This is a genomic window from Streptomyces sp. NPDC030862 (assembly GCF_055571835.1).
Genome location: NZ_JBVIEN010000006.1, coordinates 285,969 through 343,639, shown reverse-complemented (window position 1 = coordinate 343,639; position 57,671 = coordinate 285,969). Strand labels below are relative to the sequence as shown.

Genomic DNA, 57,671 nt, shown 5'->3' with positions numbered 1-57,671 from the left:
CAGCGCCTTCGGAAAGCCTCAGTGAGGCGTCAGACCTGCTTCTTGGACTTGTCGAGCACCATCACCAGGCCCGCGATCACCAGGAACAGCAGGATCGGGGCGCCCACGAACAGGCCGAGCGTGTCGATCAGGCTCAGGCCGGGGCCCGGGTCGTCGCCGTCGTCGCGGACGAGCGCGACCGCAGGGGACGACATGAGCAGCATCATCAGCGTCGTACCGGCCGCGACGGCGCCGGCGCGCAGGGCGTTCTTCTTGTCCACGGTGCAAACGTAGCGAACGCCTAAAGGCGCCGCGCGCCCGGGGGTCCCATAGGAGGCTCCCCACCGGTCCCGAGCACCGCCATGAGGGCGTGCAGCCGGGGTGAGGCGGCCAGCTCCTCCAGGGTGACGGGGCGGCCCTCCGCGTCCGCGACGGGCAGCCGCCAGTTCGGGTACTGGTCCCACGTCCCGGGCAGGTTCTGCGGGCGGCGGTCGCCCACGGCGTCCGGCAGCCACACCCCGGTCATGCGCGCGGGCGTGCGCCGCAGGAAGCGGTAGAAGGCACGGATCTCGGCCTCCTCGTCGCGCGAGCCCGCCCCGCCGTCCGGCCCTCGTTCCAGCAGTCCCAGCTCGCGCAGGTACGCGAGCCACTCGGCGACCTCGGTCGCGTCCTCGGCCTGCTCCTCCTCCAGCGGCCGGGCCAGCAGCCCGAGGCGGTGCCGCAGCTCGACGTGCTCGCCGGTGAGCCGCGCCGCCGTGGACGGCAGGTCGTGCGTCGTCGCCGTGGCCACGCAGTCCGCGCGCCACGCCTCGGGGGCCAGCGGTCGCCGGTCGCCCTCCCAGTCCCGCTCGAACCACAGCACCGACGTGCCGAGGACGCCGCGCCGCTGCAGGGCCTCCCGTACACCGGGCTCGACCGTGCCGAGGTCCTCGCCGATCACGACGGCGCCCGCGCGGTGGGCCTCCAGGGCGAGGACCGCGAGCATGGCCTCGGCGTCGTACCGGACGTACGTGCCCTCGGTGGGTTCGCGACCCTCGGGCACCCACCAGAGCCGGAACAGCCCCATCACGTGGTCGATGCGGAGGGCGCCCGCGTGCCGCAGCAGCCCGCGCAGCAGGTCCCGGTAGGGGGCGTAGCCGGAGGCGGCGAGCGCGTCCGGGCGCCAGGGCGGCAGGCCCCAGTCCTGGCCGCGCGCGTTGAACGCGTCCGGCGGGGCGCCCACCGACATGCCCGCCGCGAAGGCGTCCTGCTGTGCCCAGGCGTCGGCGCCGTCCGGGTGCACGCCCACCGCGAGGTCGTGGACGATCCCGACGTCCATGCCCGCCTCGCGTGCCGCCCGCGCGGCGGCCGCGAGCTGCTCGTCGGTGAGCCAGGCGAGCCGGCAGTGGAAGTCGACCCGGTCGGCGAGCTCGGCCCGTACGCGCGCGGTGGCGGCGGAGCGCGGGTCGCGCACGTCCTCGGGCCACTGGGCGCGGTCGGCGCCGTACCGCTCGGCCAGCGCGCACCACGTGGCGTGGTCCTCCAGCGCGCGCCCCTGCGCGGCCCGGAAGTCGCGCAGCGCGGCTTCGCGGCCGGGGCCGAGCGGTACGGCGTACAGCAGCTCCAGGGCGCGGCGCTTGAGCACCCACACCGCGTCCCGGTCGATCAGCTCGCCCTTGCGCAGCACCTTCTCGCGCAGCTCGGCCGCCCGCCCCAGCACCGCGTCCAGCTCGTCGCGCTGCTCGGGTGTCAGGTGGCCGCGCGCGTACGCGTACTCGGGGACGTCCTCGATCCGCAGGTGGACGGGGTCGGGGAAGCGGCGCGAGGACGGGCGGTACGGGGACGGGTCCGTGGGCGTGCCGGGCACGGCCGCGTGGAGCGGGTTGACCTGCACGAACCCGGCTCCGAGAGCCCGCCCCGCCCACGCGGCGAGCTCCCTCAGGTCCCCGAGGTCGCCCATGCCCCAGGAGCGGGTGGACAACAGCGAGTAGAGCTGGACGAGCAGGCCGTACCCGCGCGCGGCGGGTGGTTGCGGCACGCGCGCGGGGGCCACGACGAGGGTGCTGTGCGCCGTGCGCCCGTCGCCGGCCCGGGCCTCCAGGCGGTGCGCCCCGAGCGGCAGCTCCTCCCAGACCGCCGGGAGCTCCGTGCCGTCCTCACCGAGGACCCGCAGCGCGGTGCCCGGCGGGAGCGCGGCGAGCGGGCGCGGGAGCCGCGCCCCGGCGTCGCGCCACAGGACCACCGTCGGCGGGAGCAGTCGCCGGGCGGCCGCGTCCTCAGTGGCGGCGAGGGACGCGCGGATCGCCGCGGGCGTGGCGGCGTCGACGTCGAGCGCGCCGAGCACCGCCACCACCGTGGCGTCGGCGACCGGGACGGTGACGCCCGGGGAGGGCGAGTAGGCGGTGGCGACACCGTGCAGCGCGGCGAGCCGGGCGAGGGTCATTCAGGCTCCTGGGGACTCCGGTCCGCCGGCCGTGCCGTGCGCGGTCGGCTCGCTGGTGAGGGGGGTGAAGTCGGTGAGAGCCGGTTCGCTGGTGAGCGGGGCGGCGTCGGCGAGCGGCGGCTCGGAGGTGAGGGGCCCGGCGGGAGCGGGCGCGGGGCCCGGGATCCGGGCGAGGACGGCCTGCACGCGGGTCCGGGACGGTATCCGCGCGGGGACCTGTTTGGAGAGGGCGGAGAGCAGGAGCTGAGCGGACGCGGCCACGGCGGCCTCCCTGGGCGTGGGGGAACAAGGGTCACAGCAGCCCTACCCAGCGGCCGCCATCGCATCCGCAGAACGTGGCGTCCGTCACATCGAGTTCCCGCTTTCCGGGGGCGACGGCCGAACCGTTCCTGCTACCCCGGTAGGCAAATACGACACAACGGCCACGCACATTGACACCTTCGGCGAGGGGGTGGTGGGCTCGAAACCGTCCGGTTCAGCCACCGGCCAAGCTACTCGCGCACCAACGGAAAACGAGGGGAGACGCGCGTGCAGTTCGGGCAGTTCGGGCGCGGAAAGCGGACCGCGACCGCCGTCGCGGTCGCCGTGATCGGCGGTCTGCTGGGCGGCGCGCCGGGCGCGCTGGCCGCCCCCGGTAACCCCGGCTCGCCGTCCGCGACCGCCCCCGAGCGGGACGGGACCGAGCGGACGGGCGCCCAACTGCCCTCCGTATGGCCGCGACCGCAGTCCCTGCGCCCCGCCGGCACCGCGATATCCCTCGGCGACACCGTGACCGTCGTCGCCGGCGCGGAGACCGATCCGTACGCCGTCGAGGCCCTGGAGGCCGTCCTGCGCGACGCGGGCGTACGGACGGTGCGGACGGTACGTACCGCGCACACGACACCCGCCGCCGGAGCGGTTGTGTTGATGGGCGGCACCGGCGCGCAGCAGGCCCTGCGCGCCCTGCGTGCGCCCGAACGCGCGGATCTGCCGTCCGGCGGCTACCGCATCGCGACCGGCCGGTACGGCGAACGCCCCACCGTCGCCCTCGACGGCGCGGGCCGGGACGGCCTGTTCCACGCGGTGCAGACGCTGCGTCAGCTCATCGGGGCCGACGGCTCGGTACCGGGCGTGGTCGTACGCGACTGGCCCGGCACCGCCGTGCGCGGCATGGCGGAAGGTTTCTACGGCCGCCCCTGGAGCCACCGACAGCGCCTCGATCAGCTCGACTTCATGGGCCGCACGAAGCAGAACCGGTACCTCTACGCCCCGGGTGACGACCCGTACCGCCAGGCGCAGTGGCGCGACCCCTACCCGTCCGCGCAGCGCGCCGAGTTCCGGGAGCTGGCGGAACGGGCCCGGCGCAACCACGTGACGCTGGCCTGGGCGGTGGCGCCCGCGCAGTCGATGTGCCTGGCGTCCGGGGGTGACGTCGAGGCGTTGAAGCGCAAGGTGGACGGGATGTACGCGCTCGGGGTGCGGGCGTTCCAGCTGCAGTTCCAGGACGCCAGCTACGACGAGTGGCACTGCTCGAAGGACGCCGACACCTTCGGCTCCGGTCCCGAGTCGGCGGCCCGGGCGCACGCGCGCGTGGCGAGCGAGCTGTCGCGGCACCTGACCGAGCGGTACCCGGACGCCGAGCCGCTGTCGCTGATGCCGACGGAGTACTACCAGGACGGGGAGACCGCGTACCGTACGGCGCTCGCCGAGGAGCTGGACCCGCACGTACAGGTGGCCTGGACGGGTGTCGGGGTGGTGCCCCGCACCATCACCGGGCGGGAACTGGCCGGGGCCCGTGACGCGTTCAAACAGCACCCGCTCGTCACCATGGACAACTATCCGGTCAACGACTACGCGCAGGACCGTATCTTCCTCGGCCCGTACACCGGCCGTGAGCCGGCCGTGGCGGCCGGTTCGGCGGTGCTGCTGGCCAACGCCATGGAGCAGGCCACCGCCTCCCGCATCCCGCTGTTCACCGCCGCCGACTTCGCCTGGAACCCGAAGGGCTACCGCGCCCAGGAGTCCTGGCGGGCCGCGATCGACGACCTCTCGGGCGGCGACGCGCGCACCCGTGAGGCGCTCGCCGCCCTCGCCGGCAACGACGCCTCCTCCATCCTCAGCGCCGACGAGTCCGCCTACCTGCGGCCGCTCCTCGCCTCCTTCTGGCGTACGCGCGCCGGGGCGGACGCGGCGGCCCGCGACAAGGCGGCCCGGGAGCTGCGCGCCGCCTTCACGGTGATGCGCGAGGCGCCGCGGCGGCTGGCGGGCGCGGCGGAGGGCCGGCTCGACGACGAGGTCCGCCCGTGGCTGGACGAGCTGGCGCGGTACGGGCGCGCGGGCGAGGCGGCCGTCGACATGCTCCAGGCCCAGGCGCGCGGCGACGGCGCGGCGGCCTGGCGCTCCTCACTGGAGCTGGAGCCGCTCCGTACGGACCTGAAGCGGGGCTCCGTCAAGGTCGGGCACGGGGTGCTGGACCCGTTCCTGGCCCGGGCCGCCGAGGAGGCGGCGGCGTGGACCGGCGCCTCTCGGGACGCGGGCTCCGTCTCCCGCGAGGGCGGCGCGTACACCGTGTGCCTGGACCGGCCGCGCGCCCTGGAGGCGGTCACGGTGATGGCCGCTCCCGGCCCGGCGAACGGCAGCGTCGAGGCGTACGTCCCGGGCGAGGGCTGGCGGCGGCTGGGCGCGCTGTCGCCGACGGGCTTCACGCAGACGCAGGCGCGCGGCCTGCGGGCGGAGGCCGTCCGGGTCGGCGGGACGGGAGCGCTGGACATCCGGACCGTGGTCCCCTGGTTCGCGGACGAGCCGCAGGCCCGGCTGGAGCTGCGGCGTACGGAGACGGACGCGGTGATCGGCGGCCCTCAGCAGCGCGTGGACGCGGTCCTGTCCGCGCAGCGCCCCGCCGAGGTGCGCGGCGCGCTGTCCGCGACGGCGCCGAAGGGCGTCCAGGTCGCCGTCCCCAAGGAGGTCGTCCTCCCGCGCGGCACGGCGGCCACCGTCCCGGTCCAGATCACGGTGGCGAAGGGCACCCCCGCGGGCGAGTACCGGGTGCCCGTCTCCTTCGCGGGCCAGGAGCGCGTGCTGACCGTGCGTGCCTACCCGCCTACCGGCGGCCCCGACCTGGCCCGTACGGCGAAGGCGTCCTCCTCGGGCGACGAGACCCCGGACTTCCCGGCCTCGGCGGCGGTCGACGGCGATCCGAAGACCCGCTGGTCCTCGCCGGCGGAGGACGGCGCCTGGTGGCAGGCGGAGCTGCCCGGGCAGCCCGTGCGCCTGGGCCAGGTGGTGCTGCACTGGCAGGACGCGTACGCGTCGAAGTACCGCGTCCAGGTGTCGGCGGACGGCCGTACCTGGCGGACGGCGGCGACCGTCCGGGACGGGAAGGGGGGCCGCGAGGCGGTCCGGATGGACGCCCCGGGCACCCGCTTCGTCCGCGTACAGGCCGACGCGCGGGCGACCCGGTTCGGCATCTCCCTCTTCGCGGTCGAGGCCTACGCAGTCGTGCCGTAGGGCTCAGGATGCACGAAGGCCCGGATCATCAGGCACGAGTCGCGTGCCGTCGATCCGGGCCAGGGCGTCGTCCGCGCCGAACGGCTGCAGGTAGGGCAGCCAGCGCGGGTCCCTATGGCCGGTCCCGATGATGCGCCAGGCCAGGCCGGAGGGTGGGGCGGGTTGCTGATGGAGCCGCCAGCCCAGCTCGCGCAGGTGCCGGTCGGCCTTGACGTGGTTGCAGCGGCGGCAGGCCGCCACGACGTTCTCCCAGGCGTGCTTGCCGCCCCGGCTGCGGGGGATGACGTGGTCGACGCTGGTTGCGACGCCACCGCAGTACATGCAACGCCCGCCGTCGCGGGCGAAGAGGGCTTTGCGGGTCAGAGGAACGGGCCCCCGGTAGGGGACCCGGACGAACCGTTTGAGGCGGACGACGCTGGGTGCCGCCATGGCACGGGTCGCGCTGTGCATGAAGGCGCCGGACTCCTCGAGGCATATGGCCTTGTTCTCGAGGACGAGGACGAGCGCGCGGCGGAGCGGTACGACGCCGAGGGGCTCGTACGACGCGTTGAGGACCAGGACATGCGGCACGGATGCCTCCTTGTACGCCGGCGGCGCGTGGCTCGCGCCGGGACGATCTGCTCTCAGTCTCTCCTCATGCCAGGTCGAAGCGCCACCACGTACGGGTAACGGGCCCCGAGTGTTTTCGACCACACTCCTGCACACACCCTGACACAACCTGGTCATCCCCAGGTGAGACGTACCTCTCCCTCGAACATGGCAACGAACCCCCCTCTGTCCCCCGTTAGATTGTTTTGTCTACTGCTTTTCATGCCATGGCCCATGCCTGGAGGTACCCCGCCGTGTTCCGGTCCGCCGTACTGGCTGCTGACCCCACACCTCAACCGGTGTCCCTCGACGAGGCCGCGCGGCAGGCCAACGAGGCCGCCGGCTGGGTCGAGGAGAACTGGTCCACCTGGCTGAACACGGGCCTGCGCATCCTGCTGATCCTGGTGGTCGCCTTCGTCCTGCGGATGCTGGTCCGCCGCGCGCTGACGAAGCTGATCGAACGCATGAACCGCAGCGCCCAGGCTGTCGAGGGCACGGCCCTCGGCGGCCTGCTGGTGAACGCCGAGCGCCGCCGCCAGCGCTCCGAGGCCATCGGCTCCGTGCTGCGCTCGGTGTCGTCCTTCGTGATCCTCGGCACCGCGGGCCTGATGATCCTCGGCGCCTTCAGCATCGACCTGGCCCCGCTGCTGGCCTCCGCCGGTGTCGCGGGCGTCGCGATCGGCTTCGGCGCGCGGAACCTGGTCACCGACTTCCTGTCCGGCGTCTTCATGATCCTTGAGGACCAGTACGGCGTCGGCGACTCCGTCGACGCCGGGGTCGCCTCCGGCGAGGTGGTCGAGGTCGGCCTGCGCGTGACGAAGCTGCGCGGCGACAACGGTGAGATCTGGTACGTCCGCAACGGCGAGATCAAGCGCATCGGCAACCTGAGCCAGGGCTGGGCCACGGCCAACGTCGACGTCACGGTCCGCCCCTCCGAGGACCTGGACCACGTCCGCGCGGTGATCACCACCGCGGCGGAGGCCATGGCCAAGGAGGAGCCCTGGAACGAGCGCCTGTGGGGCCCGGTCGAGATCCTCGGCCTCAACGAGGTCCTGCTCGACTCCATGACGGTCCGCCTCTCCGCCAAGACGATGCCGGGCAAGTCCCTGGGCGTGGAACGCGAGCTCCGCTGGCGCATCAAGCGCGCCTTCGACGCGGAGGGCATCCGCATCGTGGGCGGCCTCCCCCAGCAGTCCGACGCCGAACCGAAGCCGGACCCGACGGCCGGGATGGCCGCCCCGTCGGCCTTCGCGTCCACCACCTCTCCGCAGTCGGCGGCGGCGACGCCGCTGGCACCGCCGGCGGGGCCGGCGCCGGTCACGCCGGGGCCGAACCTGACGAAGTAGCTCGGACGTACGAAGGGCGCCCCTCCGCCATCCCGGCGGAGGGGCGCCTTGTCTGCATACCAGGGCCACGCGGCTACTGGCCGACCACCTCGGTGCCGACCTGGTGCGACGTCATTGCACCCGTCCACATGCGCAGCGACTTCAGCGCACCGGGGAGGAAGGCTCCGGTGCCGGTGTCGCTGCCGACGGTCAGGGCACCGCTGCCCTGCTGGGGCGCGCCGAACTCGCCCACGCGGACCTGCTGCCGCGCACCGACGTAGAGGGAGATCTCCCCTGCGCGCCCGGAGTGCGGCTGGGCGTCGAAGACGCCCGTGAGGTCCACCCAGGTGTCCAACTCGGCCACTTCGTCCGCCCCCACGGTGACGGTCTCACCCGGTGCGCCGTCCGTTCCGGCGGCGGTGCGCGAGAACTGCCACAGGTAGGTGCCGGAGCCGAACTTGGTCACCCAGAGACCCCACGAGGCACCGGCGGCCGCGGCCTGCCCCGCCACCTGGGCCCGGTAGCCGTCGGGCTTGCTCTCCAGGGCGGCGCGGTCCAGGCGTACGCGGGCGGAGACCGTGAAGGAACCGGTCTCGTCCACGACGGGCCCGTTCACCGCCGCGTATCCGCTCGCGCCGTCCAGCGCGAGGCCACCGCCGCCGCCCTGGAGCCTGGCCCCCGTGGGCGACAGCCTCATGTCACGGGCCGGGTACGGGGACAGCTGCTCGATGCTTGACCCCTCCGAGACTGTCGCGTCCCAGTGACCGGCGAGCACGACGGCAGGCAGCCCCTCGTCCGCCACGGCCGCCTCAGCGCGCAGCGCCTCCCCGTCGAGGGCCCACTGGTGGGCGGTGACTTCGTCGATGCGACCCCGGAAGTACTGGCCGTACGCGCCGGCGGCACGGCCACGGCCGAACTGGAGACCAGAGGTGGCGCGCCAGGGCTCGTAGCCGGGCGCCGTCGCCGCCGCCACCGGCGCGCCTTGGGCGTGGCCGTTGACGTACAGCTGGACGGTGTCGTTGGACGGGTCCGCGTCGAACTTGGTGTCGAAGACACCGGCGACATGCGTCCACACGTTGAGCGGCGGGTTCGCCGTGTCGGCCAGCGACCGGGCGCTTGCCGTGCCGGCCGCGTCCTGGGCGGCACGCCGGAAGGCCCACTTCTTGTCCGCGGCCGAGTAGTACAGGGCGAACGCCGAGTCCTGCTTTCCGCCTGCGGAGAGAACCACCCGGTCTGCGGTGCGGTCGCCGAGATAGGCCCAGGCCGACACCGTGAAGGACCGGGCGGTGTCCACCACGGGCGCCGAGGTCGCCGCGTACTCGGCCGGCCGGCCGGCGGGCTTGCGGTCCAGCAGCAGGGAACGGTCCTGCTCGCCGCGGCGGGCGAGCGGCGACCAGGTTTCGCCATAGGTGTGGAGGACGGCGTCGTGCGGCTCGGCCACGGGCGCGGAGTCCTTGGCCACGTTGCTCGCGGGATCGGCCAGGCCGTCGTCGAAGCGCCAGTGGCCGACCCGCTGGACGGGCTTCACCTTGAAGGAGAACGTGGCCGCGGGACCATAGCGGAGGTCCCCGTCCTTCGCCTGCACGTGGAGCACGGCCATGCCCGACTGGGGAGGGACCACCTCGATGGAAGCCGCGTCCGCCGCGCTGATCTCACGCACCGGGCCGCCGAGCAGGTACACCCGATAGCCGGTGACGTCCGTGTCCGCCGGGTTGGGCGCGAGCGAGAAGCGGGCGGGCATCCCGGGTCCGCCTTCGCCCACGCATGCGTTCGGGGTGCACTCGCTATAGGGACCCAGCGACGTGATCCGCGGCGCCTGCGGCACGGGGTCGTCCACCCCGTCCGCGTACACCGGCCCCGCGCCGGCCGCGAGCAGCGATGCCAGACTCGTCACCGCGACGACGGCCGTGCGCGCCCCTCTTCCCTTCACACCTTTCCCCCCGACGTACGACATGCCCAGAGGCATGGGAACCCCCCACTCCCCGAGGTCTCCTCGGACCTCTCACGAAACACACACTTTGTTGAAGACCGTGGGGACGCTACGGAGCACCGTCACACGAGGTCAATGACGAGCGGAGGGAACTACTGCCATGCACAAGAACCTGGCCCTCTACACATCGGCCCACACCCTCAAAAAGGCCTACAACTCGGCATTCTGACGAAACGTCGACGCCGGCACACGCCTCGACTGAGAGGTATTGACACCCCTCTGACCTCACCCCTACGTTCTGCGCCACGCAGACAGGAAACTTTCCTAACAGTCATCGGCAGGTGATCCCCCTCGTGTCCGGAACCACCCCCGGAACCGCCCCCGGCGCCGGAGTCCCCGGTACCCCCCGCCTCCTGCGTGCCATGAACGACCGGGCCGCGCTCGACCTGCTGCTGGAGCACGGGCCCCTGTCGCGCACCCGGATCGGGAAGCTCACCGGGCTGTCGAAGCCCACCGCCTCGCAGTTGCTCGCGCGGCTGGAGGCGGCCGGGCTTGTGGTGGCGACCGGGACGAGTGGGGGGCGGCCCGGGCCCAACGCGCAGTTGTACGCCGTCAACGCGCGGGCCGCGTACGCCGCCGGGCTCGACGTGAGCCCCGACCGCATCCGCGCCGCCGTCGCCGACGTCACCGGGGAGGTGGTCGGCGCGTTCGAGCTCGCCACGCCCAAGCGCCCCGCCGGGGACGCGGTACGGCAGGTGACCGACGCGCTGGACGGCGCCGTGAAGGCCGCCGGGATCACGCGGAGCGAGGTGCACCGGCTGGTGATCGGCACGCCCGGCGCCTTCGACCCCGGCACGGGCCGGCTCCGGTACGCGAGCCACCTGCCCGGCTGGCACTCCCCCACGCTGCTGGACGAGCTGGCCGCCGCGCTGCCGATGCCCGTCGAGTACGAGAACGACGTCAACCTCGTCGCCCTCGCCGAACAGCGCCTCGGGGCCGCCCGCGGGCACGCCGACTTCGTCCTGCTGTGGAACGAACAGGGCCTGGGCGCCGCGCTCGTGCTGGGCGGGCGGCTGCACCGCGGATTCACCGGGGGCGCCGGCGAGGTCGGCTTCCTGCCCGTGCCCGGCGCGCCCCTGGTGCGGCAGGTCGCCCGGGCGAACGCCGGCGGCTTCCAGGAGCTGGCCGGCGCCCAGGCGCTGCCCCGGCTCGCGCGGGAGTGCGGCATCGACGACGCGCCCGGCGCGGACCGCGGCGAGTACGCGGACGGCGCCGCCCGGCTCGTCGAGCGTGCCGCCCGGGACGACGCGCCGCCGGCGTACCGCAGGTTCCTCGACGCCTACGCGACCGGGCTCGCGACCGGGCTCGCCTCGCTGGTCGCGGTCCTCGACCCCGAGCTGGTGGTGCTCTCGGGGCGGGTGATCACCGCCGGCGGGGAACCGCTGCGCGAGCGCGTCCAGGCGGAGCTCGGCGAGCTGGCCGCCTCCCGGCCGCGCCTCGTGATCGGCGGCGTACAGCGGCATCCCGTCCTGCGCGGGGCGCTGGAGAGCGCGCTGGCCACCACCCGGGGCGACGTCTTCGACACCTCCGCCCACTGAGACCGGCACCGACCAGACCCCGACCCGTCCAGGGAGACTCCGTCATGCCCGCACGACGTCGTACCGTGGCCGCCGCCCTCGCGCTCACCGCCGCCGCGGCCCTCACCGCCACCGCCTGCACCGGCGCCGCGCCCTCGGGCGCCACCGACGACCCGAAGGCCAGGACGACGCTGACCTTCTGGCACGGTTGGTCCGCGCCCGGCGAGGTGAAGGCGGTCAACGCCGCCGTCGAGCGGTTCGAGAGGGACCACCCCAACATCACGGTGAAGACCGTCCCCAACATCACGGACGACAAGATCCAGCAGGCGCTGCGTGCCGGCGGCTCCCACGCCCCGGACGTGGTGTCGTCCTTCACCACCGACAACGTGGGGAAGTTCTGCTCCTCCGGCGCCTTCGCCGATCTGAAGCCCTTCATCGACAAGGCGAAGCTCGACCTGGAGAAGACCTTCGCCAAGCCGCGCCTCGACTACACCACCTTCGAGGGCAAGCGCTGCGCGCTGCCGCTGCTCGGTGACGCGTACGGGCTGTACTACAACAAGGACGCCTTCGCTAAGGCGGGCATCACGGCGCCGCCGAAGACGTGGAGCGAGTTCGACACCGTCGCGCGGAAGCTGACGAAGCCGAAGGGGGACTCGTACGAACAGCTCGGCTTCATGCCGGTCTTCCACGGCTACGAGACGACCCCCGGGCACCTGGTCGCCCAGTGGAGCCCCACCTACTTCGACGAGGACGGCAGGTCCGCCGTCGCCGAGGACCCGGCCTTCGCCGCCATGTTCACCTGGCAGAAGAACCTGATCGAGAAGCTCGGCGGCTTCGCGAAGCTGGAGAAGTACCGCACCACCTTCGGTGACGAGTGGGGCGCCAAGCACCCCTTCCACACCGGTCAGGTCGCCATGCAGCTCGACGGGGAGTGGCGGCTCGGTATGACCGCCGACGCCAAGGTGCCCTTCGAGGTGGGTGTCGCGCCGCTGCCCGTGCCGGACGACCAGGTGGCCGACTACGGGAAGGGCTACCTGTCCGGCACGATCGTCGGCATCGCGTCCACCAGCGCCAGGCAGAACGCCGCCTGGGAGCTGGTGAAGTACCTGACCACGGACACGGACGCCGTCGTCGACTTCGCCAACGAGCTGCGCAACGTGCCGTCCACGCACGACGCGCTCGCCTCTCCGAAGCTCAAGCTGGACCCGCGCTTCACGACCTTTCTGGACATCGCCCGGCACCCGAAGTCCAACACCACCCCGGCGTCCGTCAACGGCGGCGCGTACCAGGTCACGCTCCAGGAGTTCGGCTACCTCTACGAGTCCGGGCGGGAGAAGGACCTCAAGGCCGGTCTGCAACGGGTCGCGCGGCAGATCGACACGGACATCGAGAAGGCGAAGTGACCGCGCACGCCCTGCGGGTGAAGCGCACGCGCGGTGCGCTCCGCACCCTCGCCTTCCTCTCCCCCTGGCTGGTCGGCTTCGGCCTGTTCTTCGCGTACCCGCTCGTCTCCACCGTGTACTTCTCCTTCATGAAGTACGACGGCTTCCAGGCGCCCGTCTTCAACGGCCTGGAGAACTGGACGTACGTCCTCTCCGGCTATCCGGCCTTCTGGCCGGCCATGCGCAACACGCTGTGGCTCGTGCTCGTCATGGTCACCTGCCGGGTGGTCTTCGGCCTCGGTGTGGGCCTGCTCATCACGAAGATCAAGACCGGGGCCGGCCTCTATAGGACGCTGTTCTACCTCCCCTACCTGGCGCCGCCGGTCGCCGCCACGCTCGGCTTCGTCTTCCTCCTCAACCCCGGCACGGGCCCGGTCAACGCGCTCCTCGCCGGCCTCGGGCTGCGGCCCCCGCCTGGTTCGGCGACCCGGCGTGGTCCAAGCCCGCGCTGACGATGCTGGCGGTGTGGGGCGTCGGCGACCTGATGGTGATCTTCATGGCGGCGCTGCTCGACGTACCGAGGGAGCAGTACGAGGCGGCCGAGCTGGACGGGGCGTCGGCCTTTCAGCGCTTCCGGTACGTGACGCTGCCGAACATCTCGCCGATCGTGCTGTTCGCCGTGGTCACCGGGGTCATCCAGACCATGCAGTACTACACGCAGCCCCTGGTGGCCGGAAAGGTCGCCTCCGGCGTCATCGGCAACAGCGGCCAGACCTTCGAGCCGGGATACCCGGAGAAGTCCACGCTGACCCTCCCCCAGCTCGTCTACAACCTGGGCTTCCAGCGCTTCGACTACGGGTCCGCGTGTGTCGTCGCCCTGGTGCTCTTCGCCCTCGCCATGGCGTTCACCGCGCTGCTGATGCGGCGCCGCGGCGGCCTCGGCCTCGGCCTCGTACAGGCGGGTGACTGACCGCATGAGCCACGCACAGACCGTACAGAGGACGCCGGCGGTACGGGCCGGGGCGTCGGCCGCCGCCGGGCGGACGGCCCGCCGCAGGGCGGTGCTGCACTGGATCGGCGTGCATGCACTGGGCGTCGCGGCCGCGCTCTTCTTCGTGCTGCCGTTCGTCTTCCTCTTCCTCACCTCGCTGATGAGCGACGAGCAGGCCCTCACCCGCGACCTCACGCCCGACACCTGGGAATGGGGCAACTACGGCAGGGTGTGGGAGACGCCCGGCTTCCTGACCTGGTGGCGCAACACCCTCCTGTACGCGGGGCTCGGTACGCTGCTGACGGTCGTCTCGTCGATCCCCGTGGCGTACGCCCTCGCGAAGTTCCGCTTCCGCGGCCGACGGCTCGCCCTGATGCTGGTGATCTCGATGATGATGCTGCCGCCGCAGGTCGTGATCATCCCGATGTACCTGTTCTGGGCGCGGCAGATGGATCTGTCGGGGTCGCTGTGGCCGCTGATCATTCCGATGGCGTTCGGGGACGCGTTCTCCATCTTCCTGCTGCGGCAGTTCCTGCTGACCATCCCGAACGAGTACCTGGACGCGGCGAGGGTCGACGGCTGCGGCGAGCTGCGCACACTCGTCCGGGTGGTGTTGCCGATGGCGAAGCCGGGTATCGCGGCGGTCGCGCTCTTCCAGTTCTTCTACGCCTGGAACGACTACTTCGGGCCGCAGATCTACGCCTCCGAGAACCCGGCCGCCTGGACGCTGAGTTACGGCCTGGAGTCGTTCAAGGGCGCGCACCACACCGACTGGAACCTGACCATGGCCGCGACGGTCCTGGTCATGGCCCCGGTCATCCTCGTCTTCTTCTTCGCGCAGAAGGCGTTCGTCGAGGGCGTCACACTGACCGGCGTCAAGGGCTGAAGGACCGAAGGGTTGAAGGACCGAAGGGCTGAGGCATTGACCATGAAGTTGACCGTCGTGGGCGGCGGGTCCACCTACACGCCCGAACTGATCGACGGCTTCGCGCGGCTGCGCGACACGCTCCCCATCGGTGAGCTGGTCCTCGTCGACCCGGCTGCCGACCGCCTGGAGCTGGTCGGCGGGCTGGCCCGGCGGATCTTCGCCAGGCAGGGGCACCCCGGTCGCATCACGACCACCTCCGACGTGGAGGCGGGCGTCGACGGGGCCGACGCCGTCCTGCTGCAACTGCGCGTCGGCGGACAGGCGGCCCGTGAGCGGGACGAGACCTGGCCGCTGGAGTGCGGTTGCGTCGGGCAGGAGACGACCGGCGCGGGCGGGCTGGCGAAGGCGCTGCGCACGGTGCCGGTGGTGCTGGACATCGCCGAGCGCGTACGCCGGACCAACCCGGACGCCTGGATCATCGACTTCACCAACCCGGTGGGGATCGTGACGAGGGCGCTGCTCCAGGCCGGCCACAAGGCCGTCGGCCTGTGCAACGTGGCCATCGGCTTCCAGCGGAAGTTCGCCCGGCTGCTGGGCGTGGAGCCGGGCGCGGTCCACCTGGACCACGTGGGGCTGAACCACCTCACCTGGGAGCGGGCGGTGCGGCTCGGCGGGCCGGACGGCGAGGACGTGCTGCCCGGGCTGCTCGCCGGGCACGGCGACGCCATCGCCGCCGATCTGCGGCTGCCGCGCGCCCTCCTCGACCGGCTCGGCGTCGTCCCCTCCTACTACCTGCGCTACTTCTACGCGCACGACGAGGTCGTACGGGAGCTGGGGACCAAGCCGTCGCGGGCCGCCGAGGTGGCGGCGATGGAGCGGGAGCTGCTGGCGATGTACGGCGACCCGGCGCTGGACGAGAAGCCGGAGCTGCTGGCGAAGCGGGGCGGGGCCTTCTACTCGGAGGCGGCGGTGGGGCTGGCGGCGGCGCTGCTGGGCTCCGGCGCCACCGGCCCGGCGGTGCAGGTCGTCAACACGTACAACAAGGGGACGCTGCCGTTCCTGCCGGACGACGCCGTGATCGAGGTGCAGGCGGCGGTGGACGGCTCGGGCGCGGTGCCGCTGGCGGTGCCGGAGCTCGATCCGCTGTACGCGGGGCTGGTCGCGGGCGTCTCGGCGTACGAGGACCTGGCGCTGGACGCCGCGCTGCGGGGCGGGCGGGACCGGGTGTTCAAGGCGTTGCTGGCGCATCCCCTGGTGGGGCAGTACGCGCTCGCCGACGGCCTGACGGACCGGCTGCTCGCGCACAACCGGGAGCACCTCGCGTGGGCGTGACCAGCGGCACGGTCGTCGCGATCGACGCGGGCAACAGCAAGACGGACGTCGCGGTGGTCGGTGCGGACGGGGCGGTGCTCGGCACGGCGCGCGGCGGCGGTTTCCAGCCGCCGGCCGTGGGCGTGGAGGCCGCGGTGGACGTGCTCGCGGACGCCGTCGGCGCGGCGGCCCGGGCCGCCGGGCTGGACGGCCCCCCGTACGCCGCCCATGTGTCCGCCTGCCTGGCCAACGCCGACCTTCCGGTGGAGGAGCGCGAGTTGGCGGAGGCGGTACGGGCCCGGGGCTGGGCCGGCTCCGTCGAGGTGCGCAACGACACGTTCGCCGTCCTGCGGGCGGGGGTGGAGGAGCCCCGGGGCGTGGCGGTGGTGTGCGGAGCGGGCATCAACTGCGTCGGCATGACCCCGGACGGGCGCACGGCCCGCTTCCCCGCGCTCGGCCGGATCTCCGGCGACTGGGGCGGCGGCAGCGGGCTCGCGGAGGAGGCGCTGTGGTGGGCCGCGCGCGCCGAGGACGGGCGCGGTGAGCCGACGGAGCTGGCGCGCACGCTGCCCGCGCACTTCGGCCTCGACTCGATGTACGTGCTCATCGAGGCGCTGCACCGGGGCCGGATCCCGGCGGAGCGGCGGCACGAGCTGACGCCGGTGCTGTTCGCGACGAGCGCGGCGGGCGACCCGGTGGCCCGTGCGCTGGTGGAGCGGCTGGCGGAGGAGGTGGTGGCGATGGCCTCCGTCGCCCTGGCCCGCCTGGACCTGCTGGACGAGGAGGTGCCGGTGGTGCTGGGCGGCGGTGTGCTGGCGGCGCGGCACCCGCGGCTCAACCCGCGGATCGCCGAACTGCTGGCGGCGAAGGCCCCGCGGGCGGTGGTGGGCGTGGTGACCGCGCCGCCGGTGCTGGGCGCCGGCCTGCTGGGGCTGGACCACGTGGGCGCGCCGGCACGGGCGCGGGCGCGGCTGCGGGCGGAGTACGTGGAGTACGGCGAGTACGGCGAGTACGGCGAGTACGGCGAGTGCGGCCAGTACGGCCAGGAGGCCGGGGCCCGCCCGAACTGAGCCTGAGCCGAGCCGGGCTGAGCCCGAGCCGAGCGTGGTGTGCGCCTCCGGGTCCTACAGCGATACGGTGCGCGCCCCTGCCCGCAAGGCGGCCACGGTCTGCTGCCCGGCGAGACGGCGGCTGCGGCGGCGTACGCCTCGCGTGCCCAGGCGCGCAGGAGGCGCGCCGCGGTGCGGGTGCGGGTGGGCGCCCGCCGATTCACTCGAACGGGAAACGGCTGTACGGGTCGGACGGGGAACCGATGGGGGTGGAGCGGCGTATTCAAGGACAGGAGGTCGAATGGCGGTGCGAGTGGGGGGCCGCCGCGGGGTTTCCACACGCCGTTCAGCACGATAGGAACAAGATCGAGTCAAGCCTGGTGTGAATGTCGGCCCCTACGGCCATACTGCGGGCAGCGACCGAGGGGGAGGTCACGTGACATACGCACCGAATGTGCCGAACGGGCCGCGCGTGCCGCCGCCACCGGCGGGCCCGCCGCCATCGGCCGCGCCCGCGACCCTGGCGCCGTCGCCGGGGCCGGCGCCCATGGTGCCCGCGGCCGTGGTGCACGCTCCCGCGGCGTCGCCGCCCGGCGCACCCGTGCCCGCCGGGCGCGGCGCGTGGGCCGAGGGGCGGGCGCGGCTGCGTACCGCGGCGACCACGGAGCCGGGGCGGCTGCAGATCATCGGCGCCGTACTGGCCCTGCTCGTGGTGGCGTTCGGGGCCGTCACCGCCTTCGAGGTCGCCGACCGCTCCGCCGCCGCCGACGACGTGGTCAGCCGCAGCCAGCCGCTGAGCGCCGACGCCGCGCACATCTACCGTTCGCTCGCGGACGCCGACACCGCGGCGGCCAGCGGTTTCCTGGCCGGTGCGCAGGAGCCCGCCGATGTGCGCGAGCGGTACGAGGACGACATCGCGACCGCCTCGCGGCTGCTGGTCAAGGCCGCGGCCAACACCGAGGGCTCGTCCGAGTCGGCGCGCGAGATCACCACGCTCAACGAGTGGCTGCCCCGCTACACGGGCCTCATCGAGCGTGCCCGCGCCGCCAACCGGCAGGGCCTCCCGCTCGGCGGCGCGTATCTGCGGTACGCCAACCAGCAGATGACGACCGAGCTGCTGCCCGCCGCCGAGCGGCTGTACGCGGCGGAGACCGCGCGGCTCGCGCGGGACGACCGGGACGCCCGCGCCTGGCCGTGGCTCTCCCTCGCGGTGGGGGTCGTGGTCGTCGGCGCGCTGGCCTGGGCGCAGCGGCGCACGTACCTGCACACCAACCGGGTGTTCAACCAGGGCCTGCTGGCCGCGACGGCCGCCTCCGTGGTGGTGCTGCTGTGGCTGGCGGCCGGGCACACGGTCGCGAGCAGCCGGCTGGCCGACGCCGGCCGGCACGGCCAGGATTCGCTCAAGGTGCTGAACGAAGCGCGGATCAACTCCCTGAAGGCCCGCGCCAACGAGAACCTGACTCTGGTCGCGCGGGGCGCCGTGCTGACCGACGACGGCAAGAAGGACAAGTACGAGACCGAGTACGGCGCGGGCATGGGCAAGCTGACCGCGGCGCTCGCCGAGGCGGGCCGGCTCGCCGACGACAGCGCGGGCCGCGGCCCGGTCGAGGACGCGGTGCAGCGGGTCGGCGAGTGGCAGAAGCGGCACGCGGCGGCGCGCGCCACGGACGACGCGGGCGACTACGAGGGCGCGCTGGCCAAGGTGATCGGCGACAAGGAGTCCACCGGCCAGTCGTTCGACGAGGTGGACGCGGCGCTGAAGAAGGCCCTGGACCATGAGCAGGGCGAGTTCACCCGCGCCGCCGAAGGCGGCCGCTCCGCGCTGACCGGCCTGCCGGTCGGGGCGCCGGCGCTGGCCGTCCTGGGGGCGGTGGGGGCCATCATGGGCATCAACCGCAGGCTTTCGGAGTACCGGTGAGGGTGAGGGGAGGCACGATGAGCAACCTGGACTTCGAAGGGGACGGCACCCCCGGCGAGCGGAGCCCGACCCGGCGGGCCGCCGGACGGCTGCGCGGGTGGGGCGGGGTCGCCGCGATGGCGGCCGCGTGCGGGCTGACGGCCGCGCTCACCCTGGTGCCGCTGTCGCAGGGCACCGGACTGGGGGCTTCCGCCGTGTCCGGGGCGAGCGGCGCCGTCCCGGCCAAGGCGGACACCTGCAAGGACCCGGAGGCCTCCCTCACCCCGTCCACCGCCGACGGCCCCGCCATCGCCGCGATCAAGGCGCGCGGCAAGCTCATCGTCGGCGTCGACCAGAACAGCTACCGGTGGGGCTACCGCAACCCCGCCACCGGGACGCTGGAGGGCTTCGACATCGACCTCGCCCGCGCCATCGCCGCCGACATCCTCGGCAGCCCGGACGCGGTCATCTTCCGCGCCATCCCCACCAATCAGCGGATCGCCGCGCTGGACAGCGGGAAGGTCGACCTCGTCGTCCGGACAATGACGATCACCTGCAAGCGCGTCGAGCAGGTGGCGTTCTCCACCGCCTACTTCCAGGTGGGCCAGCAGGTCCTCGCACCCAAGGACTCGCCGGTCACGGGCTACAACACGACGCTGGCGGGCAAGCGCGTCTGCTCCGGCGAGGGCACGACGGCGTACGAGGCGCTGGCGAAGGAATCCTTCGGCGCCACGTTCAAGGACGAGGACGACGGCGGCAAGGGCGACAAGGACCTCTACACGGTGCCCAACCAGCTGGACTGCCTGGTCCGGCTGCAGATGGGCGAGGTCGACGCGGTCGTGACGGACAACGCGCTGGCGGCCGGCCAGGCGGCGCAGGACCCGGCCGTCGAGCTGAAGGGCCGGCCGTTCACGACGGAGTACTACGGCATCGCCGCCAAGCTCGGCAAGGACGACCTGGTGCGCCGGGTCAACCAGGTGCTCGTCAGGTACCGGCAGGGGGCGTGGGCACAGGCGTACGGCAAGTGGCTGAAGGCCGACCTGCCCGGGATAGCCGGGCCCCCGGCGCCGAAGTACCGGAGCAGCTGACCGACATGGGCACGAGGCGGAGAGGTGATCGATGGGCGTCACGGAGCCCCCTGGGCCGGTGATGGACCGGGACGAGGTGGACCGTGCGCTGGCGCGGCTCGGGGCGGAGCACAAGGCGGTCGAGGACTCGCTGCTCGCCCTGCAGGACCACGCGGGCCGCAGGCTCCTCGAGGGCGCCGAGCTCACCGGTACGACCAAGGACCGCTGGGCCGCCACCGAGAGGACGATCGGCCTGCTGTGGACGTACTTCGACGCGTACACCGCCGCCCTGCACGAGGCCCGCGAGGTGCGCGCGCGGCGCCGCTGGCCGGGTCGCGAGGAGCTGGCCGAGCTGACGGAGCGGCTGCGCGGCGAGAGCGTCACGGTCTCGGGTACGTCCACGCTGGCCGAGCACTTCACGCTGGAGCGGCTGGTGGCCCGGATGAACGAGCTGTACGCGAGCTCGCTCGACATGGTGGTCACGGCGGACGCGGTCTGGTCCGCGCTGCCCGCGCGGATAGACCTGCTCGCCGCCGAGCTGGGCCGTACGCGCTCGCTGGCGCACTCCGTGGGCGTACGGCCCGGGGAGCACCCGGCGGGGGACGACCTGGAGGCCATCACTCACGAGCTGACCGCGCTGCGGGCGGAGGTGGTGACGGACCCGCTGGCGTTCTGGCGGCCGGCCGCGGGCAGTTCGGCGCCCGGCGGCGGGCGCCCGGACACCGACCGGTACGACCGGGCGGCCCGGGCCCTGGAGGACGTACGGCGCGAGATCGAGGCCGTGCTCCAGGTCCGGCAGGACTCCGAGGCGCGGCTGCTGCGCCTGCGGGACGTGCTGTCGCGCGCGGACCGGACGCTCGCGGAGGCGCGGGCGGCCCGGGGCGAGGTGCTGGCGAAGATCGCCGCCTCGGAGGTGCCTGCGGTCAGCGGCCCGCCGACCGCGCTGCAGGAGCGGCTGGCGACCGCCGCCGAGTACCGCCGCCACGCCCGGTGGCACCGGCTGTCCCCGCTCCTGGAGGCGCTGGAGCAGGAGGCCGAGGAGGAGCTGCTGCGCGCCCGCGAGCAGTTGACGGCCGTCACCGCGCCGCTCGCGGTCCGCGCGGAGCTGCGCGGCCGGCTCGACGCGTACAAGGCGAAGGTGGCGCGGCACGGCATGGCCGAGGACCCGCTGCTGATCGAGCGGTACGACCAGGCGCGCCGGATGCTGTGGAGCGCCCCGTGCGACCTGCGCGCCGCGGAGCAGGCGGTGCTGCGCTACCAGCAGGCCGCCGCGGAGATGCTGTCGGGGGCCGGGCCCGTCGACCGTAGGGGGAGTCAGTGAAGACGTGTCAGCGGCCCGGTTGTGAGGGCTCGTACGAGGACATGGGCGGCGGCGAGCTGTACTGCGACACGTGCGGGCTGGCGCCCGTCGTCTCGCCCAGCGGCATGGTGGCGTCGCCGCCGACCGGTGTGGCGGGCGGCGGGGCCGGGGGCGGCAAGGGCTCCGGCAGCAGCTCCCGCTCGTCGTCCCGGTCGTCCCGCTCCTCGTCCCGGTCGTCACGGCGCTCGGTGTCGGGCCGGCTGTCGCGTTCCCTGACGGGCGGTACGGAGTCGTCGCGTTCGGTCTCGGTGCGCAGCTCCGGCTCGTCCACCGGCCAGTCCGCGCGCAACCGGCTGGGCGCCGGGCTCGTCGCGATCCCGTCCGTGCCGCGCCCCGACCCGCGCTCGGTGGTCATGGCGAACGCCGAGGTGCCCGAGCGCAAGCGGTTCTGTTCGCGCTCCGACTGCGGGGCGCCGGTGGGGCGTGCGCGCGGGGGCCGGCCGGGGCGCACGGAGGGCTTCTGCACCAAGTGCGGCCACCCGTACTCCTTCGTGCCGAAGCTGCGGGCCGGCGACATCGTCCACGGGCAGTACGAGGTGGCCGGCTGTCTGGCCCACGGCGGCCTCGGCTGGATCTACCTGGCCGTGGACCGGGCGGTCTCCGACCGGTGGGTCGTCCTCAAGGGCCTGCTGGACACCGGCGACCAGGACGCGATGGCGGCGGCGATCTCGGAGCGGCGGTTCCTCGCGGAGATCGAGCACTCCAACATCGTCCGCATCTACAACTTCGTGGAGCACCTGGACCAGCGCACGGGCTCGCTGGACGGGTACATCGTCATGGAGTACGTGGGCGGCAAGTCGCTCAAGGACATCGCCAACGAGCGGCGGGGCCCGGACGGCCGGCGCGATCCGCTGCCGGTCGAGCAGGCGTGCGCGTACGGCATCGAGGCGCTGGAGGCGCTGGGGCACCTGCACAGCAGGAACCTGCTGTACTGCGACTTCAAGGTCGACAACGCGATCCAGACCGAGGACCAGCTCAAGCTCATAGACATGGGCGCGGTGCGCCGGATGGACGACGACGAGTCGGCCATCTACGGCACGGTCGGCTACCAGGCGCCCGAGGTCGCCGAGGTCGGGCCGTCGGTCGCGTCCGACCTGTACACGGTGGCGCGGACGCTGGCGGTGCTGACGTTCGACTTCCAGGGGTACACGAACGTGTTCGTGGACTCGCTGCCGGACCCGGACAACATCGAGGTCTTCCGGCGGTACGAGTCGTTCTACCGGCTGCTGGTGCGGGCGACGGACCCGGACCCGGCGCGCCGGTTCGCCTCCGCGCAGGAGATGGCGGAGCAGCTGACGGGTGTGCTGCGCGAGGTGGTCGCCCTCCAGACGGGCCGGCCGAGGCCCGCGCTGTCGACGCTGTTCGGTCCGGAACTGCGGGTGACGGACACGGAGTTGTTCGCGGAGCCGCCGGCCGAGGTGTCGGTGCTCGGCGCGCGGGAGCTGCCGCGGGGGCTGTTCGGCGGCCGGAGGCGGGGCGGAGCGACGGTCCCGGCGCCGATCGCGCGGCCGTCGGTTCCGGGCGGGGGCCCGGTCCCCGCGCCCGGGGCTCCGGGTCCCAGGCGCGCGCCCATGGGTCCGGTGCCTGGCTCGATGCCGGCGATGGCAGGGCCGGGCGCGGTGCCTGGCTCGGTGCCGGCGATGGCGGGGCCGGGCGCGGGGCCGGGGGCGGGGCCTGGCTCGGTGCCCCGGCCGCGTACCGAGTCGCCCATGGCGCCCATGGCGCGCGGTACCGCCGCACCGCTGCTCGGGGCGCTGGACGCGCGGGCCACCGCGCTCGCGCTGCCCGTGCCGCACGTGGACCCCGGCGACCCGAACGCGGGCTTCCTCGCCGGGCTGATGGCCGCCGGCCCCGCCGAGCTGGTCGCCGCCCTGCACACCGCGCCCGCGAACTCCGTCGAGCTGCGGCTGCGCGAGCTGCGCGCGCACCTGGAGATGGGCCGGGTGCCTGCGGCGCAGCGGGCCCTGGAGGACCTGGAGAGCGGACAGCCCGACGACTGGCGGGTCGTCTGGTACCGGGGTGTGGCGTCGCTGGCGACCGGCGACGACGAGAACGCCGCGCTCTCCTTCGACGCCGTCTACGACGCCTTCCCCGGGGAGCCGGCGCCCAAGCTGGCGCTCGGCGTCTGCGCCGAGGTGCTGGGCCAGTTGGACAACGCCGCCGAGTACTACCGCCTCGTGTGGACGACCGACCCGAGCTATGTGAGCGCGGCGTTCGGCCTCGCCCGGGTGCAGCTGGCCGCGGGCGACCGCGTCGGCGCCGTGCGGACGCTGGAGTCCGTGCCCGAGGCGTCCATCCACTACACGGCCGCGCGCGTCGCGGCCGTACGGGCCCGGCTGCGTCACCGCTCCCCCACCGACCCGCTGCTCGCGGACCTGACGGCGGCGGCCGAGCAGGTGTCCGCACTCCAGCAGTTCGGCCTGGACGCGGTGCGCCGCGAGCGGTTGGCTACGGAGGTGCTGGGTACGGCGCTGGACTGGGTCCTCTCCGGAAGCCCCGGGGCCGGCCCGGTACAGACGTCGCTGCTGGGCAGCGAACTGGACGAGCGCGGCCTGCGCTTCGGACTGGAGCGCTCCTACCGGGTGCTCGCCCGGCTCGCTCAGCGCGGCGAGGAAAGGATCGAGATGGTGGAGCGGGCGAACCGGCTCCGCCCCCGGACATGGGTGTGAAGATGTCGCAGATGCACCAGCTGTCGACCTGCCCCGGCTGCGAGGAGCCGCTGGAGCGGGGGGACCTGTTCTGCGGGGCGTGCGGGTACGACCTGTCGGCCGTACCGGAGCCGCCCCGCGACAACCCGACCATGGTGATGGGTTCACCGGCGGAGGGGGCGGTGTGGCCGCACGAGCCCGGGGAGGCCGGGCAGCCGCCGATACGCTTCGACGCCCGCGCCACGGACGGCCCGGCGCGCCCCGACGCGGCCGCCGCAGCCGCAGGCGCAGGCGCAGGCACGGACGCCGCAGGAACGGACACGGACTTCCCGCTGCCCGCACCGGCACCGGCACCGGCGTCGACGCCGCCGGCACCATCGGTCCCGCCCGCACCATCGGTCCCGCCGTCACCACCGGCCCCGGCGGCCCCGCCCGCGCCCATGCCCCCGCCCGCAGCCGCGCCCGTGGCCGCCGTGCCGGATCCGCGGACCGCCGAGCACGCGCACACCCCGCCCGCGGGTACGAAGCTGTGCGTCGCGTGCCGGGCCGGGCACGTGGACCCGGACGGCTACTGCGAGAACTGCGGCCACGCGCAGCCCCGCGAGCGCGACCACATGGAGGAGGAGCTCGGTTCGGTCGCCGCCGTCAGCGACCGCGGCCTGCGCCACCACCGCAACGAGGACGCGTTCGCCGTCTCGTCGACCGCCCTGCCGGACGGTTCGCCGGCCGTCGTGGCCATCGTCTGCGACGGCGTGTCCTCGGCGACCCGCCCCGACGAGGCGTCGGCCGCCGCCGCGGCCGCCGCCAGCGAGTCGCTGCTGGAGTCACTGCCGCGCGGCACGCACCCGCAACAGGCGATGCACGAGGCGATCGTCGCCGCCTCCCAGGCGGTCAACGCCCTCGCGGATGCCGCCGACGGCCATGGCACCGCCATGGAGCACGACCCGCACCGTCACCAGAACGCCCCGGCGTGCACGCTGGTCGGCGCGGTGGCGGCGGGCGGGCTGCTGGTGGTCGGCTGGGTCGGCGACAGCCGCGCCTACTGGGTGCCGGACGACCGCACCGGCCCGCCGGCCCGCCTCACCGAAGACGACTCGTGGGCCGCGCAGATGGTGGCGGCGGGCCTGATGAGCGAGGCGGAGGCGTACGCCGACGAGCGCGCCCACGCGATCACCGGCTGGCTCGGGGCCGACGCGTACGAAGTGGAGCCGCACACGGCGGCGTTCAAACCGGACCGCCCCGGCGTCGTGGTGGTGTGCACGGACGGCCTGTGGAACTACGCGGAGGGCGCGGAGGACATGGCCAGGGTCGTGCCGCCCGACGCGGCGGGCCGACCGCTGCACAGCGCGCAGGTTCTCGTCGGACACGCGCTCGACGGCGGCGGGCACGACAACGTAACAGTGGCCGTGCTGCCGTTCACCCTGGCACCGCAAGGGGCAGGATCGGCCTGAATCGACCTGCCTGTCCTTTCCGTTCCCGTTCCGTCTTGTGCGTGTGGAGTCCCGAGGAGCCCCTCAGATGGCGATCTTCTCCAAGTCGAGCGTGCCGCGGTTCTCGGTCGACGTGTACCAGAACGAGTACCTGCCGGAGGGCGGGCGCGAGGTCAACGCGATCGTCACGGTCACCTCGACCGGCGGCGGCACGACCGGCGGGGCACCGCTGTCCGGAGCGTCGGCCTCCCCCTCGCAGCCTTCGTACATACCGGGCCGGGCGCCGACCGCCGCCGTGGTGGTCATGGTGGACTGCTCGGGTTCGATGGACTATCCGCCGACGAAGATGCGCAACGCGCGCGACGCCACGGCCGCCGCGATCGACACGCTCCGCGACGGAGTCGCCTTCGCCGTGGTCGCCGGGACGCACGTGGCGGAGGAGGTGTACCCGGGCGGCGGGCGGCTGGCCGTCGCCGACGCCCGTACCCGTACCGAGGCCAAGCAGGCGCTGCGCCGGCTGAGCGCGGGCGGCGGCACCGCGATCGGCACCTGGCTGAAACTGGCCGACCGGCTGCTGAACTCGGCCGACGTGCCGATCCGCCACGGCATCCTGCTGACCGACGGCCGCAACGAGCACGAGTCGCCCGAGGATCTGCGGGCCGCGCTCGACGCCTGCGCGGGCCGCTTCACCTGCGACGCCCGCGGCGTGGGCACCGACTGGGAGGTGAAGGAGGTCACGGGCATCGCGTCGGCGCTCCTCGGCACGGCCGACATCGTCGCCGATCCGGCCGGCCTGGCCGCGGACTTCACGCGGATGATGGAGAACGCGATGGGCAAGGAGGTCGCGGACGTCAGCCTGCGCCTGTGGACGCCCGTCGGCGCGGAGATCGTCTTCGTGAAGCAGGTCGCGCCGACCGTCGAGGAGTTGACCGACCGGCGCACGGAGGCGGGGCCGCGCGCCGGGGACTACCCGACGGGTTCGTGGGGCGACGAGTCCCGCGACTACCACGTGTGCGTACGGGTGCCCGAAGCCGCCATCGGCCAGGAGATGCTGGCGGCGCGGGTCTCGCTGGTCCTCCCCGATCCGACGGGCTCCGCCGGGGTGCCGCCGCAGACGCTGTCGCAGGGCCTGGTGCGGGCGGTGTGGACGGACGACATGGCGGCCTCGACGTCCATCAACCCACAGGTCGCGCACTACACAGGACAGGCCGAACTGGCCCAAGTCATCCAGCAGGGGCTGGAAGCGCGCAAGTCGGGCGATTTCGACGGCGCGACGGCGAAGCTCGGCCGGGCCGTGCAGCTGGCGGCCGCCTCCGGGAACGCGGACACTGCGAAACTCCTTGCGAAGGTGGTGGACGTGGTCGACGCGGCGACAGGTACTGTGCGACTGAAGGCGAAGGTCGCGGAGGCGGACGAGATGACGCTCGAAACGCGCTCCACCAAGACGGTTCGCGTGAAGAAGTAACGCACGATCTGCTCGGCCTGCGGGCCGGATGAGGAGAGGGGGAAGCGCCGACATGCCGACCTGCCCGAACGGACACCAGTCGGGTTCCGACGACTGGTGCGAGGTCTGCGGCCACCGCATGTCCGGGGCGGGCGCGCCTGCGGGCGCCGTGCCGCCGCCTCCCCCGCCCCCGCCGCCGCCCGCGTACGGCTACCCGGGTCCCGGCCCGGCGCAGGGCGGCCCGGCCGGCGACCCGAACGCCACCGCCCAGGCGGAGCTCTGCCCGCAGTGCCGTACGCCGCGCGAGGCGATGGCGCCGTTCTGCGAGGAGTGCCGCTGGAACTTCCTCACCAACACGGCGACCTCCTACACTCCGGCCGCCCCGCCGCAGGGCCGCCCCGCCGGTCCGGGTGGTCCGGGGGCTCCGGGTGGTCCGGGTGGTCCGGGCCTTCCTCCAGGCCCGCCGCCGGGGCTGAACCTGCCGCCGGGCTTCCAGGCGCAGCAGCAGCCGCCTCGGCCGCCGGACCCGTTCGAGTACCAGAGCTCCCGCCCGTCGCAGATGAACCGCCCGGCCGAGCCGCTGCCGCCCGAGCCGCAGGCACCGCAGGGCCCGCCGCAGGGTCCCCCGCAGGTTCCTCAGGCGTTCCAGCAGCCGGGCCCGCCGGCCCCGCCCCCGCCGCAGGGGTTCCAGCGCCCGGGCCCGCCGGCCCCGCCGCAGCCGCACGCACCGCAGCCGCACGCACCGCAGCAGCCGCAGCCGCCGCAGACCGGTGGCGGCGGTGACGACTGGATGCTGCCTCCGCCCTCGCACGCGTCGCAGCCGCCCCAGCAGCAGCCGCACCCGCAACAGCCGCACGCACCCCAGCAGGCCCAGCAGCCTCACGTGCCCCAGGCGCCCCAGGCGCCCCAGGCACCGGCCGGCTGGACCGCCGTGGTCGGCCCCGACCGCGAGTACTTCATGGCGATGATGCAGCGCAGCGGCCCGGAGGCCGCGGGCCTCAACCTGCCCGCGTACTCGCCGGAGCAGCGGCTCACGCTCTCGGGCAACCAGATCACCATCGGCCGTCGCCGCCACTCCACGGGCGAGGCGCCGGACATCGACCTGTCGGTGCCGCCGGAGGACCCGGGCGTCTCCCACAAGCACGCGGTGCTGGTCCAGCAGCCCGACGGCTCCTGGGCCGTGGTCGACCAGAACTCCACCAACGGCACCACGCTCAACGGCGCCGAGGACCCGATCCAGCCCTATGTCCCCGTCCCGCTCAAGGACGGCGACCGGGTCCACGTCGGCGCCTGGACGACGATCACGATCCGCCGCGGTTAGGGCCTAGTCGGGGGGCGGACCGAGGGGCCAGAGGTACGGCCCCTCGGGTTCGTCCAGCCACGCCCACTGCCGCTCGCCGCTGACCGTCACGCCGAACCGCTCTCGCGCGGGCTGCCCCTCGCGCTGCCAGAGCGAGTAGGCCTCCTGCGGGTCCAGGCTCCCCGCCGTGAGTGTCAGCAGGAAGCGGAACAGGTCGCTCTCCGTCGCGCGACGGGGCAGTCCGCCGGTGTGCGGTGGCACGGCGGCCGGGACCGCGCCGCGCAGCGGGACGAAGTACGCGGAGGTGCTCAGGAACCGGCCCTCGGCGTGCTCCGCGTCCCCTACGCGCAGCGAGATCACGCCGGTGGCCATCGGCGCCAGGACGTGCGCGTCACCGGGGCGGCACTGCGCGAGCCACTCCCTCGGGACGGACGGTACGGCGCAGGTGGCGATGATCCGGTCGAACGGCGCTCGCCGCGGGCAGCCGCGCGCCCCGTCGCCGGTGACCACGGTGGGCCGGTGGCCGGCCGCCGCCAGGTGGGCCCGCGCCGCCTCGGTGATGTCCTCGTCCAGGTCGACGGTGGTCACGTGCTCGTCGCCCAGCCGGTGCGCCAGCAGCGCCGCGTTGTAGCCGGTCCCGGCGCCGATCTCCAGGACGTCGTGCCCGTCCCGTACGTCGAGGGCCTCCAGCATGTACGCCATGAGGGAGGGCTGACTGGCGGAGGAGACCAGGTCGCCGTCGCGCAGCCGCGTGGCGAGCGGCCGGTCCGCGTAGGCGCCCGCCAGCCAGCGCTCGCGCTGGGCCGGGTCGGGGTCCTCGCACGAGAGCCGCTCGTATCCGCCCATGACACCGATGTAGTAGGACGGCACGAACAGGTGCCGGGGCACCGTTTCGAACGCCGCCCGCCAGGCCGGGTCGGTCAGGTCCCCGGCGTCGGCGATCTCGCGCACCATCGCGCGCCGCGCCTCGGCGGCGCGTGCGGCGAACGGGTCCTCGCGCCCTGTCCCCATACCTCCACTCTCCTGCGGCCGGGGAGGAACGGGAAGCGCAAGCCGTCGAGCGGAAGCGGAAGCGGAAGCGGGAGCGAGAGCCGGAGCGGGAGCGAGAGCGGGACCGGCAGGGGCCGATCGGGCAAGGACCTAGGACCCGGGACCTGGGCCGGTCCGTCTGAGACCATGGACGGGTGATGGAGATTCCGCGTGGCACGCTTCAGGAGCAGACGTTCTACGAGCAGGTCGGCGGCGAGGAGACCTTCCGGCGCCTCGTCCGCCGTTTCTACGAGGGTGTCGCCGAGGACCCCGTACTGCGGCCGATGTACCCGGAGGAGGACCTGGGCCCCGCTGAAGAGCGGCTCGCGCTCTTCCTGATGCAGTACTGGGGCGGCCCCCGCACCTACAGCGACCACCGCGGGCACCCGCGGCTGCGCATGCGCCACGCGCCCTTCACCGTGGACAAGGCCGCGCACGACGCCTGGCTGAAGCACATGCGCGCCGCCGTCGACGAGCTCGGCCTGTCCGAGGAGCACGAGCGGCAGCTGTGGAACTACCTGACGTACGCCGCGGCGTCGATGGTCAACACCGCGGGCTGAGCCGCGCCGCTCACCGCTGGTGCGGGACCGCGGTGACGGTCAGGCCGCCGAGGCCGCCCGCGGTGCGGACCGCGACCGAGCCGAAGGGCGTACGCAGGCGGAGCCAGGTCCCGGCGCCGAGCAGCGCCACCGGCACCTCGTGCGAGGGCAGGAAGCCCAGCGCCTGGGCGGCGTGGACGGCGCGCAGCGGCAGGCCCGTCGAGCCGATCAGCCGGGACCAGATCTCGCGGCCGATCCGGTCGCGTTCCGCGCGCGTCCGGCTCTCGGCCGGCAACTCCTCGTCGCGTGCCCGGAATTCGGCCACCGCGGCGGCGACCGCGCCGCGCAGCTCGCCGGCGTCCGGCAGTCCGGGCACCTCGCTCCAGCCGCCGCGCGGGGGCAGGAGCCCGGTCCAGGGCGGCCCGGTGACGGGCGCCGGCACCATCGCCTTGCCCGCCGACTCCTCGATGCCCTCCAGGAGCTGACCGGCGGAGACGGTGATGTCCAGCGGCGCCTCGTCCATGAGCGTGGCCGTGCGGATGGCCAGCACCTCGAAGGACGGCGGGCGCCCGAACACGGCCAGGGCGCCGCCGGCCGCCTGGAGGCGGACGACGGCGGCCCGGTCGTAGTGGATCAGCCGGGCCAGGAAGGCGGCGAGGTCCGCCGCCTCCCTGGCGTCGGCGAAGTGCAGCGGCGCCGTCATACGGCCGCGGCCTCCCCCGGCGCCGACGCCTGTGCCGGTGCCTGCGCCGGCTGCGCGTGCATGCCGTCGTCCACGTACTCCTCCAGGAACGACCGCTCCTCCGCGCTGATGCGGCGCGGCCGCTGCGCCTCCAGGTCGAAGGGCACGACGACCGTCGAGGCGCGCACGTACACCTGGGCCGAGCCTTCGGCGTCCTTGATCTCGTACGCGATCGTCAGCGACGCCGCACCGATCTTGGTGACCCACGACTCGATGATCACCGGCTCGTGCCGGTGGACCAGCGGCCGTACGTAGTCGATCTCGTGCCGGGCGACGACCGACCCGCCGGAGAACGACGGCGAGCCGTTGCCCGGCGCCAGCCGGAACATGAAGTCGATGCGGGCCTCCTCCAGGTAGCGGAGGAAGACCACATTGTTGACGTGCCCGAAGGCGTCCATGTCCGACCAGCGCAGCGGGCACCGGTAGATGTGACGAGCCACTGCCTCCGCCTCAGCCCCGGGTGAGCTTCTTGTGCGTGGCACGGTGCGGACGGGCGGCGTCCGGGCCGAGGCGCTCGATCTTGTTCTTCTCGTACGACTCGAAGTTGCCCTCGAACCAGAACCACTTGGAGTCGCCCTCGTACGCCAGGATGTGCGTGGCGACCCGGTCGAGGAACCAGCGGTCGTGGGAGACGACCACGGCCGCGCCCGGGAACTCCAGCAGCGCGTTCTCCAGGGAGGACAGGGTCTCGACGTCGAGGTCGTTGGTGGGCTCGTCGAGGAGCAGCAGGTTGCCGCCCTGCTTGAGGGTCAGCGCCAGGTTCAGGCGGTTGCGCTCACCGCCGGAGAGGACGCCGGCCGGCTTCTGCTGGTCCGGGCCCTTGAAGCCGAAGGCGCTGACGTAGGCGCGGGACGGCATCTCGACCTGGCCGACGTTGATGTAGTCGAGCTCGTCGGAGACGACGGCCCACAGCGTCTTCTTGGGGTCGATGTTGGCGCGGGACTGGTCGACGTAGCTGATCTTGACGGTCTCGCCGACCTTGATCGAGCCGGAGTCGGGCTGCTCCAGGCCCTGGATCATCTTGAACAGCGTGGTCTTGCCGGCGCCGTTCGGGCCGATGACGCCGACGATGCCGTTGCGCGGGAGCGAGAAGCTCAGGTCCTCGATGAGGACCTTGTCGCCGAAGGCCTTGCTGAGCTTCTCGACCTCGACGACGACGCTGCCCAGACGCGGGCCCGGCGGGATCTGGATCTCCTCGAAGTCCAGCTTCCGGGTCTTCTCGGCCTCGGCGGCCATCTCCTCGTAGCGGGCGAGACGGGCCTTGGACTTGGCCTGGCGTCCCTTGGCGTTGGAGCGGACCCACTCCAGCTCTTCCTTGAGCCGCTTGGCGCGCTTGGCGTCCTTCTGGCCCTCGACCTTGAGACGGGTCTGCTTGGTCTCCAGGTACTTGGAGTAGTTGCCCTCGTAGGGGTAGGCGCGGCCGCGGTCGAGCTCGAGGATCCACTCGGCGACGTTGTCGAGGAAGTACCGGTCGTGGGTGATGGCGACGACGGTGCCGGCGTACTTGGCGAGGTGCTGCTCCAGCCACTGCACGGACTCGGCGTCCAGGTGGTTGGTGGGCTCGTCGAGCAGCAGCAGGTCGGGGGCCTCCAGCAGCAGCTTGCAGAGCGCGACGCGGCGCTTCTCACCACCGGAGAGGTTGGTGACCTGCCAGTCGCCGGGCGGGCAGCCCAGCGCGTCCATGGCCTGCTCGAGCTGGGCGTCGAGGTCCCACGCGTTGGCGTGGTCGAGCTGCTCCTGGAGCTTGCCCATCTCCTCCATCAGCTCGTCGGTGTAGTCGGTCGCCATCTGCTCGGCGATCTCGTTGAACCGGTCGAGCTTGCCCTTGATCTCGGCGACGCCGTCCTGCACGTTCTCCAGGACGGTCTTCGACTCGTCGAGCGGGGGCTCCTGGAGGAGGATGCCGACGCTGTAACCGGGCGAGAGGAAGGCGTCGCCGTTGGACGGCTGCTCCAGACCCGCCATGATCTTGAGGACGGTGGACTTACCGGCGCCGTTCGGGCCGACCACACCGATCTTCGCACCGGGCAGGAAGCTCAGCGTCACGTCATCGAGGATGACCTTGTCGCCGTGCGCCTTGCGCGTCTTGCGCATCGTGTAGATGTACTCAGCCAAGAGAAACCGTCCGGCAATCCGTGAGTGGGCAGATACACCCCATCTTGCCTGACGTCCATCCCTCGATGGAAACCAGTTGTATGAGGGGGTGGGTGGAGGGGGCGGGGGGCGCGCCGCCGGACGCCGCCCTCACCAGCGCGGCGTCATCACCCGCTTGCGCGTTGTCACGACTTCTTGCGGAGGAAGAGCACCGCCGCCCCGCCGATGAGCAGGAACGCGATGGCCGTCCCGGCGATCATGGGCGTGGCTCCGGACGCGCCGGTCTCGGCCAGGTCCAGGTCGGTCTCGCCGCCCGCCGTGGCCGTCCCGGCGCCGGTGGTGGCGCCTCCGGACAGCGGGCTGGGCTGTGAGCCCGGCTGCCCGGCCATAGTGGCCGTGGAGCCGGTGGTCCTGCAGTCCAGGACGCCCTTGAAGGTCTTGGTGAAGCCGCCGGGCGCGGTGACCGTCAGCTGGTACGCCTGGTCCTCGGCGACCGGGATGGTCACCGTCCGCGTCGCGCCCGCCTCCACCGTGTACCGCAGGCCCATGAGCTCGTAGGAGAAGGGGGCTGCGCCCTTGTTGGTGGCGGTGATGTCCACGCCGCCCTTGGCGCAGTTCTTCCGGGCGGACAGGGCGGGTATGGCACCCGTGGTGCCCCAGGTGGCGGTGGCCGTCGCGGAGACGGTCGACCTGCTGGACCCGGCCAGGATCTGCGTCTGGCTCCTGGTGACCCCGGCGAACGCGCGGCCGACCGGTACGGAGGTGGTGCCCTGCACGCTCAGCGCGGCGGTGCCGTCGGCGGCACCCGCGGGCACGTCGAAGTAGAGGCTGCTGCCGTTGACGGCCGAGTCGACCGGTTTCCCGGTCGCGTCGGTGATCCGGACGCCGCTGGCGGCCGCGTCGGCGGGCGGGCTGACCGTGACCCGGTCGGCGTTGGTGCGCACGGTGACCGGTCCGAGCCGGGTACCGGCGGGGCCGGCGACCGCGCCCGGCTCCAGGCGGAGCGAAGCCTCGGGCTCGGCGACGCCGCCGGCTTCCCCCTGCAGCCAGTCGGCGAGCTTCTCGGCCGCCGGGTCGAGCGCCTCGACCTCGGCCCCGTCCGAGTACCGCCAGATCGCCACCTGGGTGCCGGCGGCGGCCGTCTCCGGCGTGAGCGGCCCGGTGCCGGCCTCCTTGGCGAGGCCCACGAGGTCGTCGACCTGCGGGTAGGAGTGCTGGAGGATCCAGCGGATCCGGCCCGCGTCCTTGTTGCCGCCGAGGGACGTCTGGTCCCAGGAGGTCTCCAGGTACCTGGCGTTCTCCTGGGTGGGGTTGTGTACGTCGATGCAGTACGTCTTGAGGGTGCCGCCGCCGTCGACGGTCATCTCGAAGAGGCCGGCGGGGAGCTGCTGCGTCTGGTTGCCGATGTGCAGGACGGCCTGGTGGAAGGTGGTCAGGCCGTTGAGGGTCGCTGCCGCACCCCCCTGGTGCTGGGGCGCCTCGTCGGCGGCGGCGGGGGTCACGCCGACGGCGGCGCCGGCCGCCACCAGCCCGGAGGCCACGGCCGCGGCGGCGAAGCGGGCGGCGCGGCGCTTCCGCCTCCGTACACAAAACGCAGCAAACACAGAATTCCCCTCTGGGCGAGGTGTTGTCGCGTGGGACGCGTGGGGGGAGTGCCTCGCCTGCCGACTCAAGTGGCCCGTGGGTACCCAGGAGTACCCCGGTGATCCTAAAGAGGCGACCCGACACAGTCCCCTGTCATACCGTCAGATAACCATTCCGAATCGCAATCGTTATCGCCGCGCGGTCGCGCGCCGGGAATGACCCGTTCACGGCCGGGCGCGACCGCGTCACCCGGCGAACTCCCCGGCAGGAGCGGCGTCCGGCACCATCTCACGGTGCGCTGCACCACCCTGACGCTCAGTCAGCTCTGGTTCGGGCCGCGCCGCTCGTCTGAACGCCGACGTGCCGCGCGTCAGGTCGTGCCCCGCCGCCACCGCGTCGATGTCCACGAACGTCCTGCGCTGGCCCTCCCACTCCTCCTCCCGCACCTTCAGCCTCCCGTGCACCATCAGCGGATCGCCGACGGCGACCGACGCGGCGAGGTTCGCGCCGAGCGTCCGCCAGGCGCTCACCGAGTAGAAGCTGGTCGGTCCGTCGACCCACGTCGCCTTCTCGCGGTCCCACCGCCGCGCCCGCGCCGCGAGCCGGAACTTCGCCACCCCACCGGCCGCGGTGTCCCGGTAGTCCACGCTCGTCGCCACGTTGCCCACGACCGTCACCATGGTCTCGGCCATGACACCCACCCCGTCCCTCTTCTGCTACGCCCGCCGGCACCACGCCGGCTGTCGACGAAACCCATGCTGGCCGCCGCGCCGAATTCCCGCTGACGGGTGTGGACAACCCCGGACGTGTGCAGAACTCCGTCACCCATACGGGCGAGTGTGCCTGGGGAACCCCGCAGCCGAGGCAGCGACCGCCGCGGCCCCGGCACCCCACCGGGGCCTGCCCGTCACTCCACCCGGCGGCCTGCCGGTCCTCCCGCCCGGTGGCCTGCCCGTCACCCCACCCGCCGGCCCGCCTCCACCGTCGCGTACTGCTCGCGCACCTCGCGGTAGCGCATGAGCTCGGAGGCGATCGGGTCGAGGACCATCGCCCGCCCGCACCCCGCCGCCGCCTCGCGCAGCCGCCGCTCGGTCTCCTGGCCGTAGCGGCGCGCGGGCCCCCGTGCCGCCGCCGCGCAGCCCCACTCCACCAGCGGGCCGCCGACGACACCGGAGAGCATGATCAGCGCGGGCACCATGAGCCCCGGCTCCAGCACGCCGACGATCTGCCCCACCAGCCACAGGCCGCCGTAGAACTGCAGCAGCGTCATCGCCGCCTGCGCCAGCACCGCCGCCGGCCACCAGGCGGGGCGCGGCGGCTTGCCGTCCCGCCCCGGCCGCCCGGCCGTCACCGCCAGCTCGTCCAGCGCCTCCGGCAGCCCCTGCGCCCCGCGCACGGCCGCCTCGCGCACCGCCTGCGCCCACGGCGCCGGAAGCCCGCGCGAGGCCTCGTCCGCGACCACGCGTACGGCCTGCTCCACGCGCTGCCGCGCCGTGAGCTCGTCCTCCACCGGCGTCTCGGCGTCACCCTGCGGTGGCGCGCCCCCCGGCGTGCGCAGCCGCTCGTACCACCGCCACAGCCGCAGCCACGGCGTCCCGCACGCGCGTCCGGCGTTGCGGCGCCACTCGCGTTCGGCGGCCTCGCCCGCCGCGTGGGCACCGACGGCGACCGCGAGCCGGGCCCCGAAGTCCTCGCGGGACCGCTCGTCGAGTCCGGGCCGGCCGTCGGCGACGTACACGGGGCGCAGCCGCCGCGCCGTCGCGTCCACGTCCGCCGACAGCCGCCGCTGGGCGGCGTTGTGCTGCTGTACGAACGCTCCGAGCAGCTCGCGCAGTTCGCCGACGCCCTCGCCGGTGAGGGCCGACAGGGCGAGGACCGTGGCGCCGGGTTCGCCGTGCTCGCCGAGCGCCATCCCGTCCTCGTCGAGGAGCCGCCGCAGGTCGTCGAGGACCTGGTCGGCTGCGTCGCCGGGGAGCCGGTCCACCTGGTTGAGGACGACGAACATCACCTCCGCGTGCCCGGCGAGCGGCCGCAGGTAGCGCTCGTGCAGCGCGGCGTCCGCGTACTTCTCCGGGTCGACCACCCAGATCACCGCGTCCACCAGGGCCAGCAGCCGGTCGACCTGTTCGCGGTGGGCGGTGACCGCCGAATCGTGGTCGGGCAGGTCGACCAGGACCAGCCCCTGGAGCGCCTCGTCGCCGACCCCGCCCGCCAGGGGCCGGCGGCGCAGCCGCCCCGGGATGGCGAGCCGGTCCAGCAGCCCGCCCGCACCCTCGGACCAGGCGCACGCGATGGGCGCGGAGGTGGTCGGCCGGCGCAGGCCGGTCTCGGAGACCGGTACCCCTGCCAACGCGTTGATCAAAGTCGACTTCCCGCTCCCGGTGGCTCCGGCGATGGCGACCACCGTGTGCCGGGTGGAGAGTCTCTGACGGGCCGACGCCTCCTCCAGGACGCGCCCCGCCTCGGCGAGCGTCTGGCCGTCCAGCCGGGTCGCGGAGAGCCCCACCAGCTTGCGCAGGGCGTCGAGCCGGCCGCGCAGGGCGGTCGCGTACGGGCCGGTCGGCGCCTGCGCTTCCGCCGCCGAGGCCGGCTCCTCGTCCGCCGTCACCCCCTGCTGCTCCTGCACGCGCCGGGCGATGAGCCCGTCGTCCCAGCGTTCTTCCACGGTGCTCACCGCGGTCACCTCTCCTTCTGGAGGACGGACAGCGCGGCGATCAGCTCGGCCTGCGGCTCGGGCGTGATGTCGAGCCGGTCGAGCGGCGCGAGGCGCCGGTCCCTCTCCTCGTGCAGTACGCGGTCGATGTACGTCTCCACCAGCTCGCCGCCCCGGTCGCGCAGCCTCAGGGCGCCCTGCGCGCCGATCAGTTCGGCGAGCCGCTCGCCCGCGCCGCGGGTGCGGCGCCCGCCGAGGAGCGCGGCCGCCAGCAGCGCGGCGACGGTGTCGGAGTCGGGCGCGGCGGATCGTTCCATCCGCCCCACCTCCTCCTCGGCGAGCTCCTCAAGAACGCGCCGCCAGCGCCGTACGGCCATGCCGATCCGCTCGCCGGCCTCCCCGTCGGGTGGGGCCTGTCCCCCGCCGACGGCCCCGGCCGCCGGTTCGCGCCGCCAGACTTCCTGGACGTGTTCGTCGGCGGCGGCGACGGCGCACTGCAGCAGCGCGCCGAGCGATTCGGTGAGCGAGTCGAGCAGTTCGGCGGCGGTGCAGTCGCGGGGGTAGCCGCGCCAGCGGGTGCGGGCGTCCCCGGCGAGGACGGCGCCGCGCCCGAGCTCACGGCGCACGCGCTCGCCCTCCTTCTCGTACGCCGCCTCGACGGTGCCGGAGAGCCGTACGGCGGCGGCGTACTGCGCGGCGACGGCGCCGGCCAGCTCGGGCATGCGGAGGCGCAGCGAGTCGATGACGCCCTTGGCGGTCCGCCCGACGGCCTGGCGGCGGGCGGCCGGGTCCTGGGCGTGGTACGCCAGCCAGGCCCGCAGCGCGGCCACGGCGTTCTCCGGCAGCAGCCCGCTTCCGCCGCCGGCCGATTCGGGCAGCTCGGGGATGGTGAAGCGCGGTACGTCGCCGAGCCCGGCCCTGGCCAGGAGGGCCTCGTACTGCCGCGACACCTCCCCGATCACCTGGTGGGGCACCCGGTCGAGGACGGTGACCAGCGTGGCGTCGTACTCCTTGGCGGTACGCAGCAGATGCCACGGCACGGCGTCGGCGTAGCGCGACGCGGTGGTGACCATCACCCACACGTCGGCGGCGCACATCAGCTCGGCGGCCAGTTCGCGGCTCTCGACGACGAGGGAGTCGATGTCGGGGGCGTCGAGCAGGGCGAGCCCGCGCGGCAGGCTGTGCGCGGTCTCGACGCGCAGCGCCCTCTCGCCGGCGGGCTCCTGTTCGCCGTCCTCGGGCACCCACACCCGGGTGAGGTGCGGGAGCACCCGCATTCCGGCGAACCAGTGGTGGTCTTCGGGGTGGCAGACGAGGACGGGCGTCCGCGTGGTGGGCCGCAGCACCCCGGCCTCACTGACGCGTCGCCCGATCAGGGAATTGACAAGCGTCGACTTCCCCGCCCCGGTGGAGCCGCCGACGACGGCGAGCAAGGGCGCTTCCGGCTCCTTCAGCCGGGGCACCAGATAGTCGTCGAGCTGCGCGAGCAACTCGGCCCGCGTCAGACGAGCCCGCGGCGCCCCTGGAAGGGGAAGGGGAAGACGCACGGCGGCGACACGGTCGCGCAGGGCGGAAAGTGCGTCGATGAGCTGAGGCCGTACGTCCAAGGTCACCACATGCGAAGAATGCCCAATTTCGGCACGCTTTTGAAGCGTATGGGCGCCTCTGCGCGCCGATCAAGGGCAAGGGACACAGGGGACGAGTGGGACGCAGGCATAACGAGTGCACAACACCCGGCGCGCGTGGCGCAAAAAGCGCTGCGAGAATCGCACCTGCCTGCGATTATCGGTTCGCTTCACCGAACCTCCACATCGTGCCACGCAGGTGAAGCGACCGGGCCAAGGGGATCGGAGCCCTATCCTTGTGCCCGGCAAGGTCACGGACCGCCCGACCAGGGGCTCCAGGTCACCAAGGCCACCACCGGCCCCCGTAGCTCAGTGGATAGAGCAGGCGCCTTCTAAGCGCTTGGCCGCAGGTTCGAGTCCTGCCGGGGGCGCCACTCGGACTCCTTTGGCCGGCGCCGGCGCACGCCGGGCGCGGCGTCAGGCGCCCGGAGGGCGGTACCGCACCTGCTCGGCTCGGCGCAGCGCGTCCAGGGTCTCGTCGACGGTCAGCAGAACGGTCGTCTCGAACGAGCCGAGCGCGCCGCCTCCGCTGATGGCCAGCGCGACCGCGGCCATGGAGACGTTGTCCGGCGCCTCCCACAGGGTGAATCCGTCGTGACTGCCGAAGGCGTACCAGAAGCCGTGCAGCTTCCCGCCGACGGACTCGATGTACGTCCGGGCGGCCTCGGTGCGGTCCTCGGGGTGGCCGATCATCCTCGCCCACGTCTGCGGCGTGTAGCTGAACCTCGACAGATAGAGCGGCATCATGTGCCTTTCTTCGGGGGTCCGTTGTCAGCGGGGTGCGCCGTAGAGCACCAGGTTGTCGGCGTACGCGTGCGCGTCCCGGTCGAAGCGGCCCGCGCAGGTCACCAGGGCGAGGCGCGGGGTGCCGTCGGTGCCGAACAGGTCGGCGGGGAGGGCGGACTTCGGGTACGTGCGACGGGCGACGATCTCGTACGTGTGGCGGGCGCCGTCGGCCGTGGTGACGTGGGCGCGGGCGCCCAGCGGCACCTCGTGCAGGGCTTCCAGGGGGCCCGCTCCCTCGTCCGCCGAGTCGAGATGGCCGGCGAGGAGGAGGGTGCCCCGAGCGGCGCCGGGGTGGGCGCCGAGAGCCCACCAGCCCAGGCGGGCCGGGGATTCCGGTACGGCGAGGACGCCCTTGGTGTCGGTGGCGACGGGGTCGACCGGGGTCCGTTCGACGTGGCCCGGAATGGTGAGGGTGAGCGGCGGGGAGGCCGCGCGGGCGGCGCCGCCGGCCGCGGTGGCCGCCGGGAGGGCGCCCGCGTCCGGGGCGCGCACGCCGGGGTCCACGGCCGCCGGCGGCCACAGGCAGGTCAGCGCGGCCGAGGCGGCCGCGGCGATCCCGGCCCAGACCAGGAGCCGGTCGGGGCCGGGCTCGCCGCGCAGCCGGAGGCCGCCCTCGTCCGTCACGGGCGCACCACCACCGGTGTCAGCGGCCGTCGTTGCGGCGGATGCGGTTGGCGGCCCAGAAGGCGCCGCCCGCGACGAGGACGCCGCCGAGCGCGAGCGCGGGCACGGCGAGCATCACCGGCACGTCGGCCGCGAGGGCGGCCTGTCCGCCGTTGCCCGCGTGGATCGACTTCGGCGCGGTCGCGGCGTCGGCCGCCGCGCCGCGGCAGGTGCCGCCGCGCACCATGTCCAGGTGCATGGCGACGACCGGCCGCGCCGACTTGGCGGCGGCGGTCACCTCGGCGTTCTTGCCGTGGGCCACCTGGTTGTCGATCATCGACAGCGTCTTCTGGTGGGCCGCGGACTGGGCCTGGAGCCAGGCGGTGTCGTACGCGCTGGTGCCGGCCTTCTTCATGACGTTCGCGAGCGTCTCCTGCTGCTCGGCCGTGGGGGCGACGGGCAGGTCGACGCCGAGCTTGTCGGCGAGGGACTTGGTCGAGGCGTCCAGCTTGGTGTGGTCGCGGACCAGGACCTTGCCGACGTTCTTGACGCACTCGGTGGTGGCGTTCTTCTGGGCGTCCTGGCCGGCGGCGATCTCCGCCAGGTTGCCCTGGTGGGAGGCGCGCAGGAAGGCGTTGTCGACGGGCAGCGGGCTCGCGTCGCCGGCGGCGAACGCGGGGGCGGCGGCGCCTGTGGCTATGCCGGTGAGGGTGAGGCAGGCGAGGGCCGTGGCGGCCCGGCGCCGGGGGGAGCGGGAGCGGATCACGATGTCTTGTCCGTTTCTCGTCGGTCTCGTCGGTCTCGTTGATCTCGTCGGTTTCGTTGATTTCGTCGATCTCGTCGGTCGCCTCGGCCTCCTCGGTCTCCGGAGCGAGGGTCCACGGTGACCATCCGAAATCGGCCGTACGCCGTCCGCCATTCGCACTACTGCAAACGGAGCACCACCACCGGATCGGCGCCTGTCCGGCGATGGCTTGGACTCGCCAACCCCTGAACTGGGTCTTGTCACCGTATGCAGTCACATGCGTACATGGAGTTGCGTACGTTCCAAGGGGATGGCGGGGGTGGTCAGCCGTGGCGAACGCTCCGAGCTCTGTGCTCGGCCGAACGGCTCTGAGAGGTACGTCGACACCGGTACGAGCGGTGTCACCACGGTCACCTCAGCGCGTGGCGCCCCTCATACCACAGCAAGCAGCGACACAGCAGGCATCGCAGCAGATGACACGTCAGCAGGTACCGCAGCAGGCGCCGCCGCGTCAGGAACCGAGACCGGCGGGCCAGTCGGTGCGCGGTACGCGGCAGATCTGCGCGGCGCTCGCGGCGCTCGCCGAGTCCGCCCGCCGGGAGCTGCTGACCTTCGACGACCCGGCCGCGTGCCTCGGCCAGTCGATCCCGCAGCCCTTCCTGGAGCTCGCCGGCGCGTGCGTGCGCACCGCGACCGAGCGGGTGGAGCGAGTGGGTACGGTCCGCCAGATCGTGCCGCGGCACGCGCTGGACCGGGTGACGGCCGCCGACGTCACGGCGGCGGCGCGGCTGACGGGACGGGCGCGGCTGACCGAGTCGATCCCGTTCAAGATGATCGTCGTGGACCGGACGGTCGCGGCGGTCCCGCTCGACCTCGAGCTGCTCTACAACGGTCTGCTGCTGATCCGCGACCCCGTGATCGTCCAGGCGCTGGTGCGCGCGCACCACGCCTGGTGGGAGGCGGGCGACGATGTGACGGCGACGCCCGCTCCGGCGGGCTCGCTGCCGCCGCACCTGCGGCCGGTGCTGGAGGCCCTGCTGGCCGGGCTCACCGATGAGACGGCCGCCGCCCGGCTCGGGATATCGGGGCGTACGTACAGCAGGCGCGTGGGCGAGCTGCTCGCGGCCCTCGGCACGACGAGCCGCTTCCGGGCGGGAGCGGAAGCGGCGCGCCGCGGCTGGATCTGACATTCCGGGCCGGCCGCCATGCGAGGGCGGCCGTGCACGGCTACGACACGATGTCCTTGCGTGCGAAGCCCCGGAAGGCGAGCGCGAAGAGCACGAGGGCGTACGTCACCGACACCGCCGCGCCCTTGGCCATGCCGGTCCACTCCAGATGCGGCTGGAGCGCGTCGGCCCAGGCGAACTGCCAGTGCGCGGGCAGGTAGTCCCGCCAGGAGCCGAGCGCCGTCACCGCGTCCAGCACATTGCCGACGATCGTCAGCCCGACCGCGCCGCCGACCGCGCCGAGCGGTGCGTCGGTCTTGGTCGACAGCCAGAAGGCGAGCCCCGCCGTGACCAGTTGGGAGACGAAGATGTACGCCACGACCAGCGCCAACCGCGGCAGTGTGTCCGCCGTGGCCAGGGAGCCACCCGTGGGCAGCCGCAGCGGGCCCCAGCCGTACGCCACGGTGCCCACGGCGAGCGCCACCAGCGGCAGCAGCACCATCGCCGCCGCGCTGAAGGCGAGCGCCACGGCCAGCTTGGACCAGAGCAGCCGGGCGCGCGGCACCGGCGCGGCCAGCAGGTAGCGCAGCGACGACCAGCTCGCCTCCGACGCCACGGTGTCCCCGCAGAACAGCGCCACCGGAATCACCAGCAGGAAGCCGGCCGAGACGAACAGGCAGGTCGCGGCGAAGTTGGCGCCGGATGCGGTCGCCGTGTCCATCAGGGTGATGCGGGTGTCGCCCCGCCCGTCCGAGCCGCCGCCGATCGCGAAGGCGGCGACCAGCACGAAGGGCAGGGCGGCCAGGATTCCGCCCATGACGAGGGTGCGGCGCCGCTTCAGCTGGCGTACGGCTTCGACGCGCAGCGGCAGGGTGTGCCCCGCCCGGTAGCCGGGAGCGGCGGTCCGGGTCGAGGCCGTGGCCGAGGTCGTGGCCGGGGTGGTGGCCGGGGTGGTCGTCACGCGGATCCTCCTCCGATCAGGGTGAGGAACGCGTCCTCCAGGCGGCGGTGCGGGCCGACTCCGGTCACCGGCAGGTCGAGCCGGACGAGTTCGGCGAGCAGGGCGGCCGTGGTCGTCGTGCCGTCCAGGCGGACCAGCAGCCCGCCATCGGTGCGCACCGCGGAGTCGACGCCCGGCAGCGCGCCGACCTTCTCGACCAGCGGCCCCTGCACCTCGCCGTCCGTGGTGACGAGCAGCGTGTCGCCCGCGCCGGTGATCTCCGCGACCGGGCCCGCCTGGACGAGCCGGCCGCGGTCCATGACGACCAGGTGGGTACAGGACTGTTCGACCTCGGACAGGAGGTGGGAGGAGACGATGACGGTCCGGCCCCCGGCCGCGTACCGGATCATCACGTCACGCATCTCGCGGATCTGCGGCGGGTCCAGTCCGTTGGTCGGTTCGTCGAGGATGAGGAGGTCCGGCAGGCCGAGCATGGCCTGGGCGATGGCGAGCCGCTGGCGCATGCCCTGCGAGTACGTGCGTACGGCGCGCGCCAGGGCGTCGCCGAGGCCCGCGATCTCCAGGGCCTCCTCCAGGTGCGCGTCCTCGGCGGGGCGGCCGGTGGCGCGCCAGTACAGCTCCAGGTTCTCCCGGCCGGACAGGTGCGGCAGGAAGCCCGCACCCTCGACGAAGGCGCCCACCCGGGACAGGACGGGTGCGCCGGGCCGGATCGCGTGGCCGAAGACACGGATCTCTCCGGCGTCGGGGGTGATCAGGCCCATGAGCATGCGCAGGGTGGTGGTCTTCCCGGCGCCGTTGGGTCCGAGGAGCCCGAGGACCTGGCCCTTCTCGACGCGGAAGGACAGGTCGCGGACGGCGTACCTGTCGGCGGACTTGGCGTACCGCTTCGTCAGGCCGCTGATGGTGAGCGAGACGTCGGCGAGCGCCGGGTCGGGGGCGGGCGCGGCGGTGCGGCGGCGGGCGGTCAGGAGCAGGGCGGCGGCGATCAGGGCGCCGCCGGCCGGCAGGCCCCACACCCACCACGGCAGGCCCGCCGCCTGCGTGCGGACGCCGGGCGCGGTGGGGACGGACAGCCCGCTCGTCAGCTCCACGGTGTACGCCGCGGGGGCGACCGGGGAGGCGTAGGCGAGGTCGGTGGCGGCGAGGACGAGCCGCAGCCGGTGCCCGGCCTCCACCTCGTGGTCGATGGCGGGAAGCGTCAGCTCGACCTCCTTGCCGCCCTTGCCTCCCTTGCCTCCCGGGCCGACCTTGCCGCCCGGGCTGGTGGCTTCCACGCGCACCGGGGTGACGAGCTGGGCGGGCAGCACCTGGCCGCGGCCGTCGGGGCCGACGTCGTACACCTTGGCGAAGAGGACCGCCTCGCCGCTGTCGGAGGCCACCTTGACGCGGACGGTGGGCGAGCCGGTGACGCGCAGGGTCTCGGTCAGGGGTGCCGAGTCGAAGCGGGCGTGCTGCCCGGGGAAGTCGAGGGAGAGGCCGACGCCGAAGGAGGAGAACCGGGACAGTCCGGCGCCGATGCCGGGCACGGTGGAGATGGCGGGCGGATTGGCGCCGGCGGGGTTGCGGAAGGTCTGCGGGGGGCCGGCGAGGGCGAGGGTGCGGGTGCCGCCGCGCAGCCCGGGGTACGTGCCGCCGGTGGCGCCGCGCAGCTGGGCCTGCCCGTCGGTGGAGTCGACGCCGCCGGTGCGGCTGACGCGGAAGGCGGGGCCGGTGTCGGCGCCGGTGTCCTGCTTCAGGTACCGGTCGAACCAGTCGGCGATGCGCGCTTCGACGCGGGCGGTCTCGCGGTCGCCGCCGTCGTGCCCGCCGGCGATCCAGTCGACGGCGACGGGTGCGCCGTTGGCGCGGATCGCCCGGGCCATGGCGTCCGCGTGCGACAGCGGGAAGAGTGAGTCGGACTGGCCCTGCACGATGAGCGCGGGCACCTTGATGCGCCCGGCGACGGCGGAGGGGCTGCGCGCGGCCAGCAGCTCGCGTGCGGCCGCGTCGGGCTTCCCGGTGACGGCGACCCGCTCGTACATGCGGCACAGCTCGTGCTGGAACCGCCCGCAGGCGGTGGCCCCGCCGCCTTGGGCCGCGGTGCCGGTGGTGAAGAAGATGCCCGCCCACAGCTTCTTGAGGACGCCGTCGGGGAAGAGGGCGTCGGCGAGGTTCCAGTAGGTGATCTGCGGGGCGATCGCGTCGACCCGCTCGTCGTGGCCGGCGGCGAGGAGCGAGATGGCCCCGCCGTACGAGGAGCCGGAGACGCCCACGCGCGGGTCGCCCGGGGCGTCGAGCCGGACCTCGGGGCGCTTGGCGAGCCAGTCGATGAGCCGCGAGACGTCCTTGACCTCGAACTCCGGGTCGTTCAGGCCGATCCGCCCGGTGGAGCCGCCGAAGCCGCGCGCGGACCAGGTGAGTACGGCGTAGCCGTCCTTCGCCAGCCGTTCCGCCTGGGCGCGTACGTCGTCCTTGCTGCCGCCGAAGCCATGCCCGAGGAGCACGGCGGGGCGGCGGCCGTCTCCGGGACCGGCGGTGAAGAACGACGTGTCGATCCTCGCGCCCTCCGTCTCCAGCACCCGGTCCTCGCGGTGCGGGGCGGGTTCGTCGTCCGAGGCGACGGCGGTCCAGGTGCCGGCGCCCGCGAGCAGCACGACGGCGGAGACGAGGGCCCACGCGGCGCGGCGTAGTCGGATCTGCATGCCTGGCATGCCTAGACCCTACGGTCCCCCCGGCCCGCCCGTCCGCTGCCGCCGGGCGGAGCCGGAGCACCTCCTTGCGGCGTACGCACTACCGTCGCCGTACACCAGCCGCGGTATGTCAGGAGCAACCGATGGAGATCCGCCGTGCCACGACCGTCGCCGAACTCGTCGCCGCCGAGCACCTCTACGACGGGCCGGCCCGCCCCGAGTGGGCCGAGCGGTTCCTCGCCGCGCCCGGCCACCTCATGCTGATCGCGTACGCGGACGACGGCGTGCCGGCCGGGATGGTGTCGGGCGTCGAGATGCTGCACCCGGACAAGGGCATGGAGATGTGCCTGTACGAGCTGTCCGTCGACGAGCGGTACCGGCGGCGCGGCATCGGCCGGGCGCTGACCGAGACGCTCGCCGCCGAGGCCCGCGCGCGCGGCGGCTACGGCATGTGGGTCGGCGTGGACACGGACAACGGCCCGGCCCTGGCGACGTACCGCTCGGCGGGCGCGGCCGACGATGGAGAATTCGCCATGCTGACGTGGGAATTCGGAGACGAAGTTGGGAGGAACCGCTAGCACTATTGTGCGGTACATGACCAGCCGAGACGCTGTGGGGCCGTCCGGTAGAAGAAAGGTCAGGTGCCCCCGAGATGAGAGCCCCCACCCGCAGGTCCCGGCGCCGCGTCGGTGCGCTGATACCCGTCATCGCCCTCACGGCCGGTCTGCAGTTCGCCGCCCTCCCCACGGCGCACGGCGCGCCCGTCGGCGACCTCCGTCTCGCCCCCGCGGAAACCGCCGTGTCCAACAGCTGGATCGTCGTCCTCAAGGACGGCTCCACGCGCGCCGCCGACCTCGGCGTCACGCCGAAGCACGAGTACCGCAGCGCCCTCGACGGGTTCTCCGCCACCCTGTCGAAGGCGAAGGCGGCCGCCCTCGCCGCCGACCCGAGGGTCGCGTACGTCGAGCAGAACGAGACCGTCCGCCTCAACGCCACCCAGGCGAACGCCACCTGGGGTCTCGACCGCGTCGACCAGCGCAGCCTGCCGCTGTCGACGACGTACACGTACAACACCTCCGCGTCGAACGTGAACGCCTACATCATCGACACCGGCATCCGCACCTCGCACAGCGAGTTCGGCGGGCGCGCGGTGGTCGGCACCGACACCGTCGGCGGCGGGCAGAACGGCCAGGACTGCCAGGGCCACGGCACGCACGTCGCCGGTACGGTCGGCGGCAGGACGTACGGCGTGGCGAAGGCCGCCAAGCTGGTCGCGGTCCGGGTGCTGGACTGCAACGGCTCGGGCACCACGGCCGGGGTCATCGCGGGTGTGGACTGGGTGACGGCCAACGCCGTCAAGCCCGCGGTCGCCAACATGAGTCTGGGCGGCGGTGCCAACACCTCGCTCGACAACGCCGTCAAGCGGTCGATCGCCTCCGGCGTCTCGTACACGATCGCCGCCGGCAACGGCAACATCCTGGGTCTGCCGGAGAACGCCTGCAACACCTCCCCGGCCCGCGTCCCCGAGGCCATCACCGTCGGCGCGACCGACAGCGCGGACAAGCGCGCCTCGTTCTCCAACTACGGCACCTGTCTGGACCTCTTCGCGCCGGGCGTGAAGATCACCTCGGCCTGGCGCACCAGTGACACGGCGACGAACACCATCTCCGGTACGTCGATGGCGGCCCCGCACACGGCCGGTGTGGCGGCCCTGTACCTGTCGAGGAACCCGACCGCGTCCCCGGCGCAGGTGAGCACCGCTCTGGTGAACGGCGCGACGACCGGCAAGGTGCAGAACGCCCTCACCGGCTCCCCGAACAGGCTGCTGTACTCGCTCTTCTAGAACCCTCTAGAACCCTCTAGAACCCTCACGGGACCAGGTGCCCGAGGAGCTCCGCACCCGCCGGGTACGGACGCTCCTCGGGCATCAGCCGTGCCGCGCCCTCCAGGTCGCCCGCGCGCACCAGGGCGTGGACCTCGTGCGCGAGCGGCGTCACGTCGCGGATGGAGACCGTCCACTCGTCGGCGTACCGGGCCGACGCCTCGCCCGCCAGGCCCAGCTGGAGTGAGCGGTACGGCAGCGGCGCCAGGCGCAGGTCACGCTCGGGGTCCCACTGGACGCGGGCGGGCGACTGGCGCAGCTCCCGCTTCCAGGTGGGCTGGTCGGGGTGGAAGCCCCGCACGTAGTGCGACAGGCAGGCGTGGCGCAGCGCCCACTCGAAGCCCTCGCGGGTGATCTCGACCGCGAGGACCGTCTCCTGGCCCTCCTTGGTCGCCCAGCCGCAGCGGTACATCATCCACAGGAAGCTCGGCTTGATCCAGGTCATCCGGTCCCGCTTCCAGGCGTCGGGGAAGCGGCCGTCGCGGGCGGCGGGGCCGCCGATGGCGGGCCTGTACGCCTGGTAGACGGTGATCGTGTCCTCGGTGTGGAGGGCCCGGATCCGGTGCTTCGGCTCGCTCGTGTTCTCGTTCATCCCGGAAAGGATCAACGGCCGGCCCCGGTCGGAGCCAGCCGTTTTTCCTTCCCCCGGTCCCCCGTTCCCCCGGTCTCCCGGTCTCCCGGTCTCCCGTTCCCCCGGTCTCAGTGGTTGCGCGGGAAGCCCAGGTCCACGCCCACCGGGGCCTCGGACGGGTCGGGCCAGCGGGTGGTGACGACCTTGCCGCGGGTGTAGAAGTGCACGCCGTCGTTGCCGTAGATGTGGTGGTCGCCGAAGAGGGAGTCCTTCCAGCCGCCGAAGGAGTGGTAGCCGACGGGGACCGGGATCGGCACGTTCACGCCGACCATGCCCGCCTGGACCTCCAACTGGAAGCGGCGGGCGGCGCCGCCGTCGCGGGTGAAGATCGCGGTGCCGTTGCCGAACGGCGAGTCGTTGATGAGGCGGACGCCGTCCTCGTAGGTGTCGGCGCGCAGCACGCACAGCACCGGGCCGAAGATCTCGTCGCGGTACGCGTCGGAGTCGGTCGACACCTTGTCCAGCAGGGACAGGCCGATCCAGTGGCCGTTCTCGTACCCGTCGACCGCGTAGCCGGTGCCGTCGAGGACGACCTCCGCGCCCTGGGCGGCGGCGCCGGTGACGTACGAGGCGACCTTGTCGCGGTGGGCGGCCGTGATCAGCGGGCCCATCTCGGACGTCGGGTCGGTGCCGGGGCCGATCTTGATCTTCTCGGCGCGCTCGCGGATCTTCTCCACGAGCTCGTCGCCGATGGCGCCGACCGCGACGACCGCCGAGATCGCCATGCAGCGCTCGCCCGCGGAGCCGTACGCCGCCGAGACCGCCGCGTCGGCGGCCGCGTCCAGGTCGGCGTCCGGGAGGACGAGCATGTGGTTCTTGGCGCCGCCGAGCGCCTGCACGCGCTTGCCGTTGGCGGAGGCGGTGGTGTGGATGTACTTCGCGATCGGCGTGGAGCCGACGAAGGAGACGGCCGCGACGTCCGGGTGCTCCAGCAGGGCGTCCACGGCCACCTTGTCGCCGTGGACGACGTTGAGCACGCCGTCGGGCAGCCCGGCCTCGGAGGCCAGCTCGGCGAGCAGGTTCGCGGCGGACGGGTCCTTCTCGCTCGGCTTCAGCACGAAGGTGTTGCCGCAGGCGATGGCCAGCGGGAACATCCACATCGGCACCATCGCCGGGAAGTTGAACGGCGTGATGCCGGCGACCACGCCGAGCGGCTGGCGGATGGCGGCGACGTCGACCCGGTTGGAGACCTGGGTGGACAGCTCGCCCTTGAGCTGGACGGTGATCCCGCAGGCCAGCTCGACGATCTCCAGGCCGCGCGCGACCTCACCGAGCGCGTCGGAGTGGACCTTGCCGTGCTCGGCGGTGATCAGGTCGGCGATCTCGCTGCGGTGGGCGTCCAGCAGCGCGCGGTACTTGAACAGGATGCCGGTGCGCTGGGCCAGCGAGGAGGTGCCCCAGGTGGCGTACGCGGCCTTGGCGGAGGCCACCGCCGCGTCGACCTCGTCGGCCGAGGCGAGCGCGACCTTCGTGGTGACGGCGCCGGTCGCCGGGTCGGTGACCGGGCCCCAGTTGCCCGACGTGCCCTCGACGATCTTGCCACCGATCCAGTGGTTGACGGTCTTCGTCATGACGAAAGCTCCTTCAGATGCTTCACAGATGGCGGCGTCGGGCTGCGACATGCCGGTCGTACTCCTCGCGGGCCTTGACCGCCGCCGTGCGGGTCGCGGTCTCGGCCACGGGCACATCCCACCATGCCTCGGCGGGGGGCGCGCCCGACACTGTGTCTGCCGTTTCGGTCTCCACGTAGACACATGTGGGAACCGTCGACGCCCGCGCATCGGCGAGGGCTTCCCGCAGGTCACGGACGGTCTGCGCGCGCAGGACGCGCATGCCGAGGGACGCCGCGTTGGCGGCGAGGTCGACCGGGAGCGGCGCGCCGGTGTACGTCGTGTCGGGGGCGCGGTAGCGGTAGGCGGTGCCGTACCGCTCGGCGCCCACGGACTCGGACAGCCCGCCGATCGAGGCGTACCCGTGGTTCTGGAGGATCACCACCTTGATGGGGATGTCCTCCTGGACGGCCGTGACGATTTCGGTGGGGTTCATCAGGTACGTACCGTCGCCGACGAGGGCCCAGACCGGGCGCCCGGGGGCCGCGAGGGCGACGCCGACGGCGGCGGGGATCTCGTAGCCCATGCAGGAGTAGCCGTACTCGACGTGGTACTGGTCGCGGGAGCGGGCGCGCCACAGCTTGTGCAGGTCGCCGGGGAGCGAGCCGGCGGCGTTGATCAGGATGTCGTCCCCGGTGACCAGGGTGTCGAGTGCGCCGAGGACCTGCGGCTGGGTGGGGCGCGCGTCGTCGCTCGCCGGCGTGTACGCGGCGGTGACGCGCGACTCCCAGTCGGCCTTGAGCCCGGCGTACTCGGCCGCGTACGACGCCGGGACGGTGTGCCCCTCCAGAGCGGCGGCGAGGTGCTCCACCCCCGCGCGGGCGTCGGCGACCAGGGGCAGCGCGGCCATTTTGTGGGCGTCGAAGCCGGTGATGTTGAGGTTGACGAAGCGGACGCCGGGGTGGGCGAAGAGCGTCGAGGAGGCGGTGGTGAAGTCGGTGTAGCGGGTACCGACACCGATGACGAGGTCGGCGGTGCGGGCGAGGTGGTCGGCGGTGGCGGTGCCGGTGTGGCCGATGCCGCCGACGTCGGCGGGGTGGTCGTACGGCAGCGAGCCCTTGCCCGCCTGGGTCGAGGCGACCGGGATGCCAGTCGCGTCGGCGAGCGCCTTGAGGGCGGCTTCGGCGCGGCTGTGGTGGACGCCGCCGCCCGCGACGATCAGCGGCCGGGACGCCGCCCTGACGGCCTGTACGGCGGCGTCGAGCTCGGCCACGTCGGGGCGCGGGCGGCGCACCCGCCAGACGCGTTCCGCGAAGAACTCCTCCGGCCACGCGTACGCCTCCGCCTGGACGTCCTGCGGCAGCGCCAGCGTGACGGCGCCGGTGGCGGCCGGGTCGGTGAGCACGCGCATCGCCTGGAGCGCCGCCGGGATCAGCGCCTCGGGGCGGGTGATGCGGTCGAAGTACGCCGAGACGGGCCGCAGGGTGTCGTTGACGGACAGGTCACCCGCGTAGGGGACTTCGAGCTGCTGGAGCACCGGGTCGGCGGGGCGGGTGGCGAAGGTGTCGCCGGGGAGCAGCAGCACCGGCAGGCGGTTGACGGTGGCGAGGGCGGCGCCGGTGACGAGGTTGGTGGCGCCGGGGCCGATGGAGGTGGTGACGGCGTGGGTGGAGAGGCGGTTCGACTGGCGTGCGTGGCCGACGGCGGCGTGGACCATGGCCTGTTCGTTGCGGCCCTGGAGGAAGGGCATCTCGTCCGCGTACTCGATGAGCGCCTGGCCGATGCCCGCCACGTTGCCGTGGCCGAAGATGCCCCAGGTGGCGTTGACGAGGCGCTGTCGCTGCCCGTCGCGCTCGGTGTACTGGCGGGCCAGGAAGGCGACGAGCGCCTGGGCGGTGGTGAGTCGTCGCGTACCGGTCGTGCGGCTGCTCATCGGTATCCCTCCGTGCGGTGGTCGGGATGGAAGCGGATCTTCCACTCCCGTTCGTCGCCCGGCCCGGCCATGACGTTGAGGTAGTACATGGTGTGCCCGGGCTGGGCGATGGACGGGCCGTGCCAGCCGTCCGGTACGAGGACGGCGTCGCCGGTGCGGACCTCGGCGAGGACGTCGGCGCCGCCGGGGCGGGAGGGCGACACGCGCTGGTAGCCGAGCCCGTCGCCTTCGATCTCGAAGTAGTAGATCTCCTCCAGCTCCGCCTCCTCGCCGGGGAGGTGCTCGTCGTGCTTGTGCGGCGGGTAGGAGGACCAGTTGCCGCCGGGGGTGAGGACCTCGACGGCGATGAGCCGGTCGCAGTCGAAGGCGTCGGCGGCGGCGAAGTTGCGCACCTCGCGGGCGCAGGTGCCGCTGCCGCGCGCCTCGACCGGGACCTCCGGCGCGGGGCCGTAGCGAGCGGGGAGTCGTCGCTCGCACCTCGCTCCTGCCAGGGCGAAACGGCCTCCCGCGCCGGAGGCGATCTGGGCGTGGGCGTCACGCGGTACGTACGCGAAGTCCGAGACGCCACCGAACACGCTTGCGCGGCCCGCCAGTTCGAAGCGTTCGCCCCCGTCCACCTGCACCGTACAACCACCGGTCAGCGGAAGCACGATCCATTCGGTGTCGCGGGTGGCGAGTTCGTGCACCTCGCCGGGGCGGAGGTCGAGGACGCGGAGGGCGGAGTGGGCCCAACCGGCGTACGCGGGGTCGATGTGGAGGGCGTACGGGCCGTCGGCGGCCGCGCCCTTCGGTACGTACAGCTGCCGTCGTTCGCGCATGGTCCTTGCGTACCCCTCGGTGTCTCGTCTCGACGTCTCGACGTCTCGACGTCTCGACGTCTCGACGTCTCGTCGTCTCAGAGCAGGCCCACGGCCGTGTCGACGGCGGCCGCCACATCGCCGTCGGGCGGGTAGAGCAGCGAGCGTCCCACCACCAGGCCCTGGACGGTGGGCAGATGCAGGGCTTTGCGCCACTTCTCGTACGTGGCGTCCTGGTCGTGGCCGACCTCTCCGCCGAGCAGCACGGCGGGGAGGGTGGAGGCCTCCATCACGCGCGCCATGTCGTCCGGGTCGTCGGTGACGGGGACCTTGAGCCAGGTGTACGCCGAGGTGCCGGCGAGACCGGAGGCTATGGCGAGGGAGGTGGTCACGGCGTCGGCACCGAGGTCGTTGCGCAGGCGTCCGTCCGGGTCGCGGCGGCACAGGAACGGCTCGACGAAGACGGGGAGCCGGTGCGCGGCCATGGCGTCGATGACGCGGGCGGCGGAGTGGAGGGTGGTCAGGGAGCCGGGGTCGTCGGGGTCGATGCGCAGCAGCAGCTTGCCGGCGTCGAAGCGCAGGCGCGCCAGGTCCTCGGGGCGGTGGCCGGTGAAGCGGTCGTCTAGCTCGAAGGCGGCGCCGACGAGGCCGCCGCGGTTCATGGAGCCCATGACGACCTTCTCCTCGAGGGCGCCGAGGAGGAGCAGGTCGTCGAGGATGTCGGCGGTGGCGAGGACGCCGTCGACGCCGGGGCGGGAGAGCGCGAGGCAGAGGCGTTCGAGCAGGTCGAGGCGGTTGGCCATGGCGAGCGGGCGGTCACCGACGGCGAGGGCGCCACGGGCGGGGTGGTCGGCGGCGACGATCATGAGGCGACCGTGGTGGGCGGGGCCTCCGCGGCCCGAGGCGTCGAGGAGGGGGCGGCGACGGCGGCGAGCGGCGGCCTCGGCGATGGCCTCGGGGTGGCGGGTGCGGACCGCGACGAGGTGCGCGAGGTCGATGCTCATGGCGTGCCGCCGCCCTCGCCCTTGAGCGCCTGCTCCACCTCGTCCGGGAACGGCATCGCCGAGGAGCAGGCGAGGCGCGAGGCGACGATGGCGCCGGCGGCGTTGGCGTACCGGACGGTCCGTTCCAGGTCCCAGCCGGCGAGCAGGCCGTGGCACAGGGCGCCGCCGAACGCGTCGCCCGCGCCCAGTCCGTTGACGACCTCCACCGGGACGGGCGGTACGTCGGCGGTCTCGCCGTCGGCGGCCAGGGCGAGGACGCCCTTGGGACCCTGCTTGACGACGGCGAGGCGGACGCCCGCGTCGAGCAACGCGCGGGCGGCGGCGTACGGCTCGCGCTCGCCGGTGGCGATCTCGCACTCGTCGAGGTTGCCGACGGCGACGGTGGCGTACCGGAGGGCTTCGCGGTAGTGCGGGCGGGCGCTGTCGGCACCGGACCAGAACATCGGCCGCCAGTCGAGGTCGAAGACGGTGGTGCCGCGCGCGGCCCGGTGTGCGAGGGCGGCGAGGGTGGCCGTCCGGCTGGGCTCGGCGGACAGGCCGGTACCGGTCATCCAGAAGACGCGGGCGGCGGCGATGGCGGCCGGGTCCAGCTCGTGCTCGTGGATCTCCAGGTCCGGGGCCTTGGGCTGCCGGTAGAAGTAGAGCGGGAAGTGGTCGGGCGGGAAGATCTCGCAGAAGGTGAGCGGCGTCGGGTAGGCCCCGACGGGCGTCACCCAGCGGTCGTCGACGCCGAACGCCCGCAGTTCCTGGTGGAGGTAGTCACCGAACGGGTCGGCGCCCGTGCGGCTGATCAGTGCGGTACGGCGGCCGAGGCGGGCGGCGGCGACGGCGACGTTGGCGGCGGATCCGCCGAGGAACTTGCCGAAGGCGTCCACCTGGGCGAGCGGCACGCCCGTGCGGAGGGGGTAGAGGTCCACCCCGATGCGCCCCATGGTGATCAGGTCGTACGGATCGGTCGCCATCCATGTCCCCTTCACATCGGCACCGCGGTCAGGTCTAGCCGCCGCCGGAACACCTGTCAACATTTTGTCCTTACATTCGGACTATCTCTTGACGCTCTCCTCCGGCCGCCTCCAAGCTGGCCCCCATGACGCCGCAGTCACCGCCGCCGCTGTCCCGTATCCGGATCGGTTCCGCCCCCGACTCGTGGGGCGTGTGGTTCGCCGACGACCCCCGGCAGGTCCCCTGGGAACGCTTCCTGGACGAGGTGGCCGCAGCCGGTTACGAGTGGATCGAACTCGGCCCGTACGGCTACCTCCCCACGGATCCGGCGCGGCTCACCGAGGAGACCGCGCGCCGGGGCCTCAAGGTGTCGGCCGGCACCGTCTTCACCGGGCTGCACCACGGCGAGGCCTTGTGGGAGAAGACCTGGGCACACGTCGCCGACAACGCCGCCCTGGCCCGGGCCATGGGCGCCGACCACCTGGTCGTCATCCCGTCCTTCTGGCGGGACGACAAGACCGGCCGGGTGCTGGAGGACCGGACCCTGACGCCGGAACAGTGGCGCAACCTGACCCGCCTGACGGAGCGCCTGGGCCTGGAGGTGCAGGACCGCTTCGGGCTGCGCATCGTCGTCCACCCGCACGCCGACACGCACATCGACACCGAGGAGAACGTCACCCGCTTCCTCGACGCCACCGACCCCGGGCTGGTCGCCCTCTGCCTGGACACCGGGCACTACGCCTACTGCGGCGGCGACAGCGTCAAGCTCATCGAGACCTACGGGGAACGGATCGGCTACCTCCACCTCAAGCAGGTGGACCCCCGGATCCTCGCCCAGGTCATCGCCGAGGGGACCCCCTTCGGCCCGGCCGTCGCGCGCGGCGTGATGTGCGAGCCGCCCGCCGGGGTGCCCGCGCTCGAACCGGTGCTGGCCGCGGCCCAGGCGCTGGAGGTGGACCTCTTCGCCATCGTCGAGCAGGACATGTACCCGTGCCCGCCGGACAAGCCGTACCCCATCGCGGAGCGGACGCGCCGCTTCCTCCGCTCCTGCGGCGCCTGAGGCCCGGGCGGTTTCGGTCGGCGCCTGAGGCCCGGGCGGTTTCGGTCGGCGCCTCTCGCGTCACAGGCGTCTCTTCCTCGTCACGCTTGTCTCCACTCCGCCCGGCTTCCGTCACAGCCCTTCGACAGCCGCTCCCCGCTGCTCACTCAGCGTCGTTGTCCGGGCACAGGCTCAGTGATCGCCAGCGTCCCGCCGCGGCTCCCCCGACGGCCCTCCCGGGCCGCCGCCGCGGCGCCCGCAGGGAGGTGCCCCAGATGACGGACAGAAGGCTCTGGTCCTACAAGGAGATCGCCGCACACATCCGGGTACAGCCGGACACCGTCCGGTCGTACCGCAAACACGGCCTGCTCCCCCAGCCCGACCACGTCGAGGGCGGCAAGCCGTACTGGTACGCGGACACCATCCGCACCTGGGTCGCCAATCGACCGGGCAACCGGGGGCGCAAGGGCTGACTCCCCGCCGCCCCGCGGCCCGTACCCTCCGCGACCCGCACCCTCCGCGGCTCCGCACCCTCCACGGCCCCGCACCGACCCCGGTGCGGGGCCCTCTCACGTACCGGCGGGAAATCGCCCACCGCACCGCCTGGCATTCATACCCCCTAGGGGTATAGAGTGAGGAGTGTCAGGCAGCCACGGCATTCCCGTGAACCCCTGGCGCACCATGACCGACCCCAAAGGAGTACGCCATGACCGCCGAGACGAAGACCGAACTGCCCCAGGCCACCTCCGGCTCCTGCTGCTCGCCGTCGGGCGGCTGCCACGGCGGTGCCGCCGACACCCCGGCCGCCGCCGGCACGGTCACCACCGTCTACCAGGTCAAGGGCATGACGTGCGGCCACTGCGAGGGCGCCGTCTCCAGCGAGATCTCGGAGATCCCGGGCGTCACCTCCGTCACGGCCGTCGCCGCCACCGGCCGCGTTACCGTGGTGTCCGAGGCCGCGCTGGACGAGGACGCCGTGCGCGCGGCCGTCGACGAAGCGGGCTACGAACTCGTCGGCCAGGCCTGAGCACGAGGACCGCGGGCCGGCACCGCGACCCGGCACCGCCGGCCGCAACCCGGCGCCCGCGGCCCGCTCCTCGGACCATCGGCCGGGCCGTACCGTGACGACGGTCGGCCCGGCCCCGCCCCGTTCTGGAATCGCCCATGACCAGCACCACCACTCCACCGGAACCCGAGGCCGGGACCGGCACCGAGACCGGCGCCGGGACCGAGACCTCCACCACCGAACTACTCATCGGCGGGATGACCTGCGCCTCCTGCGCGGCCCGCGTGGAGAAGAAGCTCAACCGCATGGAAGGCGTCACCGCGACCGTCAACTACGCGACGGAGAAGGCGAAGGTCACCCACTCCACCGACGTGGAGGTCGCCGATCTGATCGCGACGGTCGTCAGGACGGGTTACACGGCCCGGGAACCGGCCCCACCGCCCCCGCCACCGCCACCTGTGCCGGCACCGGAGGCGCCGACGCCGGAGGAGCGGCAGGAGAAGGCCCCGGACCGGGAGACCGACGCCCTGCGGCAGCGGCTCGCCGTCTCCCTCCTCCTCGCTGCGCCCGTCGTCCTGCTCGCGATGGTGCCCTCGCTCCAGTTCGACCACTGGCAGTGGCTCTCGCTCACCCTCGCCGCCCCCGTCGTCGTCTGGGGCGGCCTGCCGTTCCACCGTGCCGCCTGGACCAACCTCCGGCACGGCGCCGCGACGATGGACACGCTCGTCTCGGTCGGCACCCTCGCCGCCTTCGGCTGGTCCCTGTGGGCGCTGTTCCTCGGCCACGCCGGCGCCCCCGGCATGCGCCACGGCTTCGACCTCACCCCCACCCCCGGGGACGGCGCGTCGACGATCTACCTGGAGGTCGCCGCCGGAGTCACCACCTTCATCCTCCTCGGCCGCTACCTGGAGGCCCGCGCCAAGCGCAGCGCCGGTGCGGCCCTGCGCGCCCTCATGCGCCTCGGTGCGAAGGACGTGGCCGTCCTGCGCGACGGCCGCGAGGTGCGGATCCCGGTCGGCGACCTGCGGTCCGGCGACCGCTTCGTGGTCCGCCCCGGGGAGAAGATCGCCACCGACGGGACGGTCGTCGAGGGCGCCTCGGCCGTCGACGTGTCGCTGCTCACCGGCGAGTCCGTCCCCGTCGACGTCACCGTCGGCGACCCCGTCACCGGGGCCACGCTCAACACCTCCGGCCGCCTCGTCGTCGAGGCCACCCGCGTCGGCGCCGACACCCAGCTCGCCCGGATGGCCCGGCTGGTCGAGGAGGCGCAGACCGGCAAGGCGCGGGTGCAGCGGCTCGCGGACCGGGTCTCCGCCGTCTTCGTACCCGTCGTGCTGCTGGTCTCCCTCGGTACGCTGCTGACCTGGCTGGCCGTGACCGGTGACGCGACCGCGTCCTTCACCGCGGCCGTAGCCGTCCTGATCATCGCCTGCCCCTGCGCGCTGGGCCTCGCCACGCCGACCGCGCTCATGGTCGGCACCGGGCGCGGCGCCCAGCTGGGCATCCTCATCAAGGGCCCGGAGGTGCTGGAGTCCACGCGCCGCGTCGACACCGTCGTCCTCGACAAGACGGGCACGGTCACCACCGGGCGCATGACCCTCCAGGGCGTGTACGCCTCCGAGGGCACGGACGAGCGC

The 57,671-nt window shown here is 73.5% G+C and carries 46 protein-coding genes, 1 tRNA gene and 1 pseudogene (1 of these 48 only partly in view); 24 read left to right on the top strand and 24 right to left on the bottom strand.

The window, feature by feature from the left end:
* Nucleotides 1-29: 29 nt before the first annotated feature.
* Genes ACZ42X_RS18720 through ACZ42X_RS18710 form a run of 3 tightly spaced genes read right to left on the bottom strand, consistent with a single transcriptional unit; the run spans nt 30 to nt 2,662 of the window.
* Nucleotides 30-260 carry a hypothetical protein gene (locus tag ACZ42X_RS18720; RefSeq protein ID WP_468290884.1) on the bottom strand — a complete coding sequence of 77 codons (231 nt, stop codon included), beginning with the start codon at nt 258-260 and terminating at the stop codon, nt 30-32.
* Between the two features lie 20 nt (nt 261-280).
* Nucleotides 281-2,401 carry a 4-alpha-glucanotransferase gene (gene malQ / locus ACZ42X_RS18715; protein ID WP_468290881.1) on the bottom strand — a complete coding sequence of 707 codons (2,121 nt, stop codon included), beginning with the start codon at nt 2,399-2,401 and terminating at the stop codon, nt 281-283.
* Nucleotides 2,402-2,662: a hypothetical protein gene (locus ACZ42X_RS18710; RefSeq protein ID WP_468290879.1), complete on the bottom strand. Its 261-nt coding sequence runs from the start codon at nt 2,660-2,662 to the stop codon at nt 2,402-2,404. It lies immediately after the preceding gene.
* Nucleotides 2,663-2,929: 267 nt separating this feature from the next.
* Between ACZ42X_RS18710 and ACZ42X_RS18705 the strand changes: the two genes are divergently transcribed.
* Nucleotides 2,930-5,887: a beta-N-acetylglucosaminidase domain-containing protein gene (locus ACZ42X_RS18705; protein WP_468290876.1), complete on the top strand. Its 2,958-nt coding sequence runs from the start codon at nt 2,930-2,932 to the stop codon at nt 5,885-5,887.
* Between the two features lie 3 nt (nt 5,888-5,890).
* Here the strand turns inward: ACZ42X_RS18705 and ACZ42X_RS18700 are convergent, their stop codons facing one another.
* Entirely contained in the window at nt 5,891-6,457 is a 567-nt protein-coding gene (locus tag ACZ42X_RS18700; RefSeq protein WP_361413397.1) for an HNH endonuclease, read from the bottom strand.
* A 245-nt stretch (nt 6,458-6,702) separates the two neighbouring features.
* On the opposite strand from ACZ42X_RS18700, the gene ACZ42X_RS18695 reads away from it, so the two are divergent.
* Entirely contained in the window at nt 6,703-7,821 is a 1,119-nt protein-coding gene (locus ACZ42X_RS18695; protein ID WP_468290873.1) for a mechanosensitive ion channel family protein, read from the top strand.
* 73 nt (nt 7,822-7,894) lie between these two features.
* Here ACZ42X_RS18695 and ACZ42X_RS18690 read toward each other — a convergent pair whose 3' ends face one another.
* On the bottom strand, nt 7,895-9,694 hold the full coding sequence (locus tag ACZ42X_RS18690; RefSeq protein WP_468290870.1) for a LamG domain-containing protein: 1,800 nt from the start codon (nt 9,692-9,694) through the stop codon (nt 7,895-7,897).
* A 458-nt stretch (nt 9,695-10,152) separates the two neighbouring features.
* On the opposite strand from ACZ42X_RS18690, the gene ACZ42X_RS18685 reads away from it, so the two are divergent.
* From ACZ42X_RS18685 to ACZ42X_RS18625, 13 genes and pseudogenes are all read left to right on the top strand, one after another.
* Complete coding sequence (locus ACZ42X_RS18685) at nt 10,153-11,328, top strand: ROK family transcriptional regulator (protein WP_468291233.1); 1,176 nt, start codon at nt 10,153-10,155, stop codon at nt 11,326-11,328.
* 44 nt (nt 11,329-11,372) lie between these two features.
* Entirely contained in the window at nt 11,373-12,710 is a 1,338-nt protein-coding gene (locus ACZ42X_RS18680; RefSeq protein ID WP_468290868.1) for an ABC transporter substrate-binding protein, read from the top strand.
* A pseudogene (locus tag ACZ42X_RS18675) lies at nt 12,707-13,659 on the top strand (carbohydrate ABC transporter permease). Before ACZ42X_RS18680 ends, ACZ42X_RS18675 begins: the two are co-directional and overlap by 4 nt.
* A 4-nt stretch (nt 13,660-13,663) precedes the next feature.
* Nucleotides 13,664-14,566, top strand: coding sequence for a carbohydrate ABC transporter permease (locus tag ACZ42X_RS18670; RefSeq protein WP_468290866.1), 903 nt, complete (start codon nt 13,664-13,666; stop codon nt 14,564-14,566).
* Between the two features lie 42 nt (nt 14,567-14,608).
* Entirely contained in the window at nt 14,609-15,880 is a 1,272-nt protein-coding gene (locus ACZ42X_RS18665; protein ID WP_468290863.1) for a 6-phospho-beta-glucosidase, read from the top strand.
* Nucleotides 15,871-16,929 (top strand): N-acetylglucosamine kinase, encoded by a 1,059-nt coding sequence (locus ACZ42X_RS18660; RefSeq protein WP_468290860.1) that lies wholly within the window; start codon nt 15,871-15,873, stop codon nt 16,927-16,929. The genes ACZ42X_RS18665 and ACZ42X_RS18660 overlap by 10 nt, the downstream gene beginning before the upstream one ends.
* Nucleotides 16,930-17,455: 526 nt before the next feature.
* Complete coding sequence (locus tag ACZ42X_RS18655) at nt 17,456-18,826, top strand: hypothetical protein (RefSeq protein ID WP_468291230.1); 1,371 nt, start codon at nt 17,456-17,458, stop codon at nt 18,824-18,826.
* A gap of 17 nt (nt 18,827-18,843) precedes the next feature.
* Nucleotides 18,844-19,893 (top strand): glutamate ABC transporter substrate-binding protein, encoded by a 1,050-nt coding sequence (locus ACZ42X_RS18650; protein ID WP_468290857.1) that lies wholly within the window; start codon nt 18,844-18,846, stop codon nt 19,891-19,893.
* A 31-nt stretch (nt 19,894-19,924) separates the two neighbouring features.
* Complete coding sequence (locus ACZ42X_RS18645) at nt 19,925-21,193, top strand: hypothetical protein (RefSeq protein WP_468290854.1); 1,269 nt, start codon at nt 19,925-19,927, stop codon at nt 21,191-21,193.
* A gap of 41 nt (nt 21,194-21,234) precedes the next feature.
* Nucleotides 21,235-23,901 (top strand): serine/threonine-protein kinase, encoded by a 2,667-nt coding sequence (locus ACZ42X_RS18640; RefSeq protein ID WP_468291228.1) that lies wholly within the window; start codon nt 21,235-21,237, stop codon nt 23,899-23,901.
* Nucleotides 23,902-23,903: 2 nt separating this feature from the next.
* Nucleotides 23,904-25,331: a PP2C family protein-serine/threonine phosphatase gene (locus ACZ42X_RS18635; RefSeq protein ID WP_468290851.1), complete on the top strand. Its 1,428-nt coding sequence runs from the start codon at nt 23,904-23,906 to the stop codon at nt 25,329-25,331.
* A 67-nt stretch (nt 25,332-25,398) separates the two neighbouring features.
* Entirely contained in the window at nt 25,399-26,775 is a 1,377-nt protein-coding gene (locus ACZ42X_RS18630) for a vWA domain-containing protein (RefSeq protein ID WP_468290848.1), read from the top strand.
* A 52-nt stretch (nt 26,776-26,827) separates the two neighbouring features.
* Nucleotides 26,828-28,075 (top strand): FHA domain-containing protein, encoded by a 1,248-nt coding sequence (locus tag ACZ42X_RS18625; protein ID WP_468290845.1) that lies wholly within the window; start codon nt 26,828-26,830, stop codon nt 28,073-28,075.
* A 3-nt stretch (nt 28,076-28,078) separates the two neighbouring features.
* Here ACZ42X_RS18625 and ACZ42X_RS18620 read toward each other — a convergent pair whose 3' ends face one another.
* Nucleotides 28,079-29,065, bottom strand: coding sequence for a methyltransferase domain-containing protein (locus tag ACZ42X_RS18620; RefSeq protein WP_468290843.1), 987 nt, complete (start codon nt 29,063-29,065; stop codon nt 28,079-28,081).
* A 173-nt stretch (nt 29,066-29,238) separates the two neighbouring features.
* Here ACZ42X_RS18620 and ACZ42X_RS18615 point away from each other — a divergent pair, with 173 nt between their 5' ends.
* Complete coding sequence (locus tag ACZ42X_RS18615; RefSeq protein ID WP_361429283.1) at nt 29,239-29,643, top strand: globin; 405 nt, start codon at nt 29,239-29,241, stop codon at nt 29,641-29,643.
* Nucleotides 29,644-29,653: 10 nt separating this feature from the next.
* On the opposite strand, the gene ACZ42X_RS18610 is transcribed toward ACZ42X_RS18615, so the two are convergent.
* From ACZ42X_RS18610 to ACZ42X_RS18580, 7 genes are all read right to left on the bottom strand, one after another.
* Nucleotides 29,654-30,325, bottom strand: a complete 672-nt coding sequence (locus tag ACZ42X_RS18610) for a DUF8010 domain-containing protein (RefSeq protein ID WP_361429285.1) — start codon at nt 30,323-30,325, stop codon at nt 29,654-29,656.
* A complete protein-coding gene (locus ACZ42X_RS18605) occupies nt 30,322-30,804 on the bottom strand; it encodes an acyl-CoA thioesterase (RefSeq protein WP_468290838.1) in 483 nt (160 codons plus the stop codon). Before ACZ42X_RS18605 ends, ACZ42X_RS18610 begins: the two co-directional genes overlap by 4 nt.
* Before the next feature lie 10 nt (nt 30,805-30,814).
* A complete protein-coding gene (ettA, locus tag ACZ42X_RS18600; RefSeq protein WP_361429289.1) occupies nt 30,815-32,479 on the bottom strand; it encodes an energy-dependent translational throttle protein EttA in 1,665 nt (554 codons plus the stop codon).
* Nucleotides 32,480-32,643: 164 nt separating this feature from the next.
* Nucleotides 32,644-34,062, bottom strand: coding sequence for a Cys-Gln thioester bond-forming surface protein (locus tag ACZ42X_RS18595; RefSeq protein WP_468290835.1), 1,419 nt, complete (start codon nt 34,060-34,062; stop codon nt 32,644-32,646).
* A gap of 225 nt (nt 34,063-34,287) precedes the next feature.
* Complete coding sequence (locus ACZ42X_RS18590) at nt 34,288-34,734, bottom strand: single-stranded DNA-binding protein (RefSeq protein WP_468290832.1); 447 nt, start codon at nt 34,732-34,734, stop codon at nt 34,288-34,290.
* A 263-nt stretch (nt 34,735-34,997) separates the two neighbouring features.
* Nucleotides 34,998-36,725, bottom strand: coding sequence for a YfjP family GTPase (locus tag ACZ42X_RS18585; protein ID WP_468290829.1), 1,728 nt, complete (start codon nt 36,723-36,725; stop codon nt 34,998-35,000).
* A complete protein-coding gene (locus ACZ42X_RS18580; RefSeq protein ID WP_468291225.1) occupies nt 36,722-38,302 on the bottom strand; it encodes a dynamin family protein in 1,581 nt (526 codons plus the stop codon). Before ACZ42X_RS18580 ends, ACZ42X_RS18585 begins: the two co-directional genes overlap by 4 nt.
* A gap of 316 nt (nt 38,303-38,618) precedes the next feature.
* On the opposite strand from ACZ42X_RS18580, the gene ACZ42X_RS18575 reads away from it, so the two are divergent.
* A tRNA-Arg gene (locus ACZ42X_RS18575) sits at nt 38,619-38,694 on the top strand.
* Nucleotides 38,695-38,737: 43 nt separating this feature from the next.
* On the opposite strand, the gene ACZ42X_RS18570 is transcribed toward ACZ42X_RS18575, so the two are convergent.
* The 3 genes from ACZ42X_RS18570 to ACZ42X_RS18560 are packed head-to-tail and all read right to left on the bottom strand — an operon-like array spanning nt 38,738 to nt 40,475.
* Nucleotides 38,738-39,064, bottom strand: a complete 327-nt coding sequence (locus ACZ42X_RS18570) for a GYD domain-containing protein (RefSeq protein ID WP_361429372.1) — start codon at nt 39,062-39,064, stop codon at nt 38,738-38,740.
* A gap of 27 nt (nt 39,065-39,091) precedes the next feature.
* On the bottom strand, nt 39,092-39,730 hold the full coding sequence (locus tag ACZ42X_RS18565; protein WP_468290826.1) for a class F sortase: 639 nt from the start codon (nt 39,728-39,730) through the stop codon (nt 39,092-39,094).
* A gap of 19 nt (nt 39,731-39,749) precedes the next feature.
* Nucleotides 39,750-40,475, bottom strand: coding sequence for a DUF4142 domain-containing protein (locus tag ACZ42X_RS18560; protein ID WP_468290823.1), 726 nt, complete (start codon nt 40,473-40,475; stop codon nt 39,750-39,752).
* Nucleotides 40,476-40,927: 452 nt separating this feature from the next.
* Here ACZ42X_RS18560 and ACZ42X_RS18555 point away from each other — a divergent pair, with 452 nt between their 5' ends.
* A complete protein-coding gene (locus ACZ42X_RS18555; protein ID WP_468290820.1) occupies nt 40,928-41,641 on the top strand; it encodes a helix-turn-helix transcriptional regulator in 714 nt (237 codons plus the stop codon).
* A gap of 40 nt (nt 41,642-41,681) precedes the next feature.
* On the opposite strand, the gene ACZ42X_RS18550 is transcribed toward ACZ42X_RS18555, so the two are convergent.
* Nucleotides 41,682-42,581: an ABC transporter permease gene (locus tag ACZ42X_RS18550; RefSeq protein ID WP_468290817.1), complete on the bottom strand. Its 900-nt coding sequence runs from the start codon at nt 42,579-42,581 to the stop codon at nt 41,682-41,684.
* On the bottom strand, nt 42,578-45,262 hold the full coding sequence (locus ACZ42X_RS18545) for an alpha/beta fold hydrolase (protein WP_468291221.1): 2,685 nt from the start codon (nt 45,260-45,262) through the stop codon (nt 42,578-42,580). Before ACZ42X_RS18545 ends, ACZ42X_RS18550 begins: the two co-directional genes overlap by 4 nt.
* Before the next feature lie 131 nt (nt 45,263-45,393).
* On the opposite strand from ACZ42X_RS18545, the gene ACZ42X_RS18540 reads away from it, so the two are divergent.
* Complete coding sequence (locus tag ACZ42X_RS18540) at nt 45,394-45,828, top strand: GNAT family N-acetyltransferase (protein ID WP_468290814.1); 435 nt, start codon at nt 45,394-45,396, stop codon at nt 45,826-45,828.
* 74 nt (nt 45,829-45,902) lie between these two features.
* Nucleotides 45,903-47,093 (top strand): S8 family peptidase, encoded by a 1,191-nt coding sequence (locus tag ACZ42X_RS18535; protein WP_468290811.1) that lies wholly within the window; start codon nt 45,903-45,905, stop codon nt 47,091-47,093.
* A 25-nt stretch (nt 47,094-47,118) separates the two neighbouring features.
* Here the strand turns inward: ACZ42X_RS18535 and ACZ42X_RS18530 are convergent, their stop codons facing one another.
* The 6 genes from ACZ42X_RS18530 to iolC all read right to left on the bottom strand — a co-directional run bounded on the left by ACZ42X_RS18530 (nt 47,119) and on the right by iolC (nt 54,009).
* On the bottom strand, nt 47,119-47,724 hold the full coding sequence (locus ACZ42X_RS18530; protein WP_468290808.1) for a DUF4291 domain-containing protein: 606 nt from the start codon (nt 47,722-47,724) through the stop codon (nt 47,119-47,121).
* A gap of 107 nt (nt 47,725-47,831) precedes the next feature.
* Nucleotides 47,832-49,334: a CoA-acylating methylmalonate-semialdehyde dehydrogenase gene (gene mmsA, locus ACZ42X_RS18525; RefSeq protein ID WP_468290805.1), complete on the bottom strand. Its 1,503-nt coding sequence runs from the start codon at nt 49,332-49,334 to the stop codon at nt 47,832-47,834.
* A 22-nt stretch (nt 49,335-49,356) separates the two neighbouring features.
* Nucleotides 49,357-51,246: a 3D-(3,5/4)-trihydroxycyclohexane-1,2-dione acylhydrolase (decyclizing) gene (iolD, locus tag ACZ42X_RS18520; RefSeq protein WP_468290802.1), complete on the bottom strand. Its 1,890-nt coding sequence runs from the start codon at nt 51,244-51,246 to the stop codon at nt 49,357-49,359.
* On the bottom strand, nt 51,243-52,064 hold the full coding sequence (gene iolB / locus ACZ42X_RS18515; RefSeq protein WP_468290799.1) for a 5-deoxy-glucuronate isomerase: 822 nt from the start codon (nt 52,062-52,064) through the stop codon (nt 51,243-51,245). The genes iolD and iolB overlap by 4 nt, the downstream gene beginning before the upstream one ends.
* Before the next feature lie 77 nt (nt 52,065-52,141).
* Nucleotides 52,142-53,047, bottom strand: coding sequence for a Cgl0159 family (beta/alpha)8-fold protein (locus ACZ42X_RS18510; RefSeq protein WP_468290796.1), 906 nt, complete (start codon nt 53,045-53,047; stop codon nt 52,142-52,144).
* Nucleotides 53,044-54,009, bottom strand: coding sequence for a 5-dehydro-2-deoxygluconokinase (iolC, locus tag ACZ42X_RS18505; protein WP_468290794.1), 966 nt, complete (start codon nt 54,007-54,009; stop codon nt 53,044-53,046). The genes ACZ42X_RS18510 and iolC overlap by 4 nt, the downstream gene beginning before the upstream one ends.
* Nucleotides 54,010-54,134: 125 nt before the next feature.
* Here iolC and ACZ42X_RS18500 point away from each other — a divergent pair, with 125 nt between their 5' ends.
* From ACZ42X_RS18500 to ACZ42X_RS18485, 4 genes are all read left to right on the top strand, one after another.
* A complete protein-coding gene (locus ACZ42X_RS18500; RefSeq protein ID WP_468290791.1) occupies nt 54,135-55,049 on the top strand; it encodes a sugar phosphate isomerase/epimerase family protein in 915 nt (304 codons plus the stop codon).
* A gap of 254 nt (nt 55,050-55,303) precedes the next feature.
* Nucleotides 55,304-55,501 (top strand): helix-turn-helix transcriptional regulator, encoded by a 198-nt coding sequence (locus tag ACZ42X_RS18495; protein WP_468290788.1) that lies wholly within the window; start codon nt 55,304-55,306, stop codon nt 55,499-55,501.
* A gap of 233 nt (nt 55,502-55,734) precedes the next feature.
* On the top strand, nt 55,735-56,055 hold the full coding sequence (locus tag ACZ42X_RS18490; RefSeq protein WP_468290785.1) for a heavy-metal-associated domain-containing protein: 321 nt from the start codon (nt 55,735-55,737) through the stop codon (nt 56,053-56,055).
* Nucleotides 56,056-56,192: 137 nt separating this feature from the next.
* Nucleotides 56,193-57,671: the 5' portion of a heavy metal translocating P-type ATPase gene (locus ACZ42X_RS18485; RefSeq protein WP_468290782.1), read on the top strand. Its footprint extends 813 nt past the window's final position; 1,479 of the gene's 2,292 nt are visible here — the first part of the coding sequence; its start codon is at nt 56,193-56,195; the stop codon falls past the right edge of the window.

Coding starts and splice junctions, on each gene's coding strand:
- ACZ42X_RS18650 (WP_468290857.1), top strand. CDS start 18,844: ATGAGCAACCTGGACTTCGAAGGGGACGGCACCCCCGGCGAGCGGAGC.
- ACZ42X_RS18530 (WP_468290808.1), bottom strand. CDS start 47,724: ATGAACGAGAACACGAGCGAGCCGAAGCACCGGATCCGGGCCCTCCAC.
- ACZ42X_RS18670 (WP_468290866.1), top strand. CDS start 13,664: ATGAGCCACGCACAGACCGTACAGAGGACGCCGGCGGTACGGGCCGGG.
- ACZ42X_RS18695 (WP_468290873.1), top strand. CDS start 6,703: ATGGCCCATGCCTGGAGGTACCCCGCCGTGTTCCGGTCCGCCGTACTG.
- ACZ42X_RS18685 (WP_468291233.1), top strand. CDS start 10,153: ATGAACGACCGGGCCGCGCTCGACCTGCTGCTGGAGCACGGGCCCCTG.
- ACZ42X_RS18540 (WP_468290814.1), top strand. CDS start 45,394: ATGGAGATCCGCCGTGCCACGACCGTCGCCGAACTCGTCGCCGCCGAG.
- ACZ42X_RS18635 (WP_468290851.1), top strand. CDS start 23,904: ATGTCGCAGATGCACCAGCTGTCGACCTGCCCCGGCTGCGAGGAGCCG.
- ACZ42X_RS18495 (WP_468290788.1), top strand. CDS start 55,304: ATGACGGACAGAAGGCTCTGGTCCTACAAGGAGATCGCCGCACACATC.
- ACZ42X_RS18570 (WP_361429372.1), bottom strand. CDS start 39,064: ATGCCGCTCTATCTGTCGAGGTTCAGCTACACGCCGCAGACGTGGGCG.
- ACZ42X_RS18510 (WP_468290796.1), bottom strand. CDS start 53,047: ATGAGCATCGACCTCGCGCACCTCGTCGCGGTCCGCACCCGCCACCCC.
- ACZ42X_RS18680 (WP_468290868.1), top strand. CDS start 11,373: ATGCCCGCACGACGTCGTACCGTGGCCGCCGCCCTCGCGCTCACCGCC.
- ACZ42X_RS18625 (WP_468290845.1), top strand. CDS start 26,828: ATGCCGACCTGCCCGAACGGACACCAGTCGGGTTCCGACGACTGGTGC.
- ACZ42X_RS18545 (WP_468291221.1), bottom strand. CDS start 45,262: ATGCAGATCCGACTACGCCGCGCCGCGTGGGCCCTCGTCTCCGCCGTC.
- ACZ42X_RS18590 (WP_468290832.1), bottom strand. CDS start 34,734: ATGGCCGAGACCATGGTGACGGTCGTGGGCAACGTGGCGACGAGCGTG.
- iolB (WP_468290799.1), bottom strand. CDS start 52,064: ATGCGCGAACGACGGCAGCTGTACGTACCGAAGGGCGCGGCCGCCGAC.
- mmsA (WP_468290805.1), bottom strand. CDS start 49,334: ATGACGAAGACCGTCAACCACTGGATCGGTGGCAAGATCGTCGAGGGC.
- iolD (WP_468290802.1), bottom strand. CDS start 51,246: ATGAGCAGCCGCACGACCGGTACGCGACGACTCACCACCGCCCAGGCG.
- ACZ42X_RS18655 (WP_468291230.1), top strand. CDS start 17,456: ATGGTGCCCGCGGCCGTGGTGCACGCTCCCGCGGCGTCGCCGCCCGGC.
- ACZ42X_RS18645 (WP_468290854.1), top strand. CDS start 19,925: ATGGGCGTCACGGAGCCCCCTGGGCCGGTGATGGACCGGGACGAGGTG.
- ACZ42X_RS18610 (WP_361429285.1), bottom strand. CDS start 30,325: ATGACGGCGCCGCTGCACTTCGCCGACGCCAGGGAGGCGGCGGACCTC.
- ACZ42X_RS18620 (WP_468290843.1), bottom strand. CDS start 29,065: ATGGGGACAGGGCGCGAGGACCCGTTCGCCGCACGCGCCGCCGAGGCG.
- malQ (WP_468290881.1), bottom strand. CDS start 2,401: ATGACCCTCGCCCGGCTCGCCGCGCTGCACGGTGTCGCCACCGCCTAC.
- ACZ42X_RS18630 (WP_468290848.1), top strand. CDS start 25,399: ATGGCGATCTTCTCCAAGTCGAGCGTGCCGCGGTTCTCGGTCGACGTG.
- ACZ42X_RS18640 (WP_468291228.1), top strand. CDS start 21,235: ATGGGCGGCGGCGAGCTGTACTGCGACACGTGCGGGCTGGCGCCCGTC.
- ACZ42X_RS18500 (WP_468290791.1), top strand. CDS start 54,135: ATGACGCCGCAGTCACCGCCGCCGCTGTCCCGTATCCGGATCGGTTCC.
- ACZ42X_RS18535 (WP_468290811.1), top strand. CDS start 45,903: ATGAGAGCCCCCACCCGCAGGTCCCGGCGCCGCGTCGGTGCGCTGATA.
- ACZ42X_RS18490 (WP_468290785.1), top strand. CDS start 55,735: ATGACCGCCGAGACGAAGACCGAACTGCCCCAGGCCACCTCCGGCTCC.
- ACZ42X_RS18665 (WP_468290863.1), top strand. CDS start 14,609: ATGAAGTTGACCGTCGTGGGCGGCGGGTCCACCTACACGCCCGAACTG.
- iolC (WP_468290794.1), bottom strand. CDS start 54,009: ATGGCGACCGATCCGTACGACCTGATCACCATGGGGCGCATCGGGGTG.
- ACZ42X_RS18555 (WP_468290820.1), top strand. CDS start 40,928: ATGACACGTCAGCAGGTACCGCAGCAGGCGCCGCCGCGTCAGGAACCG.